This window comes from Microcystis viridis FACHB-1342, from assembly GCF_014698335.1.
Taxonomy (GTDB): domain Bacteria; phylum Cyanobacteriota; class Cyanobacteriia; order Cyanobacteriales; family Microcystaceae; genus Microcystis; species Microcystis ichthyoblabe_A.
Window position 1 is genome coordinate 1 of the sequence record NZ_JACJSV010000039.1, and the last position, 44,983, is coordinate 44,983.

Annotated in this window: 38 protein-coding genes, 1 tRNA gene and 2 pseudogenes; 26 read left to right on the forward strand and 15 right to left on the reverse strand. The window is 41.7% G+C overall.

Annotated features, from left to right (window positions below; translation table 11 throughout):
* Positions 1-179 precede the first annotated feature (179 nt).
* Positions 180-252 (reverse strand) — tRNA-Ile (locus tag H6G40_RS13630).
* Between the two features lie 64 nt (positions 253-316).
* Between H6G40_RS13630 and H6G40_RS13635 the strand changes: the two genes are divergently transcribed.
* From H6G40_RS13635 to grrM, 4 genes are all read left to right on the forward strand, one after another.
* Positions 317-610 carry a hypothetical protein gene (locus H6G40_RS13635; protein ID WP_002752521.1) on the forward strand — a complete coding sequence of 98 codons (294 nt, stop codon included), beginning with the start codon at positions 317-319 and terminating at the stop codon, positions 608-610.
* Positions 611-642: 32 nt separating this feature from the next.
* Positions 643-1,977, forward strand: a complete 1,335-nt coding sequence (locus H6G40_RS13640) for a hemolysin family protein (protein WP_002732609.1) — start codon at positions 643-645, stop codon at positions 1,975-1,977.
* 76 nt (positions 1,978-2,053) lie between these two features.
* Positions 2,054-3,175 (forward strand): murein transglycosylase A, encoded by a 1,122-nt coding sequence (mltA, locus tag H6G40_RS13645; protein ID WP_002732036.1) that lies wholly within the window; start codon positions 2,054-2,056, stop codon positions 3,173-3,175.
* 78 nt (positions 3,176-3,253) lie between these two features.
* Positions 3,254-4,414: a cyclophane-forming radical SAM/SPASM peptide maturase GrrM/OscB gene (gene grrM / locus H6G40_RS13650; protein ID WP_002732240.1), complete on the forward strand. Its 1,161-nt coding sequence runs from the start codon at positions 3,254-3,256 to the stop codon at positions 4,412-4,414.
* A gap of 288 nt (positions 4,415-4,702) precedes the next feature.
* On the opposite strand, the gene H6G40_RS13655 is transcribed toward grrM, so the two are convergent.
* Positions 4,703-5,413, reverse strand: coding sequence for a Uma2 family endonuclease (locus H6G40_RS13655; RefSeq protein ID WP_002732605.1), 711 nt, complete (start codon positions 5,411-5,413; stop codon positions 4,703-4,705).
* Between the two features lie 274 nt (positions 5,414-5,687).
* On the opposite strand from H6G40_RS13655, the gene H6G40_RS13660 reads away from it, so the two are divergent.
* The 6 genes and pseudogenes from H6G40_RS13660 to H6G40_RS13685 form a co-directional block, all read left to right on the forward strand.
* A complete protein-coding gene (locus tag H6G40_RS13660) occupies positions 5,688-6,632 on the forward strand; it encodes a LysR family transcriptional regulator (protein ID WP_002733390.1) in 945 nt (314 codons plus the stop codon).
* 46 nt (positions 6,633-6,678) lie between these two features.
* Entirely contained in the window at positions 6,679-8,532 is a 1,854-nt protein-coding gene (locus tag H6G40_RS13665) for an NAD(P)H-quinone oxidoreductase subunit F (RefSeq protein ID WP_190537821.1), read from the forward strand.
* Between the two features lie 80 nt (positions 8,533-8,612).
* Positions 8,613-9,338, forward strand: coding sequence for a carbonic anhydrase (locus tag H6G40_RS13670; RefSeq protein WP_190537823.1), 726 nt, complete (start codon positions 8,613-8,615; stop codon positions 9,336-9,338).
* Between the two features lie 78 nt (positions 9,339-9,416).
* Positions 9,417-10,967, forward strand: coding sequence for an NADH-quinone oxidoreductase subunit M (locus H6G40_RS13675; protein ID WP_123231179.1), 1,551 nt, complete (start codon positions 9,417-9,419; stop codon positions 10,965-10,967).
* 274 nt (positions 10,968-11,241) lie between these two features.
* A complete protein-coding gene (locus H6G40_RS13680; RefSeq protein WP_061433310.1) occupies positions 11,242-12,537 on the forward strand; it encodes a CO2 hydration protein in 1,296 nt (431 codons plus the stop codon).
* Between the two features lie 306 nt (positions 12,538-12,843).
* Positions 12,844-13,728 (forward strand): annotated as a pseudogene (locus tag H6G40_RS13685) (serine/threonine-protein kinase); the annotation flags it as partial.
* Positions 13,729-14,406: 678 nt separating this feature from the next.
* Here the strand turns inward: H6G40_RS13685 and H6G40_RS23310 are convergent.
* From H6G40_RS23310 to H6G40_RS13715, 6 genes and pseudogenes are all read right to left on the reverse strand, one after another.
* Positions 14,407-14,577 (reverse strand): type II toxin-antitoxin system PemK/MazF family toxin, encoded by a 171-nt coding sequence (locus H6G40_RS23310; RefSeq protein WP_242028756.1) that lies wholly within the window; start codon positions 14,575-14,577, stop codon positions 14,407-14,409.
* Complete coding sequence (locus H6G40_RS13695; RefSeq protein WP_002740538.1) at positions 14,570-14,761, reverse strand: hypothetical protein; 192 nt, start codon at positions 14,759-14,761, stop codon at positions 14,570-14,572. The genes H6G40_RS23310 and H6G40_RS13695 overlap by 8 nt, the downstream gene beginning before the upstream one ends.
* 51 nt (positions 14,762-14,812) lie before the next feature.
* Positions 14,813-15,271: a hypothetical protein gene (locus tag H6G40_RS13700; protein ID WP_069475321.1), complete on the reverse strand. Its 459-nt coding sequence runs from the start codon at positions 15,269-15,271 to the stop codon at positions 14,813-14,815.
* Positions 15,272-15,298: 27 nt separating this feature from the next.
* On the reverse strand, positions 15,299-16,345 hold the full coding sequence (fbp, locus tag H6G40_RS13705) for a class 1 fructose-bisphosphatase (protein ID WP_002731573.1): 1,047 nt from the start codon (positions 16,343-16,345) through the stop codon (positions 15,299-15,301).
* A 461-nt stretch (positions 16,346-16,806) separates the two neighbouring features.
* Positions 16,807-17,208, reverse strand: a pseudogene (locus H6G40_RS13710) (DUF4277 domain-containing protein); the annotation flags it as partial.
* Between the two features lie 426 nt (positions 17,209-17,634).
* Positions 17,635-17,880, reverse strand: coding sequence for a DUF1902 domain-containing protein (locus H6G40_RS13715; RefSeq protein WP_069475322.1), 246 nt, complete (start codon positions 17,878-17,880; stop codon positions 17,635-17,637).
* Between the two features lie 210 nt (positions 17,881-18,090).
* Here H6G40_RS13715 and H6G40_RS13720 point away from each other — a divergent pair, with 210 nt between their 5' ends.
* The 4 genes from H6G40_RS13720 to H6G40_RS13735 all read left to right on the forward strand — a co-directional run bounded on the left by H6G40_RS13720 (position 18,091) and on the right by H6G40_RS13735 (position 24,489).
* Positions 18,091-18,297, forward strand: coding sequence for a type II toxin-antitoxin system HicB family antitoxin (locus H6G40_RS13720; protein WP_002733171.1), 207 nt, complete (start codon positions 18,091-18,093; stop codon positions 18,295-18,297).
* Entirely contained in the window at positions 18,290-18,502 is a 213-nt protein-coding gene (locus H6G40_RS13725; protein ID WP_002732521.1) for a type II toxin-antitoxin system HicA family toxin, read from the forward strand. The genes H6G40_RS13720 and H6G40_RS13725 overlap by 8 nt, the downstream gene beginning before the upstream one ends.
* Positions 18,503-18,769: 267 nt before the next feature.
* Positions 18,770-19,303, forward strand: a complete 534-nt coding sequence (locus H6G40_RS13730) for a transposase (RefSeq protein WP_069474445.1) — start codon at positions 18,770-18,772, stop codon at positions 19,301-19,303.
* 443 nt (positions 19,304-19,746) lie between these two features.
* Positions 19,747-24,489, forward strand: coding sequence for a DUF3110 domain-containing protein (locus tag H6G40_RS13735; RefSeq protein ID WP_190537824.1), 4,743 nt, complete (start codon positions 19,747-19,749; stop codon positions 24,487-24,489).
* 2 nt (positions 24,490-24,491) lie between these two features.
* Here H6G40_RS13735 and H6G40_RS13740 read toward each other — a convergent pair whose 3' ends face one another.
* From H6G40_RS13740 to leuS, 3 genes are all read right to left on the reverse strand, one after another.
* The gene (locus H6G40_RS13740; protein ID WP_069475249.1) at positions 24,492-24,878 is read right to left on the reverse strand and encodes a hypothetical protein; all 387 of its coding nucleotides are present in this window, start codon (positions 24,876-24,878) and stop codon (positions 24,492-24,494) included.
* A 62-nt stretch (positions 24,879-24,940) separates the two neighbouring features.
* Positions 24,941-25,093, reverse strand: coding sequence for a hypothetical protein (locus tag H6G40_RS13745; RefSeq protein ID WP_176721675.1), 153 nt, complete (start codon positions 25,091-25,093; stop codon positions 24,941-24,943).
* Between the two features lie 147 nt (positions 25,094-25,240).
* The gene (gene leuS, locus H6G40_RS13750; RefSeq protein ID WP_081330897.1) at positions 25,241-27,793 is read right to left on the reverse strand and encodes a leucine--tRNA ligase; all 2,553 of its coding nucleotides are present in this window, start codon (positions 27,791-27,793) and stop codon (positions 25,241-25,243) included.
* A gap of 434 nt (positions 27,794-28,227) precedes the next feature.
* On the opposite strand from leuS, the gene H6G40_RS13755 reads away from it, so the two are divergent.
* The 3 genes from H6G40_RS13755 (at position 28,228) to H6G40_RS13765 (ending at position 30,314) form a co-directional block, all read left to right on the forward strand.
* A complete protein-coding gene (locus tag H6G40_RS13755) occupies positions 28,228-28,803 on the forward strand; it encodes a hypothetical protein (RefSeq protein WP_069475246.1) in 576 nt (191 codons plus the stop codon).
* A gap of 6 nt (positions 28,804-28,809) precedes the next feature.
* Positions 28,810-29,178, forward strand: coding sequence for a DUF1818 family protein (locus H6G40_RS13760; protein ID WP_069475245.1), 369 nt, complete (start codon positions 28,810-28,812; stop codon positions 29,176-29,178).
* A gap of 65 nt (positions 29,179-29,243) precedes the next feature.
* Positions 29,244-30,314, forward strand: a complete 1,071-nt coding sequence (locus H6G40_RS13765; RefSeq protein WP_016516293.1) for a YheT family hydrolase — start codon at positions 29,244-29,246, stop codon at positions 30,312-30,314.
* Positions 30,315-30,633: 319 nt separating this feature from the next.
* On the opposite strand, the gene H6G40_RS13770 is transcribed toward H6G40_RS13765, so the two are convergent.
* Positions 30,634-31,629, reverse strand: coding sequence for a carbohydrate kinase family protein (locus H6G40_RS13770; RefSeq protein ID WP_069475244.1), 996 nt, complete (start codon positions 31,627-31,629; stop codon positions 30,634-30,636).
* 272 nt (positions 31,630-31,901) lie between these two features.
* On the opposite strand from H6G40_RS13770, the gene H6G40_RS13775 reads away from it, so the two are divergent.
* On the forward strand, positions 31,902-32,372 hold the full coding sequence (locus H6G40_RS13775) for a GNAT family N-acetyltransferase (protein WP_002735010.1): 471 nt from the start codon (positions 31,902-31,904) through the stop codon (positions 32,370-32,372).
* Here the strand turns inward: H6G40_RS13775 and H6G40_RS13780 are convergent.
* Together H6G40_RS13780 and H6G40_RS13785 are read right to left on the reverse strand one after the other, a co-directional pair.
* Positions 32,308-33,165, reverse strand: coding sequence for a sensor histidine kinase (locus tag H6G40_RS13780; RefSeq protein WP_123231192.1), 858 nt, complete (start codon positions 33,163-33,165; stop codon positions 32,308-32,310). The genes H6G40_RS13775 and H6G40_RS13780 overlap by 65 nt on opposite strands.
* Positions 33,120-33,707, reverse strand: a complete 588-nt coding sequence (locus H6G40_RS13785) for an L-threonylcarbamoyladenylate synthase (RefSeq protein ID WP_002732168.1) — start codon at positions 33,705-33,707, stop codon at positions 33,120-33,122. The genes H6G40_RS13780 and H6G40_RS13785 overlap by 46 nt, the downstream gene beginning before the upstream one ends.
* A gap of 193 nt (positions 33,708-33,900) precedes the next feature.
* Between H6G40_RS13785 and H6G40_RS13790 the strand changes: the two genes are divergently transcribed.
* From H6G40_RS13790 to H6G40_RS13800, 3 genes are all read left to right on the forward strand, one after another.
* Complete coding sequence (locus tag H6G40_RS13790; protein WP_002734270.1) at positions 33,901-34,428, forward strand: GIY-YIG nuclease family protein; 528 nt, start codon at positions 33,901-33,903, stop codon at positions 34,426-34,428.
* Between the two features lie 231 nt (positions 34,429-34,659).
* Positions 34,660-35,694 (forward strand): anthranilate phosphoribosyltransferase, encoded by a 1,035-nt coding sequence (gene trpD, locus H6G40_RS13795; RefSeq protein ID WP_069475241.1) that lies wholly within the window; start codon positions 34,660-34,662, stop codon positions 35,692-35,694.
* 688 nt (positions 35,695-36,382) lie between these two features.
* A complete protein-coding gene (locus tag H6G40_RS13800; protein ID WP_002733445.1) occupies positions 36,383-37,924 on the forward strand; it encodes a ferredoxin--nitrite reductase in 1,542 nt (513 codons plus the stop codon).
* 427 nt (positions 37,925-38,351) lie between these two features.
* Here the strand turns inward: H6G40_RS13800 and H6G40_RS13805 are convergent, their stop codons facing one another.
* Positions 38,352-39,386 carry a PstS family phosphate ABC transporter substrate-binding protein gene (locus tag H6G40_RS13805; protein WP_002733642.1) on the reverse strand — a complete coding sequence of 345 codons (1,035 nt, stop codon included), beginning with the start codon at positions 39,384-39,386 and terminating at the stop codon, positions 38,352-38,354.
* Between the two features lie 375 nt (positions 39,387-39,761).
* Between H6G40_RS13805 and pstS the strand changes: the two genes are divergently transcribed.
* From pstS to pstB (H6G40_RS13830), 5 genes are all read left to right on the forward strand, one after another.
* Positions 39,762-40,883: a phosphate ABC transporter substrate-binding protein PstS gene (gene pstS, locus H6G40_RS13810; protein WP_069475239.1), complete on the forward strand. Its 1,122-nt coding sequence runs from the start codon at positions 39,762-39,764 to the stop codon at positions 40,881-40,883.
* A 94-nt stretch (positions 40,884-40,977) separates the two neighbouring features.
* Entirely contained in the window at positions 40,978-41,937 is a 960-nt protein-coding gene (gene pstC / locus H6G40_RS13815) for a phosphate ABC transporter permease subunit PstC (RefSeq protein WP_002749316.1), read from the forward strand.
* A 17-nt stretch (positions 41,938-41,954) separates the two neighbouring features.
* Positions 41,955-42,848: a phosphate ABC transporter permease PstA gene (gene pstA / locus H6G40_RS13820; RefSeq protein ID WP_002732684.1), complete on the forward strand. Its 894-nt coding sequence runs from the start codon at positions 41,955-41,957 to the stop codon at positions 42,846-42,848.
* Between the two features lie 95 nt (positions 42,849-42,943).
* The gene (pstB, locus tag H6G40_RS13825) at positions 42,944-43,747 is read left to right on the forward strand and encodes a phosphate ABC transporter ATP-binding protein PstB (protein WP_002732845.1); all 804 of its coding nucleotides are present in this window, start codon (positions 42,944-42,946) and stop codon (positions 43,745-43,747) included.
* 104 nt (positions 43,748-43,851) lie between these two features.
* The gene (pstB, locus tag H6G40_RS13830; protein WP_002752590.1) at positions 43,852-44,649 is read left to right on the forward strand and encodes a phosphate ABC transporter ATP-binding protein PstB; all 798 of its coding nucleotides are present in this window, start codon (positions 43,852-43,854) and stop codon (positions 44,647-44,649) included.
* Positions 44,650-44,983 lie beyond the last annotated feature (334 nt).

Below are 44,983 nucleotides of genomic sequence, written 5' to 3' on the forward strand. Positions count from 1 at the left end.
AGCGGGAATCCGATAGAGAGGTTCGTAGTTAACCCAGTACGGGTCAAAGCGTACAAAGCTAATTCTAGATGCAATATTTGCGTACAGAATTAGTAACTATTCTGCACTAACAAGAACAAGATTAACTTATAACTTACTCTAGTGCAGTCAAACCCGATCGCCTGAAGCGATCAAAACTATCCAGGGTGCAGGAGTTGAACCTGCCTAGCACGAATTATGAGTTCGTTGCCTCAACCGCTCGGCCAACCCTGGGTTATACTATTAACTCATTATAGATCGGTAATTACTCTGAACGTGAAAATTCAGCCCCACCAAGATGAAAAAATTTGCAATCAGCACCTCCTTGCAGTTAGGACTCCTTTTGATGGTAGCCATGTTAGCCGCCGGTTTCGGTAGCGGTTGGGTAGCCTATCAATTGGGAATCGCCTCCCTGAAGGGAGTCAGTCAACCGGATATCAACCCCGCTAAAAAGTTTACCAACGATCGCACCAGTTATGGTCGCAATCAAACTTTTATCCCCGTGAAAGAACAAGAAGTAATTAAAAGAGTGAGAGTTTATATGCAACAACAGAAAAACAAACCGCAATCAAAGAACGAAACCAAGGGATAGGCTTTAAAAAAGGCGAATTTTGCCTTTTCGCTATGGATAATCAGGATTTATTGACTCGTTTAATTTTAGTCTTTTTACTAATCGTCCTCAATGCTTTTTTCGTAGCGGCGGAATTTTCGCTTGTGTCGGTCCGTCGTACCCGCGTCAGTCAGCTAGTGGCTGCGGGAGATGTGCCAGCGCAGACGGTACAATCTCTACAAAGAAGTCTCGATCGCTTACTTTCCACTACTCAATTAGGCATCACCCTTTCTAGTTTAGCTTTAGGTTGGATCGGGGAGAGTACCATGACCGTTTTTGTGAAGAAATTACTAAGTTTTTTACCCTTTTCTTTAAACTGGCAAAATCTTCTCTCCCATGGTTTCTCTCTTTGTCTAGCTTTTTTAATTGTTGCCTATCTCCAGATAGTTTTTGGGGAACTTTATCCCAAATCCCTAGCTTTAATTTATGCCGAACCGATGGCGCGATTATTAGCAGCACCTATTGGCGTTATTTCCCGGATTTTTAAGCCTTTTATCGGTATTCTCAACCAATCAACTCGTTTTTTATTGGTTTTAACCCGTATTCCCGAAGTGGATCTACAGCGTTCCAGTCGGGTAACTTCCGAGGAATTACAATTAATTATCAGCATGGAAGGGGAATTAACGGGATTAGAAGCAGCGGAAAGGAAAATCTTAAACAATGTTTTCCAGTTTGGCGAAATCACTGCCTCAGAAATTATGGTTCCCCATAACCGTTTAATAGCTATTCCCTCGACCGCAACTTTTGAGGAATTATTGCTCCAAGTAGTTAACAGAGGCTATTCTTGTTATCCTGTGGAAGGAGATTCCAGCGATGATATCCGTGGTCTGATCGATTTTAAAGATTTAGCTTTACCCCTTGCCGAAGGTCAGTTAAATTTAACAACCCCGATTAAAACTTGGTTGAAACCTGTGCGTTTTTTCCCCGAAACCACTCCCTTAAATGAATTACTAACAGTGATGCGGGAATCATCCTTAAAGATGGTTATCATTGTGGATGAATTTGGCAGAACAGCCGGTTTATTAACTCTGAAAGATTTAATCGGTGAGATTCTGGGAACTTTTTCCCCTAGTGATCAATCAGGAATATTAGAATACCAAATCCTCGATGAATCAACTTTTCTCGTACAAGCACAAATGAATTTAGAGGACGTGAACAAAGCATTAAATTTAAGCTTACCCTTGGCCGATGAATACCAAACCCTAGCCGGTTTTATCCTCCATCATTGGCAAAAAATACCGAGGGTGGGAGAACAATTATATTACCAAAATTTAGAATTTACCATCATTTCTAAGGTAGGCCCTCGCTTGGAACAAATTAAAATTTATCGACAACAATTATCCTCATGATATAAATAATAAACAACTTTTCTCATTGCTCCTTTTTGATTGTTAATCGCGTCAATAGCTGCCCACTCCTATCACCATGAAACACCTTTTGGCACTCCTCCCCCTCAGCTTGGGATTAATTGCCCTCACCCCCGCAAATTTGCCCCTAGAACGCCTTGAAATCTCACAATTAGGAACATCTACGGGATACGATGAACGACTGCCAAAGGACAAAAAAACCCTACTACAAGCTATCGATCATAGTTTACGTTATCTAAATAGCTCGGCGGCGATCCGCGCCTATCAAAATTATCCTATTCCTGAAATAACTCGTCAGCGAGTGCAGCGTTCCTTAGTACGTTTTCGTCAATTAGTGCAGAATTCTCCCACTCCCGCAGCTCTACAAAAGGCAGTTAAAAAAGAATTTATTTGGTATCGTTCTTTGGGTAATGATAGTCAGGGAAATGTTAAGTTTACTGGTTATTTTGAGCCAATTTATCAAGCAAGTCGGCAAAAAAACGCCGAGTATAAATATCCTCTCTATCGCCAACCTGCTAACTTTTCTCGCTGGTCTAAACCCCATCCAGCTAGGGTAGAATTAGAGGGAAAAGATGGTTTACTAGGGGAAAATAGCCGTCTAGCGGGATACGAATTAGTCTGGTTAAAAGATCGCTTAGAAGCTTATTTAGTTCATGTGCAAGGTTCGGCAAAATTACGTTTACCTAATGGTCAAATTATGAGCATCGGTTTTGATGGCAATACCGAGCATCCCTACACAAGTCTGGGAAAAGAAATGATTGCCGATGGTATTTTTCCTGCTGAGGGTTTAACCTTACCAATGGTTTTGGATTTTCTCAGAAGTAATCCTGAGCAATTAAAGAATTATATCCCCCGCAATAATCGGTTTATTTTCTTTCGAGAAACCCACGGTGCGCCTCCCACTGGTAGTATTGGAGTTCCGGTTTTACCAGAAAGATCGATCGCTACAGATAAAAGTATTTTTCCCCCCGGTGCTTTAGCGGTAATTGAGACAGAAATTCCCCAGGAAAATCTTAATAAAAAATTAGTGAGTCGCTATGTTCTCGATCAAGATACTGGCAGCGCAATTAAAGGTACTGGGAGGGTAGATATTTTTATGGGAACAGGAAAAAATGCTGGCGATAAAGCTGGTTTAGTTAATACCCCCGGTCAGTTATATTATTTATTATTGAGGGAATAGGAAATAGTATAGGTAGAATTAAGATAGACTTCCCAGAATCGGTTATCATACTTAAGTGATAATTTAAACAATAGAATCATGAAAAAAACCGTAAATATAGATTGGTCGGATTGTGGTCCAATTACTTTAGTAGTCGTGCAGCCGACTTCTTTTTGTAATCTCAATTGTGATTACTGTTATTTACCCGATCGCCATTTAAAAAATACCTTATCCTTAGATTTAATCGAGCCGATTTTTCAGAGGGTTTTTAGTAGTCGTTTTCTCCAAGATAATTTTACCATTTGCTGGCACGCAGGCGAACCCTTAGCAGTTCCCATCAGTTTTTATGAAAGTGCCTTTGCTAAAATTGCAGAAGTTAGCGAGAAATATAATCAGCAGGGTTATTGTTTTCGTCATTCGGTACAAACTAACGCCACTTATATTAACGATGCTTGGTGTCAATTATTTAAAAAGCATGATGTTTATGTAGGAGTCAGTCTTGATGGACCGGCTTTCATTCATGATATCCACCGGCAAAATCGTAAGGGAACTGGCAGTCATGCTGCTACTATGCGGGGGATTTCTTTCTTGCAAAAACATGAAATTGATGTTAGTATCATCGCTGTTTTAACAGAAGATTCCCTCGACTATCCCGACGAAATTTTTAACTTTTTCTGGGATCATGGTCTTACCGATGTGGCTTTTAATATGGAAGAAACCGAGGGGATTCATTCGCAATCTTCCTTAGATAAATTAGGGATTGAACAACGTTATCGCCAGTTTATCGCCAGATTTTGGCAGTTAGTCACGGCTAAACAAGGAGAATTTAAGCTGCGGGAATTTGAATCGATCTGTAGTTTGATTTATGCCGATGAACGCTTAGAAAATACCGATATGAATCGACCTTTTATGATTGTCAATTTTGATAATCAAGGTAATTTTTCCACTTTTGATCCGGAATTACTATCGATTAAAACCCAACCCTACGGTGATTTTATCTTTGGTAATGTTTTGAGCGATTCCCTAGAATCTATCTGTGAAACTGAGAAATTTCAAAAAATTTACGCTGATATACGCGGTGGAGTCGATTTATGTCGCCAAAAATGCGATTATTTTGGGGTTTGTGGGGGTGGTGCCGGTAGTAACAAGTATTGGGAAAATGGCACTTTCAACTCCACAGATACTAAAGCCTGTTTATACCGGATTAAGTGTATCACCGATATCGTTCTTGATCGCCTAGAAAATTTATTAGAAGTTTAAAGATTTTTTTAGCTATCAGTAAACAGTTATCAGTTATCAGTTATCAGTTAAGTAGCTGGTTATAATTAAATTAAAAATGGATTTTAGGTTCGATCCCCCCTGCCCCCCTTGATAAGGGGGGTGCCGATCCCCCCTTAGTCCCCCCTTAATCCCCCCTTAATAAGGGGGGCATCTGATAATTTTTAACGCCTACCTACTTATCAGTTATCAGTTCACTGATTATTGTTTACTAATAACCTATGAAAAAACTTAATCTAAATACCATTTTTCCAAAGTAATGGCATGGTATTATTCTTCTTCTAAGGTTAATCCTAACGCCTCTAAGCGTTCCGCTAGTCGATCCGCGCGTTTCTTTTCTTTATCGGCACGTTTCTTTTCTTTATCGGCGCGTTTCTGTTCTTTATCAGCGCGTTTCTTTTCTTGACGCATTTGAGACTCTAACTCAACAGTTGTTAAAAATTTCTCTCCATCGGGACGATACAATTCTAAACTAGATTTATCCCAGATAAAACGCATACCTAAGCGGGGACTTATCCAGTCATTGATGGGGATAATTTCTCTTAAATTTTCTCCCTGTCTTTGCCAACCTTGTAAACGACAGCGCATCGTGTTATATAAATAGTATTCTTCTACACTATATGTGTCATAAAACTCTAATTTTCGACTCATCTCTGCTTTTGTATTCTTCGGTGATAGAATTTCAAAAACTACTTGAGGAGCGATATTTTCTTCCTGCCATTGACGATAGGAACCCCTCCGTCCTTTGGGACGGCCAAAAGCTACCATCACATCGGGAGCAACCGGTGAAACCAAAGTAGAACGCAGAGGATACCAGAGTAAATCTCCGGCAATAAACACCCTAGGGTCATCGGCAAAGATAATCTCTAAATTCTCCTTAATTTTGACAATCCACTCATATTGTTCGGTATTATCTGCCATCGGTTGACCATCACTATCTGGGAAAAGAAGATCGTCGTCAATATCAAGATAACTAACCATTGTCTTTTATTTTTAATAGATGGTTGTTTTTTGATTGTAGCAAGATAATTATGAATTATGAATTATGAATAGGAATTATGAATTGGGGAGTGGGGGAGATGGGGGAGTGGGGGAGTGGGGAGGAGGGAGAAAAAAGCTGATGGCTGACAAAAGGTCTTAAGCGGCGGTTATATCTAGTAGAGTCTATATTTATCAAAAAGTTAATTGACTAGAATCTATAAAAGCGTTAGGATTGATGGTGACAAATAGTTATTATTGAGGAGGAGATAAGAACTTGATACAGGCAACCCTGCACCAGTTAAGGGTTTTCGAGGCTACCGCACGACACAGTAGCTTCACCAAGGCGGCCGAGGAGTTATTTATCACTCAACCTACCGTCTCAACCCAAGTCAAACAACTCACAAAAGCTGTGGGTTTACCGCTATTCGAGCAAATTGGCAAACGTTTATTTTTAACCGAAGCGGGTCAGGAATTACTGTTCACCTGTCAAGAGATTTTTAATAAATTGGACAACTTTCAGATGAAAGTGGCCGATATTAAGGGAACTAGACAGGGAAAACTGACTTTAGGCGTAATTACTACCGCTAAATACTTTGTGCCGCGATTACTGGGGGCATTTTGTCAACAGTATCCCGGTATCGACATCGCCCTACAGGTGACTAATCACCAGAAACTGCAAGAGCGAATGTTAAATAACGAGGATGACCTCTATATTCTCAGTCAACCGCCGGAAGAAGTGGAACTTTGTTCTCAGTCTTTTCTGGAAAATCCTCTAGTGGTGGTGGCGCGACGGGATCATCCATTGGTGGGACAGAAAAATCTCCCCCTTGAGTGCCTCAACCATCAACCTTTTATTATGCGCGAATCGGGATCTGGAACCCGCCAAGCGGTACAAAAATTATTTAATCTCCACGATATTAAAGTTAAGGTGCGTTTGGAATTAGGCAGTAACGAGGCCATCAAACAGGCTATTTCTGGCGGTTTGGGACTATCGGTACTATCTAAGCACACTCTCATCTCGGAAGGGGAAAACGGCGAATTAGCCATCCTCGACGTGGAACAGTTTCCGATTCAGCGCAATTGGTACGTTTGTTATCTGGCCGGAAAACAACTTTCCGTGATTGCCGATGCTTTTTTAAAATACCTGCTGGAAGCTAGTCAAGCCATCCCGATTCATGCCCCGTTAAAAAATGGCCACAGCCTATTAGTGACCCATTAAACCTTAAACTTTAATTCAGGATCATTTTTCTTCTTGAGGTGGTTATATGTTCGAGTCCTTCAGCCAGACTATCTGGTTGGTACCTCTTTATGCCTTTGCGGGCGCACTTCTCGCCCTACCCTGGTCTCCCGGTATTATCCGGCAAACTGGCCCGCGACCGGCCGGTTATCTGAACTTGATCATGACCTGCTGGGCTTTTTTGCATAGCCTTTTTGCTTTGCTCGCCGTTTGGGGTCGTCCGCCCCAATCTATAGCATTTAATTGGCTAAATGCCGCAGATTTAAGCATATCTTTAGATGTGCAGATTTCGGCCGTTAATATCGGGGCTTTACTGCTAATTACCGGCTTAAACCTCGCCGCCCAGGTATATGCGATCGCCTATCTAGAAATGGATTGGGGTTGGGCAAGGTTTTATTCTCTCGTCGCCCTCTTTGAAGGGGGTATGTGCGCCCTAGTTATCTGTAATTCGCTATTTTTCAGCTATTGTGTGCTAGAAGTTCTCACCCTCGGCACTTATCTGCTGATTGGTTTCTGGTTCAATCAATCTCTGGTGGTAACGGGGGCGCGGGATGCTTTCCTAACCAAACGGATTGGCGATTTAATCCTCTTGATGGGAGTGGTGGCCCTTTTACCCCTGGCGGGAACCTGGAACTTTGACCAATTGGCAGAATGGGCGGCTACAGCCAATTTAAACCCCAATGTGGCTAATTTACTCTGTTTAGCCCTGATTGCGGGTCCAATGGGCAAATGCGCTCAATTTCCCCTGCATTTATGGCTAGATGAGGCCATGGAAGGACCGATGCCCGCGACAATTCTGCGGAATACCGTCGTCGTTTCCACTGGCGCTTGGTTATTGGTCAAATTAGAGCCAGTGCTACAATTATCGCCCTTAACTTTACAGGTGATGATCATTGTTGGCTCTGTTACTGCCATCGGTGCGGGGTTAATTGCGATCGCCCAGATCGATGTTAAGCGTTCCCTTTCCTATTCCGTCAGTGCCTACATGGGACTGATTTTTATCGCTGTTGCCACCGGACAAACGGAAACCGCTTTAGTGTTACTCTTTACATACGCGATCGCTATGTCCCTGTTAGTCATGGTGGTGGGTAACATCATTTGGAATAATATCAGCCAAGATTTAAGCCAATACGGCGGTTTATGGTCTCGTCGTCCCGTTTCTGGCATTTGTTATCTCGTCGGTGCCGCTAGTTTAGTCGCACTGCCTCCCTTTGGTGGTTTTTGGGCATTAGCCCGCATGGGCGATCACCTCGCAGAAATCAGTGGTTTACTGTTATTAGTGCTATTGTTGGTCAATGCCTTAACTGCCTTTAGTGTCACTAGAGAATTTTGCGTTTTCTTTGGCGGTAAAATCAAACCAATGACCCTGCGCTCTCCGGAAGCTCTTTGGCCCTTAGTTATCCCCATGACTGTGACCATGGGTTTCGCCCTTCATCTGCCGATTTTATTAGCGCAATGGCATTTATTACCAAGTAACTTAAATCTGGGAGTTGCTTTTCTCTTGGTACTTTCCACTGCTGGGGGCGTAATTCCGGCAGCATATATTTATCTGAATGAAAATATCTCCAAACCGATCGTTTTTCAACCGAAAGCCCTTCAAGATTTCTTTGCTAACGACCTTTATACAGCCAAATTGTATAAAGTCACCATCGTTTTTGTCGTCGGATTAATCTCGCAAATTATTAACTGGATCGATACCTTTCTGGTGGATGGCATCGTTAATCTGGTGGGATTAGCCACGGTTTTTGGTGGTCAGAGTTTGAAATATAACGTCTCAGGACAGACCCAATTTTACTTTCTGTCGATTATTTTGGGGGTGGCTTTGATTGGTATTATCATCTGCTGGCCCCTACTAGCACAAATTTCTCTAGTTTTCAGTTAAAGATTTGATAACTTAGGCTTTTCTTTAGCATCCCCGGCCCTGACAATAGGATTTGTCCTGATTAATGGAAACAATTACCTATGTTCAATACCTCTCGTCGCCAATTAATCCGTTATGGGGGTGGTTTTTTGGGAACCAGTCTAGCCGCCTCTGTTTTGGGTTCTCAGTTGTCCAAAAGTAACGCCCAAACTGCTGTTAATTCCCAGCCATGGCTAACGGCTCAAAATCAAGGATTGAACCCAGACCAGGCCTTAACTATGCTCATGGAAGGCAATCAACGTTTCTGGGAACGAAGAAAAAAAAGTCCTAACCGCGATCAAACTCGACTCACAGAAGTGGCCGAAAGTCAAGCCCCTTTTGCGGCAATTTTGGGCTGTGCCGATTCTCGCGTACCAGCAGAAATCGTTTTTGATCAAGGATTAGGAGATCTATTTGTTTGTCGGGTAGCGGGAAATTTAGCCACTTCCGAAGAAATTGGTAGCCTTGAATTCGGCACGTTGGTGTTAGGAGCCAAGGTAATTGTTGTCCTTGGCCATTCTCGTTGTGGAGCGGTAAAAGCCACCATTGAAGGGGGTCGATTCCCGGGTCAAATCGGTCGTTTAATCGATGGCCTACAGGTGGGAGTTGATCGGGCCGAAAAACAACCCGGTTCTAACAAACTTGAGCGAGCAATTAAATCCAATGTTGTCTATCAAGTAGAGAAATTAGGCAAATCCCCAGTTATTGGTGAATTAGTGGACGGCAAACAATTAAAAGTTGTCGGTGCTTACTATGATCTCGATACCGGCAAAGTGAGTTTAATTTAGTCAATTCTAGATTAGTCATCGTGTCGGTTGGCTAATCCTTTTCTCATCCCAGTCATTATAAATTTGATCGATACCAATATGCTCAGTACCCTGCTTTGGTTGCCAATAATTGGAGCAATTATCGTCGGTCTTTTCCCCGATAAATTTGCCCCAGCAAAATTACGTCAAATTACCCTCTTTTTTGTTGCCGCCGTCCTCTTTTGGTCTTTATATCTGCTGACTCAATATAACTTAACCAGCAATGGCTTTCAATTTTCTGAATACCGCGAATGGGCAAAACCAATCGGTTTAAATTATAACCTCGGAGTCGATGGTTTGTCCTTACCGTTAATTATTTTAAGCTGTTTCTTGACAGGAATAGCTATCTATAGTAGCGAAGAAAAAATAGAGCGTCCCCGACTTTATTACATCCTAATCCTCCTGATTAACGCCGGGGTTTCTGGGGCATTAATGGCCAAAAACCTGCTGCTGTTCATCGTTTTCTATGAACTAGAATTAATCCCCTTTTATCTGATGATTGCTATCTGGGGAGGCGAAAAACGTGGCTATGCTTCGATTAAATTCCTTCTCTATACTGCTGTCTCTGGGTTATTAGTCCTAGCGGCATTTTTAGGGATAGGTTTCCTCAACGGTGGTACTTTTGACTATTCCTCCCTCTCCACCGCCGATTTCTCCCAAAAAACCCAGTTACTACTCTTAACTCTGCTGTTAGTGGGATTTGGCATCAAAATCCCCCTCGTACCTCTCCATACTTGGCTACCAGATGCCTACACGGAAGCTTCCCCCGCTACAGCAATTTTACTAGGTGGTATCCTCGCTAAACTCGGTACTTATGGCTTAGTTCGCTTTGGTCTGCAATTATTCCCGGAAACTTGGTCTTTAATCGCCCCCGGACTGGCAATTGTCGGCGTTATTAGCGTTATTTATGGAGCTTTGAGCGCTATTGCCCAAAAAGACATTAAACGCATGGTGGCCTACAGTTCGATCGGTCACATGGGCTATATACTGGTAGCAGCCGCCGCCGGCACGGGTTTAAGCGTCCTTGGTGCCGTCGCGCAGATGATTAGCCACGGTCTTATTCTCGCCCTCTTATTCTATCTGGTGGGCATTGTCGAACGCAAAGCCGGAACTAGAGATTTAGACGTTTTAAACGGTTTAATGAACCCAATTCGCGGTTTACCCCTGGTTAGCGCCCTATTAATTCTCGCCGGTATGGCCAGTGCTGGTATCCCCGGATTAGTGGGATTTGTGGCGGAATTTATCGTTTTTCAGGGTAGTTTCTCCCGTTTTCCCGTGCAGACGGTTCTCTGTATCATCGCTTCCGGTTTAACGGCGGTTTACTTTGTTATCCTGCTTAATCGCACCTGTTTTGGTAAATTGGATAATAAACTTGCCTACTATCCCAAAGTCCTGAAATCGGAAACTATACCCGCTTTTGTCCTAATGGTATTAATCGTCTTTTTAGGTATTCAACCCAATTATTTAGTCCGTTGGATTGAACCCACCACTAACTCGATGGTTGCCAGCTTATCGGGACAAGCAAAACCTAGTTTTGTGTTACAAAAATCTCCGCAAAAGTCCTCAAAAACCAACTGGTTTAATCGGGGTAAATATTTGAGTAATAGTTAGGGTTGGCTTAATAAATCTAAAAACCTTGTTGGATAAGACTTTTAGACTTTTTTGACCTCAAAAAGTGCCAGCCGAGAGTGATCGGGGCGAAAATTCCGGGACTTTTTTCCTGAAAATTAGGTAATTGACCGTCTGAAAATGGGTAAAACCCTACACCCCACACCCCACACCCCACACCCTGCCCCCACGAAAAACTTTTTCAGCAGACCCTAGTTAGTTATCCCTTGCTGTTTCCGAATTATTGTAACCGCTGCTAATTACTTTACCTAAAACTATGACTGGGACATTAATCAAAGCCAAAATTCCCCCTTCTACTCACGAATTCGCCGACATTATCCACCGGTTAGAAGCGGGTGGCTCCATGTTGCCGGATACTCCCGAAAACCTGATGCAAATTATCGGCATTTATAAAGCTTATGCTGTGCCGATGGATTTTTATTGGCGAGATCTGCTCTATATTGCCGAACGAGTTTTCCTCGATCCTTTGCCCTTTTTTAAATATTTTCTACCCCAAGAATACCTAGACCTACAAAATCATTACGCTGGCGATAATGCCGATTTACGCATCTGGCGCGGTACGGGTTCCGCTCACCCTGAATTGTTAGAATTCATGGATAAAGGTAAAACCAGAAAAATGCCCAGATTAATCCATCACCTCTGGCATGACCGTATTAATATGGAATTTGCTGAAGCCTGTATGCAAGCCATGTTATGGCATGGCCGCGATATGGGTTGGGGTTTATTTGATGCCTATCTCGATTCAGAAGAATATCGCCAAAATGCCGACCGCGCTATTAAGGCCTATTTCAAGAAAAATCCCGTCATGATGAAACTTTATGACCTGTTCCCCGATATGTTTTTGGAACAGGTGCGGATGATGTCCTACTACTCTAATTTAGGACTATTCTGGGAAGTGATGGCCCCGGTATTTTTCGAGATGTCTGATATCTACGATGAAGGAGGGTTTAAAGGTGTTCCTGATGCCATGAATTTCCTCGTTAATGGTATTTTTGCCATCGCTGGCCGGCCGATTTATCATCACGTTTATATTGATGGTCAATGCTACGAAATTATCCCCAAATCAAAGGCTTTTACTTGGCTTTATGAAGCAGCTTTACCCTATGTAGAAGCGGTCTTTTATCGTACTGCTCCCTTCCGGGGTACAAAGTCCTATAATGCCCAAGCAAAACAGGTTCCTGACGAACAAAAAGACTTTCACTATGGCATTCTTTATGCGGATGTTTTCCCCGTGGGTACTGCGGGAATTCCTCCCACTTTGTTAATGGATGATATGTATCATTTTTTACCCCAATATCTAATTGATTACTATCAGCAAAACTGCCGGGGGGAAGACGATATTTTGATTCAATTGGGGATTAGTTTCCAGCGCTCGATGTATAATGTTACTTCAGCAGTTATTCAAGCTCTACGCACTGCTTTACTCTATCCCCTCGACGATCCTAATCCCAAACATTTACTTAAAAATCGTCAATTCTTTGAGGCACAAATGGACAGATTTAAACGTCCCGAAGCGCGTCTTAGAGATATCCAAAGTCCTAATTATCGTTAAGGTTTTTGGGTTATTTTTCTGGTGGGTTTATCGCCCACCTTTTTTGATTATGAGATAACCGACACCCAATGTCATACTAATACTAAATCCCTTGAGTAACCCACAGAAAACGGGTTTTTCCGAGAAACCCGTTTTCTACTCGAGGGAATAAATAATCAGTATTTAATAGCCAGATTTAGTATTAAGTACCTAAGCAAAATTAATTACACATTTCGATAAAGCTTTTGCTTCTTGCCTTCGTTAAAACCACCCACTTACTAGGATAGTTACAGAACGTAAAAATTGGCTAATTCAGGAGTTATTATTATGCTAGACCAAATGATGAAGATGTTAGAAGGGCAACAAATAGGCCCCTATCGTCTTAATAAATTTCTCGGTGCGGGTGGTTTTGGTGGTGTATTTCATGCTAGTGAAATGGTCAGAAATACATCGGTCAAAGAAGTTGCCATTAAAGTTATCCCCGAAAGTAGCGATGATAAATTAATTGAGTTAACAAATTCCAGAAAGTTAGAACATCCTAATTTAATTAAGAGTTATGCGGTGGGGGAATTTACTTTTCTCAATACTGAAATGCTTTATTTAGTCATGGAATTGGCACAGGGTAGCCTAGAAAATCACATTGCCAAAGCCAGTTTGTCAGCGGATGAGATTACAAATATTACTGCTCAAGTCGCCCAGGGCTTAAATTATCTTCATCGACAAAATAAAGTCCATCGAGATTTAAAACCGGGTAATATCCTCAAGGTTAATCAACAATACAAGTTAGCAGATTTTGGCTTAATTAGAACCTTAAATAACAAAAGCCACACTCAAACAGTCCACAATACCGGTACAATTATTTATATGCCTCCCGAAGCCTTTAGGGGGGATATTTCCTCAGCCTGGGATTTGTGGTCATTAGGTATTATGTTAATCCAAATGACCACTAATCAACTTCCCTATAAGTTTAATAATGATATTCACCAGTTAATGGCAAAGGTGATGAATTGTGATTTACAAATCCCCAGTTTACCGAAAGAGTTTAAACCGATTATTGAAGGGTGTTTGCAAAAAGATAGAAAACAAAGATGGACAGCACAACAGGTTTTAAATGCCTTACAAGCAGTCAAAAAGCCTGTTTCACCAATACCCCTAATTGCTTCACCTACTCCATTTACCGAAAAAATATCCAACGGAGTAACACTAGAGGTAGAAAACGGGTTTCTCCGAGAAACTCGTTTTCTGTGGGTTACTCAACGGATTTAGGATAATATTGGTGCGTTACGTCGCCTATGTAATTAATGTAAATTAAATAATATTGTGGCGCTCCTAACGCACCCTACCTACTCAGATGAGCAGTTTCGACGATTACAACAGCATAGCGTCCTGTAGGGGGGAAGCATTCGAACAATAACCTATCGGTGAAACCGGAGATTTTCTATCCGAATGCTTCACCCGTACTTTTTGCCGCAAACCCTATTTAGGGTTTGCTGAATAAATCTAAAAACTTTGTTGGGTAAGACTTTTATACTTTTTGTCAATCAAAAAGTACCAGGTATGGGAGTGATCAGGGGGAAAATCCCTGGACTTTTTCCCTAAAAATTAGGTAATTGGCCACCTCAAAACCGGTAAAACCCCACACCCCACACCCCACGAAAAACTTTTTGCCGCAAACCCTAACTATTGATTATGTTTCCGCTGCAACTAGCGCACAGACTAATCTTCGCTTTCTTGATCATTCCTCTCTTCAAACCCTAGCCAAAAAAGTAACGCATTCTCAACCTCCATCATTTGCTCAGATGTCAGATTTCCTAATTTACGCAAAAGCTTTGCATGGGGAATTGTAACGATGTTTTGTACATCAAAGACTCCTTCTCTAAGGAAGCTAGCTTAGACTTTCACTTCAAATCTTGAACCACGAGAGCTTGTCGTATGTGGAACCAGAGTCGCTAAGGCACGCTCTTGATTGCGCGCAGGAATACTGATAACCAAACAGGGTCTGACTTTGGCCACATAACCCAGATCAACCAGCCAAACCTGACCACGATCAGGGCTATCCATAGGAAGCTTCCTGATCATCTAATTCTAGAAAAATTCCCTCGGCATTGAGGACTAGATCTTCATCAGATAAGGGCGGAAAATCCAGGTGAATTGTCCGCTTCAGAATCTCTAATAGCAAATCTAACCGCTCTGAGTCTGTCAAGCGGTCAAAGGTATCTAAAAGTTCCTGAACTATAGCAGTCATAGCAGTTACTCTATATCTGCTCAATACTATAACACAAGCTTAACAAGGATCTTAGTCATTACTTGACAGCCCCAATAAATTCCGAATGTAAGTTTGGAATCCCCCCAAACCGCCATCGTCATCCCAACGCTGTCTGAAAGTTGGTAACTTCTCCAATTCCATCACATTCCCACCCTGATACCTGACTCGATAATCAAACATCGCATCTGCTTTTGCTGATACAGGTGGATTATCAAAATCAATAGCCCAAAGCACCTCAACAATTCGATAGATGTCGTAATTATCTTTGCCAATTTCACGTTTGGCTTTGCAGTCGAGAACTTTTACTAAATGGGTAACATACCCTCGCTGTCTGAGTAGTATCAAACTATCTTTTTCGGGTTTATTGGCATTGACTTCATCGTCTTTCCATGCCAGTTGGAAGGGCGATGAAACCTTATATTTCCGATATGCCCATGTACCATCGTTTCGCCTGACATTTTTAGTCCACTTCAGAGCTTGTAAATCCATGTCAATATCTCGAAATAAAACTATAAGTTAAACTCGATCGCGATGACGTCGATCAGCGATAAAAGACTCCACCAATTTAACATCTTCGACACTACCGATCACTAAAGGTGTGCGGGTGTGTAATTTATCGGGAACGATATCTAAAAGATTTGTCACCCCATCACTAGCTTTACCTCCTGCCTGTTCAATTAAAAAAGCAAGGGGGGCAGTTTCATAAATTAAGCGCAATTTTCCCTGGGGATTTTTAACAGTACCCGGATAGAGAAAAACACCACCCTGCATTAAAATTCGATGGATATCTCCCACTAATGCCCCACTGTAACGGGCCGTGTAACCATCATGACGGTGGACATAACGGGTATAGTCGCGAATTGCCTCATCCCACTGCCAAAAATTGCCCTCATTGGTACTATAAATCGGGCCATGGTCGGGGATAATAATATTCTCTTGGGCGAGGATAAATTCCCCTAAACTGGGGTCAAGGACAAAGGCATGAACACCGCGACCGATCGAGTAAACTAAAATAGTCGAGGGTCCGTAGAGAATATAGCCAGCGGCGATTTGTTTACGACCATTTTGCAGTAAATCTAGGGCTTCTCCGTCTAAATCATTGCCTTCCTGTTGACGGATGGCAAAAATCGAACCCACATTTAGGTTAATATCCACATTGGAAGAACCATCGATCGGGTCGTAGAGTAGGGTATAGCGACCGATGGGACAGTTTTCTGGGATATAATAGGGTTTATCCATTTCCTCGGAAGCAAGACGGCAAACTAAACCACTTTGCTTAAAAACCGAGATAAATACTTCATTGGCAAAAACGTCCATTTTCTTGACCGATTCCCCTTGGACGTTGGTTTCTCCAGTAAAACCTAGCACATCCGCCATTAATCCCGCTTTACTGAGACGACGGGCAATTAATTTCCCCGCTAGGGCAATCCGACTCATAATTGCGCTTAAATCCTGCGCGTCGGGGGAAAAGCTTTGTAGTTGTTGCAGGACGTGACGGGAGAGGGTGGTACAATCTCGATCGAGGCTATGTTCGGGGATAGAAAAGGGAATATTGCTAACCATAACTGTAATTGCCAGTAATAAAGTAAAAAAAGGGAAACTCGTCTAGTCTCAATTATGACTATGATTTGATCCTAGCCAAAATTTTTCCCATTGCGGGCTAATTTTTAGATCAGTTTTAGAGTTGGCTAATTTTTATCCCATTGATCATTAAATTTTGGTCAATAAGTAGCTGTTTATAATTAAATTGAAGATAAACTTTGGTTTCGATTCCCCCTTGATAAGCTATCCATTAGTCACATCTTTCTTAACATAAAATTTGACAAAAAGAGAAAAGTGTGCAAGATGGCTCAAGGGGGTTCTATAGGGGGACTAATTTGTAGCTTGTAGTTGGGAGCATCTCACCTTTGTAACCCCTAAATCAGGTTTTTATGTCAAGCTATTTTGAAAACCTTGCTAGAAAACAGTTTTAGGGATAAGTATAATTACTCACTTGCATAAATGAGATGCTCTCTTTGTAGCAATGATGTGGCCTCTAGATGAGAATATTTTGTCTCTATTTTAAATTTTTTGATGACCGATAAGACAACTTCTATAAATATATCATTCAGTCCATGTTTGTATAATTCATCCATGACTCTCCCAATTTTATCATCATTGATATAATCGGTTTTTATTTCTTCTCCCAATAATTCTTCGATTCCTTTATCTTCAAAAAATTGACTAAATAAGTATAAAGGCCTTGAAACAAATCCTAATCCATTGATTAGAATAGCTTTGACCACTGTTCCTGCTGAAATTTTTTCTCGGGAGTCAATTCCTAATTTAGAGTTGATTATTTCAACTATTCTTATTTCGTCAATTAGTCCGGCTACTATTCCTAAGTGATCTAGGTTTTTAATTTTTACCTCTGAGATAGGAGACAATTTTTGTACCTTTAATAGATTTTTGAGCTTTTTGATTGTCTCACTTTTTTGGGACTAATTCTCTGAGTATTTTTATTTATTTTTTTCTTGAATGAGTTTATGCTATTTTATGCTACATTTTGAAGTGCGGAGTGTCGGATAAAAAAAATCAACCCATGAACGAACAACGCACCCAATTCTGTCTAAATTATGATTTTTTTGATTGTTTGATTGACTAGGATTTTGGCTCTCTTGGATTTGGTGGGTGAAATGTATTCTAAGATACATTCCTCCTAGCGAGGGGGTGGAAGGAACCACAAAGACACAAAGGACACAAAGATTGATCGATCATATTGTAAGTTAAACTTATCACACAGAACCTATAAGAGCCGGATTTTTTTCGGCTATCATCCCGGTGATACAATTCTGATAATCTCCCCATTCAATCTAAACAGCGCACTCAATTGATTCTTGACGATGACTAATGAGTTCAAAAGTTATCGCTGCTTGAGGTTCAAGAGTAATTAGATGATTTAGTTGTAATAATTCTGGAATCATCTGTCGTAATTTAGCTGTTAAAGCTGCGATGGTATCAGCTTCGATGACTAATCCCGGAATATCTTCACTCTCTGCTACCCACACTTGCGCCTCTCGATCCCAAAATGCTTCTACTTGGTACGGTTTTTGATTCATGATGATTTAGTTCAAGTGAGTAGAATTAGCTTATATATCAATCAAGATTATACAGTGCGATCGCATTTTTGACAACCCTACCACCAATCCCCAACTCTTGATGATCGCCGATGAATCGCTTATAATTGAATCAAACGAACAAAGCACCCAATCCTATCCAACCCTCATTAGGTTCTGCCTAATTTTCAATTAAGTACGGGATGATAAAATATGCAATATCAAGTCAATCTCAAACAAACAGAAGAGGGATATGCTGTTTGGTGTCCTAGTTTACCCGGTTGTGCTTCTCAAGGGACAACTAAAGAAGAAGCACTCAATAATATTCAAGATGCAATTCAGTCTTATTTAGAAGTTGCTGCAGAATTAAATCAAGGGATCGAATCTTATTATGTAGAAGTTGAATTAAATCATGCCTAGTCTTGCTGGAATTAATCATCAACGAGCAATTAAAGCGTTTGAAAAAGCAGGATTTCAGATTGTTCGACAGGGTAAGCATATTACCATGACTGATGGACAACATATTCTCACTATTCCAAGGGCTAATCCAATCAATGCTTATACAATGGGAACAATTATTAAAGGTTCTGGATTAACTATTGAAGAATTTAAAAAACTTTTATAAAAAAAATTAACCCATGAACGAACAACGCACCCAATCCTGTCTAAATTATGATTTTTTTGATTATTTGATTGACTAGGATTTTTTTTGGATATTATCCCTGTGATAGAATTCTGATAATCTCCCCATTAAATCCCTGTAGGGGCGAAGCATTCGGATAGAAAATCTAGGGTTTCAGCGATAAGTTATTGCCCGAATGCTTCGCCCCTACCCCCGAACAATAACCTATCGCTAAAGATAACTGAATTAACCGCCACCATCCGCCACGCCATGAATGAACCCCAAAAACATCGACAATCTATTCGTTTAAAAGGCTATGATTATAGGCTTAATGGAGCTTATTATATAACAATTTGTTCTTATCAGAAGCAGTATTTATTTGGTGAAATTGTTGAAGGAAATATGGAGCAGAATTTACTTGGTGATACTGTTGAAGCAGTATGGTATAGACTGCCTCTAAATTTTAAATTTATTGAACTAGATGCTTTTATTGTCATGCCCAATCATATTCATGGAATTATAGTAATACAAAATTATGATCTGGAAAAGACCGAATACGATTCTCAATATACTCACGGTACAATGCCGGAATCTTTGGGGGCTATTGTGCAGAATTTCAAATCAATTTCTAGTCGTAAAATTAATCGTTTATGTGGCGATCGCCTGAAAATTTGGCAGCGCAATTATTATGAACATATCATTCGCAATGAAAATTCTTATCAAAAAATCCGGCAATACATTCTTGATAATCCGCGAAATTGGGAACAAGACGAGAACAATCTGAATAAATTCAAACCAATGTAGGGGCAAATAACCTGTGGGGACAAATAACCTGCGGGGACGAATAACCTGTAGGGGCGAAGCATTTGGGCATAACATATCGCTGAAACTATAAATTTCTTATCCGAATGCTTCGCCCCTACCCCGGGCAATAAACTAATAACCTTCGCCTATTATCCCTGTGATACAATTCTGATAATCTCCCCATTAAATCCCTGTACGGGCGAAGCATTCGGACAATAACCTATCGCTGAAACCCTAAATTTTTTATCCGAATTCTTTGCCCCTACCCATCAATTCCCCATCTGCCACGCTATGAATGAACAACGCACCCAAACATACCTAAACCTCATTAATCAATTATCATCGTCCTCATTCAATTATGTCCAATTTTTTACGGAATGGCGAATCAAGGTGTTGTAGTTCTGATAAGTTTCGTGGTTTAGAAGTGATAAGGAGTCTAAATTATGTTTGAACGGTTTACAGAGAAAGCGATTAAGGTAATTATGTTAGCGCAGGAGGAAGCGCGTCGCTTGGGGCATAATTTTGTAGGAGCGGAGTTTATATTTTTAGGGTTAATCGGTGAAGCATCAGGAGTTGCGTCGCAAGTTTTAAGACAGCAGGGAATAACGCTAAAAAATGCTCGAATTGAAGTTGAAAAAATTCTAGGAAAGGGTTCAGGAATTAGCCCAGAAATGAATCCTGTAGATATTCCTTTTACAGAGTCGGCAAAACTCGTTTTAAACAGTGCATTATCATTTGCTGATAAATTAGGGAGTGAATCTATTGATACAGAGCATTTACTGATTGGGATTTTTCAACAAGGGGAAAGTACAGCGATAATTTTACAAAATTTACAGGTTAATCTAAAAGATTTAACTGTTTCTTTGACTCAGTATTTTCAGCAGCAACCCTCTAATCAGTTACCTCAAACTGTTTATGTTCTGCTTTACAATGTGGGAGCAGATGATGAGGGTATTCATACTATAAGCACAGGCAATAAGGATACAATATTAATATTTGAGACTCAAGAAGATGCGGCTACTTTCGCACGACGATTAGGGGAGCAGAATTTTCCTGTACCGAGTGTTGAAGCAATAGAATATGAGGATATTTTGGGATTTTGTCAGCAACAGGGTGATGATTGGGAATTTGTAGCGCAAGGAACAAATAGAACTCCTCCTTCTCAAAATCAAACGATAAATCAGCAAAATAATTTTGTAGATCAATCGTCACAAGGATTAACTCTTAATACTGAAATACCTAACCAGCAAGAATATGTAAGATTCTTAATGGAGACATTACGAAAAATTTCTGAAAATCCTAATCCTCAAGTTATTTATCCCTTCTGGGCGCAAAATTTGGATAAACTGGATGATAATTTAGCGCGAATTCTAGACAGTTTAGCGAGAAAGACATTAACGCAAGCCGCGCAAGAACAAGCCTATGCTTTCGCTGTTGTGGTTATTGGCAATTTCATTAACTTAATCCGACAATTTCCCCTCGGTGACATCGCCGCTCACAAAGAAATTGCCATTACGGGTTATGAAATAGCCTTAACTATCTTCACTTTTGAAGCATTTCCCCAAGATTGGGCAATGACACAGAATAATCTCGCTAATGCTTACTGTGACAGAATCAGAGGGGAGAAAGCCGAGAATTTGGAAAGGGCAATCGCCGCTTACCAGGAAGCTTTGAAAGTTTATACTTTTGACGAATTTCCCCAACAATGGTCAGACACACAGAACAATCTCGCCATTGCTTACCGTAACAGAATCAGAGGAGATAAAGCCGAGAATTTAGAAAGATCGATCGCCGCTTATCAGGAATCCTTGAAAGTGAGGACTTTTGACGCATTTCCCAAAGCTTACTTAAACCTGATTAATCAGCTATTATCCTGCAATGATGGCGATGAACCTCGCATTATGCAGGAAAATCAGGAATTGCTGGATGAGGGGTTGGTACAGGTAATGGTAGCCGTAGCGCAACAATACGGGAATGCAGGAAGGGAAAATGAGGCACGATGGCTGATATATATAGCGCAACAGTTAGCGGAAGATTTAGAGATATGGTCGGATGAAACAACAGAAAAGGTAAATACCGATCAAGATTATCTAACATTTTTTGGAGAGGTATTGCAATTGCTTACTAACGATCCAGATATAAATATCAAAATCATTTATCCTTTTTTTGAAAAAAATTTAGATAAACTAGATGAAAACCTAATAGCTGTTCTAGATAATTTTGTAAGAAATATATTATTGCCATCTGCTGACTCGGAAACAGCTAGAACTATTACAGCGTCGATTGTTAACTTTAGTCGTCTTATTCAAGAGTTTCCTCATGGTGATATTTCTATGAATCAAGAAATTGCCATAGCTGGTAATGAGCTTGTCTTAACAATTGATAATGATCCTATTGATCGAGCACTGACACAAAACAATCTTGGGATTGCCTATCGTAACAGAATAAAAGGAGACAAAGCTGAGAATTTAGAAATAGCGATCTCTTTGTATAATGAAGCATTGAGGATTAGAACCTTTGATGCTTTTCCACAAAACTGGGCAGCGACCCAAAATAATCTGGCTAATGTTTATCGTGAAAGGATTATGGGGGATAAAGCCGATAATTTAGATAAGGCAATCGCTACCTATACCGAAGTCTTAAAGGTTTATACTTTTGACGCATTTCCCAAACAATGGGCAGAGATACAGAATAATCTCGCCTTAGCTTATAGTGACAGAATCAGAGGAGAGAAAGCTGAGAATTTAGAAAGAGCGATCGCTACTTACAAAGAAGTTCTCAAAGTTTATACTTTTGATAGTTTCCCCGAAAAATGGGCATACATACAAAATCTTTTGGGTGCAACTTATATCGAAAGAATAAAAGGCAATAAGGTGGAAAATTTAGAACAAGCGATTGCTGCTTGTAATGAAGCTTTGAAAGTTTATACTATTGAGACATTTCCCCAAGATTGGGCAATGACACAAAATCTTCTTGCTCTTGCTTATTCTTACAGGATACTGGGAGATAAAGATGATAATATTGAAAAAGCAATCAATACTTATGCAGTAGCTGAACAGGTTATTACGTTTGATACTGATTCTGAATCATGGGCAATCATACAAAATAATTTGGGAATTGCTTACTATGAAAGAATCCGAGGTGATAAAGCTGAAAATCTAGAAAAAGCTCTCGAAGTTTATGAAAGCTCACTCAAAATCAGAACTTTTGAACAATTTCCTGAATATTGGGCAGATACGCAACATAATCTCGGGAATACTTACCGTCAGAGAATTAAAGGTGATAAAGCTGAAAACATCGAAAAATCCATTGAAGCCTATACAAATGCCCTAAAAGTCAGAACTTTTGAAAATTCACCACTTTTGTGGGCAGAAACACGAAATAGTCTCGGTAACGCTTACTGCCAAAGAAAGGTAGGCAACAAAGCTGAGAATTTAAAAAAAGCAATCACACTTTTTACCGATGCCTTAAAAATTTGGACAAACGAAAATAATTTGTTCAGTTGTTTAATGGTTGCTAGTAATTTAGCTAACTTATACTATAATGAAGAACAATGGCAACCTGCCACAGAAGCCTATCATATCGCCATTGAAGCCGTCGAAAATGCTCGCTTAGAGGCACTTAACCCCCGCAGTCGTGAACAAACCCTCTCTCATGCCATTGGTGTTTTCCATCGCATTGTGCAAGCATATCTTAATTTCAATCAGCCTGAGAAGGCATTAGAATATATCGAACGCAGTAAAGGGCGTAATCTGGTGGAATTAATCACCCAGAAAAACCTAAATCCCCAAGGGGTTAGTCAAGAAATCATCGCCCAATTAAATGAATTAAAACAACGAGTTTTTAATGAAAAAATTCGCTTACACCATCAAAGCATTAACCAAAATTTAATGCGTAGTGATAACTTAACTCCTTACGTTCCAGATCACAGTTATCTGAAAGAATATCAACAAGACTTAGATAATTTTATTGCAAGAGAAATTAAAGATCCTCTCTTTAGCCTCACTCAAAAAGTTGAGCCGATCCCATTTACAGAGATTCAGGCTTTAACTGATGCTGAAACTTGTCTGCTGCAATGGTACATTACAGGGGAGAAAATACTCGCTTTTGTGGTGTCTGCTGAGGGAGAGGTTAAAGTTTGGCAATCTTCCGAGGATGATGTAAAGCAATTATTTGATACAATCAACAATTATCTACAGCTTTACTACTCCAAAAATGGCAAACAAGAATGGAGAAATCAACTGTCTAACCTCCTACAGACTTTTGCTGAAACTCTGCATATTAATGATATTTTTGCCCTGATTCCCGATACTTGTCAACGCTTAATTATTATTCCCCATGTGTATCTGCATATTCTCCCTATTCACGCTTTCCCGATTAACAAAAACCAAATTTTACAGGATAAGTATGATGTACAATATGCCCCTAGTTGTCAAATCTTGCAAAAAATCTCCCAAACTTCTCACCATTCCGACTTTAATAAACTGTTCGCTATTCAAAACCCCACTAAAGACTTATCTTACACTGACTTAGAAGTTAATATCCTCTCAACTTTCTTTACTGAACCTCAAGTTATCGCCCAAGATAACGCCACTAAAAACGCTGTTCTTCCCCATCTCAAATCCTCAGATAACCACTGTTATCACTTCTCCTGTCATGGAAGCTTTAACCCAGCTAATCCCCTTGAATCCGCCTTATTCTTAGCCAATAAAGAACCCCTAACATTAGGCGAAATCTTTGAACTGCGCTTGAATAAATGTCGCCTTGTCACCCTTTCTGCCTGCGAAACTGGCTTAATTGATTTAAACTCTATCAGCGATGAATATATCGGTTTACCCAGTGGTTTTCTGTTTGCAGGAAGTCCCAGCGTTGTCAGTAGTTTATGGACAGTTAATGATTTATCAACCTCCTTCTTGATGATTAAATTATATGAGATTTTATTTAATGAGAATCAGCAAGTTTCTGTACCAGTTGCTTTGAAAATGGCACAAAATTGGTTGAAGAATTTGACAAGTGAACAATTTATTTTAGAAGCTGATTCAATGATAGATAAGCTCTGTCATGATAAGCCAAGAACAGCTAAATCTTATAAAGAATCAGCCCGTCAATTATTAGTACAAAATCCTGAAGAATATCCCTTAAAAAATCCCTTCTATTGGGCTGCATTCATAGCATCTGGACAATAGAATTAAGCATTAAATTGACACCATTGTTTGATCCCCTTTTTCGCCAAATAAATAACAACAGAAGTTGCTACTGATATTGGGATTTGTCCCCCCGCCGCTAACGTTGCTACTGCTACAGTTAGTAAATCTTTCATGAGATCATTTATAAAATCATCATCACACACAATAGAACGGCATTTTTTAGCTAATTTATCTAGAATATTATCTTCTTCCCCTGCTCTAGTAGGAATCTTCACACCTGTTTCCATTGCCAATAAACCAGCAGATTTAATTAAATCGCCGTCTGTTTCTGCAATTAAGTCTAAAGCATCCAAAGCTTCAGGATAATCCTTAAATTGCTGCCGATAGTGTTGTATTTCTTCCGGTGTTAACTGAGTTGTATTGTCCATAGTGCTATTGTTAAAACTAAAACTAATTTTCTCCATCCATTATAATGCGATCGCCGATCTTGTCAAGTGCAAAAACCTGCGGGTACAGCATCCTCAAGATAACCTTCGCATTCTTCAATCGCATCCAAAGCAGCGATCGCACTTAGATTATCTGCCAATTCAGCGCGAAACTGGGCAATTTCTTCAGGAGTAACTTTAGTTGATTCAATATCCATAGGTTATTCTTATTTACAGACAATGCTAATTGTATAGTTTCTATTTTGCCCATCTATCGATAGTTTTTAATAGAAAGTGTTAATCTAACTGGTTACTGATAACTGAAAAGGTTCTTAATTCCCTACCATTGTGATAATTGCTGTCATTTAAACCACGACAAAATTAACTAATTTGCCCGGGACAACAATCACTTTTTTGATTTCCTTACCCTCTAAATAACGTTGGGCGATTTCTGATTCCAGGGCGAGGGTTTCTAGGGTGCTTTTATCGGCACTAGCGGGAACTTGTATCGTGCCTCTGGTTTTTCCCAAAATTTGGATGACAAGGGTAATCTCGTCCACAATAAGGGCAGTGGGATCAACTTTTGGCCAGGGTTGCAGGTGAATTGATTGGCTATGACCTAAAGCTTGCCATAATTCTTCGCTAAGATGGGGAGCAAAGAGGGAAAGTAAGATTAATAGGGTTTCGATTCCTTCCCGATAAATGGGGGATGCAAAACACTTATTATCCCCTAAAGCGTTACTGAGTTTCATCAATTCGGAAATGGCGGTATTAAATTGATAATCTCCTTCTAAATCCTCGGAGATTTCTTTAATAGCGGTGTGAATTGCCCGTCTTAAATCCTTGTCAGTTTTCGAGAAAGTTTCTATTTTTTTGACTTGCTTGGGTTTATTTTCAATATATTCGCTGACTAAACGCCACACCCGATTAAGAAAGCGAAATTGTCCTTCTACCCCCGCATCATCCCACTGTAAATCTTTTTCTGGGGGTGCGGTAAAAAGTATAAACATTCGGGCAGTATCGGCCCCATATTTTTCCAGGACTTTCAGAGGATCAACGCCGTTATATTTCGACTTAGACATTTTTTCAAAGAAGAAAGATAGAACTTCTCCCGTGTCTTTATCGCAATATTTATCCTCTTGATAGATAACATTTTCTGCGGGGACATATTTGCCAGTTTCGGGATTTTTGTAGGTTAATCCCTGTACCATTCCCTGGGTTAATAGACGGTTAAAAGGTTCATCGACATTAACTAAACCTCGGTCTCTTAAAACTTTGGTAAAGAAACGAGAATAGAGTAAATGTAGGATAGCGTGTTCGATTCCTCCGACGTATTGATCCACGGGCATCCAATCATTAACCTTCTCGAATTGAAAGGGTATATCTTCATTTTTAGCATCGGTATAACGGAGGAAATACCAACTAGAATCGATGAAAGTATCCATAGTGTCCGTTTCCCGTTTTGCGGGAGTGCCACAGCGAGGACAATCCACATTTACCCAGTCTTCTAATTTGGCTAAAGGGGAAGCACCTCGACCGCTAAATTCGACATTTTCCGGTAAAGTAACGGGTAAATTATCGATAGGTACTGGCACGGTTCCACAGTTAGGACAGTGGATAACTGGAATCGGACAACCCCAATATCTTTGACGGGAAATTAACCAATCCCGGAGGCGATATTGTATTCTAGCTTTGCCGTAACCTTGGGCAGTGGCATAATCAATAATAGCGGTTTTTCCTGCTGTAGAATGCAACCCATTAAATTGAGCGGAATTAATCATAATTCCCGCTTCTGTGTAGGCCTCTTTTAACTCAATTTCGCCACTTTCTGGAGTAATAACTATCTTAATTGGCAGATTATTTTCCTGAGCGAATTTAAAATCGCGACTGTCGTGAGCCGGGACTCCCATCACTGCCCCTGTCCCGTATTCGTAGAGGACATAATCAGCAATTAAAATCGGAATTTCTTCACCGGTAAAAGGATTAATTGCCACTCCTCCGGTTTTAATACCGCGTTTGGGTTTATCTTCGGCAGTTCTTTCTAATTCGCTTTCGCTGGCTATCTCTTGAATAAAAGTTTCTACGGCCGATTTTTGTTCGGGAGTGGTAACTTGTAAAGTTAAGGGATGTTCGGGAGCAAGTACCACATAAGTGACTCCATAAACCGTATCGGGACGAGTGGTAAAAACAGCAATTTTTTCTGGGGAATTAACAAGAGGAAATTCTAAATAAGCACCTACCGATTTACCAATCCAGTTGGCCTGCATGGTTTTAACCCGTTCTGGCCAACCGGTAAGTTTATCTAAATCAGTGAGTAATTGTTCGGCATAATCGGTGATTTTTAGGAACCATTGCCGGAGTAATTTTCTTTCTACTTTAGCACCCGATCGCCAAGATTTTCCTTCACTATCTACCTGTTCATTGGCCAAGACAGTTTGATCGATAGGATCCCAATTCACTGCCGCTTCTTTTTGGTAGGCTAATCCCGATTCAAAAAACTGTAAAAATAGCCATTGGGTCCAACGATAATATTCCGGGGAACAGGTGGCAACTTCTCTTTCCCAATCGATAGATAATCCTAACTGTTGTAATTGCCGTTTCATCTGGGCAATATTTTGATCAGTCCATTTTGCCGGAGGAACTCCTCTTTCAATGGCGGCATTTTCTGCGGGTAATCCGAAAGCATCCCACCCCATGGGATGCAGCACGCGATAACCCTGCATTCTTTTCAGACGGGCAATCACATCGGTGATAGTATAGTTACGAACGTGACCCATGTGCAGGTTGCCTGATGGATAGGGGAACATGGAGAGGGCGTAAAATTTCGGTTTATCGGCGTTTTCTGGGGTTTTGTCCAATCCCATTTGCTGCCAAATCTTCTGCCATTTCTGTTCGATTTCTGCGGGGTTGTACGGCACTGGGGTCTTTTCTCCTGAGTTTTATCTATCCTTCCTATTTTACAGCAGCCGGCTGGGGGCGATTGCCAGTCTTGGGGTTATCTACCCTAGCAAAAACCCTCTGGGTTTTAAGTAAGTGGTTCTAATTAAATATGAAGATAGATTTTGGGTTCGATCCCCCCTATCGATTAGTCAGATATTTCTTAACAAAAAGAGAAGAAACTTAAAAAAAGGGGAAACGATTGATAGCTATAGTTTTGAAAGAAAGAATCAAGGTGGAGGTCAGCAAAAAAATGGAGAAATGGGCAGCCCAAGAATTACAGTATGGTGGAAAACTTGGCTGGACAGCTTAGTACAAGTGTTCTAAAAGTTTCGGAAAATCTAGCCGCGATGAATGGCAATCTTTGTGTGACACTATTTATAAAAAGGTTCCGCTCAATTTATTCTTGATCAATATGCTATTAAAATTACCTCAAAAGCTAAAAATTAAGCGACTAATATTATTAGTATTCTGCCTAGGAATAGGAGTATTTGTCTGGTGGTTATCCTGGCAATCCACCGGGATGAGCCAAATTCAACGCCCCGAAACAGTTGCCCAACAAATTTACCAAGCAATGCCAGATTTACCGAAAGAAAACAACTATATCCGTCGAGAGACAGGAGTGATCGATCCGAATAATACCCTAATAAGTCGCTTTCTTCGTTATCATCAAGATACCAAAAAAAGATTTACTCTCATCCGTTTTGATTGGCAATTAACCCTAGGGGATTACCTAGGAGTGAACGAGAAAATCAGCGAAGAAAACTATCCCGGACAAGCAACCCTTACCGTTAATCCTATGGCTGCCGATATCAAAGCGATGAACAGTCTTAATCGTCGTCAACGGCAGCAGTTAGTCACCCTTCTAGTCGAAATTTATAACCCCGCTATTCTCCCCCAAGAAACCCCCACTCCTAACCCTTCTCCTAGTCCTTCTCCTAGTCGTCCATCTTTATCAAAACCGGGAGATGCCGACCTATTAAAATTCTAGAAAATTATGGAAAAAATTCTCAAATATGGTTCGGGTTGGCGACTCGGTTGGAATCCTACGGCAGCCATTTATAAAGGATTAATTGGTGGCGATGATTGGGCGATCGAATTAACCGAGGCCGAGTGGCAAGATTTGCGTCGGTTACTATCACAATTGACCGCAACTATGGCGGCCATGGCCACAGAATTAATGGATGAAGAAAGTATTGCTTGTGAAGCGGAAAGCGAGCTTTTATGGTTAGAAGCGGCAGGATTTCCTGATAATTATTCCCTGCGATTTATTCTCTATCAAGGTCGCGGTTGTGAGGGCAATTGGTCAGCCACTGCCCTGCCAGAGTTGCTCGCCGCTTGGGACAATTTGCTTTACAATTTTTAAGAAAGCGGTGGACATAAGTTAATTTTTGTTTCCCCCTCTTGACTTTTTGATTCCCCTGTGCTGCCATGATTGCCCATCCGAGGACGAAGACCGATAATCTCACCTACACTCCGCCCCCATTGCTGAAAAACGGTTTTGCCATGACTCTCTATGTGTCCCTAAAAGCGCGAGAAACCTGGCAAAATACGATCGCTATTCCCGAACCAGTCTATCAAGAAACCATTTTCACCGGGGCCAATGCCGTCCCTATCTACGGGATTGTTTCCATTCCCCCGCAAGCGAAAGGAACAATTATCGGGACCTACGGCATCACGGGAGACTTAGATAATCAATGGTTTTTAAGGATTTTAGGCAGAAAAGCCGTAGCGAGAAACTACGCAGTCGTCCTCTTCGATTGGCGGGCCCACGGTAAGACAGCCGAATTATCCCCGACTCTCACCTCCGATGGCATCTATGAAGGGCTAGATTTCATTCATATTGCCGCCCAAGCTCAAAAAATGGGCTGTCCCGCCCCTTTTTGGTTCACAGGTTACTCTCTGGGGGGACAATTAGCCCTCTGGGGAATTAAATCGGCAGAGAATCAGGAAGATATGGGGATCGATCCCGTCGCTATCGGTGGTGGGGCGGTAATTTGTCCTAATTTAGACTCTAATCGTTCCTTATCCTATCTCGTCCGGGATACCTGGGGGAAACATTTGGAAAAAGCGATCGCCAGGGAATTACGCAAGTTAGCCAAACGCATCCATCAAGCTCATCCCGATCATATCGATCCCGAAGCAATTACTCGCGCCACCACGATTGCCGGATTCGATCGAGAATTAGTGATTAAAAAGCTAGGATTTGAGACAGTTTTTGACTATTATGCCGCTAGTAGTCCCTTGCCCTTTCAACCCTATTTAACTAAACCCACTTTTATCCTCTACGCGGCCGATGATCCCCTCTTTTCCCCCGCAGTTATTCCCGATCTGCAAGCAGCGATCGCTGATAATCCCCACGTGGATCTACTCTTAACCAACCACGGTGGTCATGTGGGTTATATCAGCAGTTTATCCTGTCAGCGTCAGTGGGGCGATAGCGATCGCTGGTGGGCATGGAATCGGGTTTTAGACTGGTTTGACCAAAAAACTGGCAAATAATACTAAATCCGTTGAGTATAGGTTACATATCAAGATAGGCACTCATGCAAGAGGGGGAATAGATAATCAGTTTTTAATAACCAGATTTAGTATAGGGTTGGCTGAATAAATCTAAAAACCTTGTTGTATAAGACTTTTAGACTTTTTTCCCATCAAAAAGTGCCAGACCTTGGGGTGATCGGGGGGGAAATTTAGGCACTTTTTCCCTGAAAATTAGGTAATTGACCCCCTGAAAATGGATAAAACCCCACACCCCACACCCCACACCCCACACCCTGCCCCCACGAAAAACTTTTTGCCGCAAACCCTAGTATAGTTTCTAGGAGTCAAGGGCCGCTAGAAACTCCTCCACCTGTTCCCGAGTCGGTTGGGATGCGATCGCGCCTGCTCTTCTTGTCACCATTGCCCCCACCGCACAGGCATAAATCACCGCGTTACGCGCTAAATCGGCATTTTCCTCGATTTTATCGCCTACAAGACCGGCACGAGCTAAAAAACCCGCCACAAAGCCATCCCCCGCCCCAGTGGTATCCACTACCTCCCCAGAAAAAGCCTCGACATTGCCGCTATTTTCGCCTAAATGATATTTACAACCTTTTGCGCCGCCAGTAACCAGAATTGCCCCTAAATTGGGGTATTTTGACGATATTTCTCCCGGGTTATCAGTGCCAAATAACCATGCTGCTTCTTCCTCGCTACATTTGAGCAAATCGGCCTGGGCAATAAAATCTCGAATCTGATCAGGAGCAACCTCAAGATTAGTCCAAAAAACCGGTCGCCAGTTGATATCGATCAATACTTTCACTCCGTAAATTTTAGCCAATTCGAGGGCGCGTTGCATTGCCCGGCGGGAAAGGGGATAGGCTAACCCTAGGGTTCCCATCACTAGATAATCGGCATTTTTAAACAGATTTTCGGGCAATAGGTCAGCATTAAGGGCAGTATCGGCAAAATCAGTCGTTTTTCTGCCGCCAAAACCCGCAAAATGTCTGTCTCCCCCAGCATCGCGGGTGACATAAACTTGTCGGGTGGGTAGGGTGGCATGATACTGTACACCAGTGGTATCGACTCCGAGAGCGTCTAGCAAGGCGATTAACTGTTCTCCGGGTTGATCTTTGCCCACACAACCGATAAAAGCCGAATTTATGCCCAATTTTCGCAATCCACAGGCCACGTTTGCCGGCGCACCCCCCGCGTAGGTTGTCCAAGAAGTTACTTTCTCTATAGAGCGATCGCTTTGATCGGCAATTAGATCATAGAGGATTTCCCCTAAACAAATGACAGACACCGGCGAAGATCTTTGATTGTTAAGCATTGCTGTGGGGTGTGGGGTGTGGGGTGTGGGGTGTAGGGTGTGGGGTGTGGGGTGTGGGGAGAATAAATAAAATAATCTCCTATCTCCTGACTCCTATCTCCTGACTCCCGATCACTGATTAATAACTTGTCAAGAAATCACGATAAATAAACTAGAGATTATCTTAGACATTTAGTATAATCAAACACATAGATTAGGGGAAATTGCTCATAAATCAGCCCGATCGAGCGTGAATCCTCTTTTATTTTTTAGTCTTAGACTAAGGAAATATCATGGTTGATTGTAGTCAGATTCAGTTTGACGAGGATAAAAGCAAGATAGATTTATTGCAACTACGAGAATTATTTAATTTAACCGCATTTTGGGCAATAGATCGCCGTTTAGAAGATTTAGAAACCGCAATTGACTATAGTGATCCGGTGGTGACGGTGTGGAATGAGCGGCAATTAATTGGTTTTGCTCGGGCCACTTCTGACGGCATTTATCGGGCAACTATTTGGGATGTGATTGTTCATCCCGATTATCAGGGAGCCGGTTTAGGACGTAAATTAGTAGAAACAGTTTTGGCCCATCCCCGAATAAATCGGGTGGAAAGAGTCTATTTGATGACTACTAACCAACAACAATTTTACCAGCGCATTGGTTTCCAAAGCAACGCCACCACGACGATGGTATTATTTAATCGTTATCCCGAGGAGTTTTCCTGTCCGGCGATCGAGGTAAAGAAAAAACGATCTCTGTGAGCTTGTCCTGACTATTGTTATCGATTCGATCTAAGCTCATTTCCCCCCCCGATACTTCGATAATTCCCTTCGCTAACTGGAATTTAAGACTAGGAGAAAAGCCAAGAACTTGAGTAAATTGTTTGACTTCTTCTGGCTTTGATTCTAAACTCAAGGATGAAATTTCTGGCATTGGCCAGAGAGGGATTTCCCCCGTAAATTCTAGACTAATAGTGACTTTTTTCTCGTCAAGAGCGCTTACGGATATACAAATAGAGCCACTTCCTGGGTTGGCGATCGCTGCATCGACGAGAAGAACAAGAGCGGAGGATAAACATTGATAATCGGCAATAATAGCAATATCATCAGTTAAAGGGCTAAATTTAAGCTGAATATTGCGATTAGCTGCCTGTAAATAGGTTAAACTTGCCCAATCTTCCCAGAGTTTAGTTAAAGAAAAAATTTCTCGCTCCAGAGGTATAGTACCCGACTCTAGCTTCGAGAGATTAATCATCTCATCGAGCATTGCCATCAGTTTACGGCCTGCCAGTTGTCCCTGGGCGATAAATTCCCTTTCTTCGGCCGAACTTTCACAAAGATCGGCGAGAATCATTTGATGGATACTGATCATACTGCTCAATGGCGATCGCAATTCGTGGGCAACCCGTCCTAAAAAACTGCTTTTGAGGTGATTAATTGCCACAGCCATCTGATAAGCGAGGCGAGTTTGCTGTAATTCCCGTTTTAAAGCGTCAATATCGTCCATATTTACAGAAAAACTGCCCCTTGTCGTAAGATATCCCATCTTTGACATTGCCAACGCGCGACGGTGGAGGGTTGTCCACTATTAATTATTCCCCATGCTTGCCTTTCTGTGGGTGCTAACACCGTCACCGAGGGAAAAGTAGTCATAATCGCTTCTGGAGTTAATAAAGGCTCTTGTCCTGACAGATTAGCACTTGTGGTCGCTAAAACACCAGTTCGACCGAGAATTTCTCTTGCGATCGCATGAGCGGGAACTCGGATACCAATCGTGCTAGAATCCTTAGGGTTAAGAACTTTTGGTACTTTTTCAGAAGCGGGTAAAACCAAAGTTAGGGAGCCGGGCCAGTATTTTTCGGTCATTTGCCGCCAAATTTCCCTTTCTTCCTGATTTCCCTTGACATAATCCCATAAATCTGCTGCTGAGGCCGCCATTAGAATTAAAGGTTTATCAAAAGTCCGTTTTTTAGCGGCAAAAACTAAGGCAGCATAGGGGGGAGAAACCGCTAAAGCGGGGACTGTATCCGTGGGAAAAGAAACCACTTGACCACTTAAGGCCGCGTGAACAATTTCGTTAAGAGAAGCAGTAGGCATTGAGAATTGATCATTTTTGGGGACTAATTTAGCCTAAGACTTTTTGGTACAATTTTAAACGGGTAGGGTTGATTCATGAATCAACCCTACCTTGAATCAACTCTACCTTGAATCAATCCTACTTGATCAGCGGTGGATCTGAAAGTTTTTAACACCTACCTACTTATCTCCAACCAATTAGCGACGATTAATTATGAATGAGTCTGATACTTTTGCTAATCTCGAACAATTAGAATACATTCCCTACCTAGATGCCACCGGTAATATCTGTGTTGATTTCCAGGGAAAAATCGGGGTTTATGCCATTTTTGATCGAGAACAAGTCTTAGAGTTTGTCGGCTATTCTCGTGATATTTATCTCAGTTTAAAACAACATCTTGCCCGACAGCCTCAAGCTTGTTATTGGCTAAAAATACAGGTGATTGAGCGTCCTAATCGAACTATTCTCGAATCGATTAAACAAGCTTGGCTAAGAGAAAGTCAGGCAGTAATCGGCGATGAAAAACTCTGGACAGAACCAATTGATGCTAAATTAGCCATGACTGAGACAGAAAAAGAAATTTATCAAAGTGCTGACGAAGTAGGGCAAATCAAGTTATTAAAACAGGTATCCAGACGAGTAGAAAACGATGTTTTATCAACTCTAGAAAAACGGGGAGTACAGATGGAAATTCGTTTTAATCCTAAGTTAAAAGAACAGGGTTTGCTCGATTTGAAGTAAAAATTCCGGCTCTCTTATTCTTTGTGTAATAAGTTTAACTTATATAGTAGCGATCAGTCTTTGTGTCCTTTGTGTCTCTGTGGTTCGTCCCACTCACTCGGCCGCAAAACTGTATTTTAGAATACATTTTACCCACCAAACCTAAGAGAGCCAAATTACTAGGAGCGCTCGATTCTCCAGACAAACCGCTATGATAGTATATCGCCCCATCCCCACAGCAATGGAACAGCGATGACCAATCAAGACTGGCCAAACCTACTGCAGCAACTACTCGATCGAAAATCCCTTTCCCTTAACCAAGCTGAAGAATTAATGACCGGATGGTTAAACGGCCAGATTCCGGAAGTTTTATCGGGGGCGATTTTAGCGGCTTTGCAAGCAAAAGGAGTCTCGGCCGCCGAATTAGCGGGAATGGCCGGAGTTTTACGGCAACAATCTCGCTTAGAAGACCCTAAACCCCATACTACTCCCGTTATCGATACCTGTGGCACCGGCGGTGACGGGGCCTCAACCTTTAATATTTCCACTGCCGTGGCTTTTGTGGCGGCCGCCGGGGGCGTAAAAGTGGCTAAACACGGCAATCGCTCCGCCTCCAGTAAAGTCGGTTCGGCCGATGTTTTAGAATATCTTGGGGTTAATTTAAGCGCCCCTAGCGAGAAAGTGGCGGCGGCTTTAGATGGGGTGGGAGTGACCTTTCTTTTTGCCCCTGGTTGGCATCCGGCCCTGAAAAGTGTGGCTAATCTCCGCAAAACCCTGAAAGTTCGCACGGTTTTTAATCTTCTGGGTCCTCTAGTTAATCCTCTCCGTCCCACAGGTCAAGTTATCGGGGTTTATGACCAGCAATTTCTCACCCCCATGGCCACAGCTTTAGCACAAATGGGAACCCCCAAGGCGATTATTGTTCACGGCCGGGAAAAACTCGACGAGGTGGGGTTGGGAGATCTGACCGATATGGCTTTATTAAATAATGGCGAGGTGATTTCTGCGGCAATCGATCCCTTGTCAATTTCTATCCCTAGAGCCAGTTTAAATGCCCTTAAAGGCGGGGAAGTGCCAGAAAATGCCGAAATCCTCAAAAATGTTCTGCAAGGGGGGGGAACGCCCGCTCAACGGGATGCTGTGGCGATTAATGCCGCTCTTGCCCTACAGGTGGCAGAAAAGGTCACTTTTGGCGATCATGCTGCTGGTTTCGCCCTCGCTCGCGAGATTTTAGCCAGTGGGTTAGCTTGGCAAAAATTAGAGGAGTTGGTTAAGTTTCTCGCTTAGGAAAATTCAGAGGAGACAGAAAGCAGTCGCGATGCCAAAGTTGACACCACCAAGCATGACAATATTCTGATTGACGAATTGGCGTTATTTCAGCTTCTATTTTCCAGTCAGTGCCTCTCTTGATATGTAGCCTATACTCAACGGATGGCCGTATTACTTACGATTTTATTGCTCAATCCAAGTTTTTGGGGGGTTCTACCCCCCAAACCCCGGAGCGCATTAGTTTTTCGGTAGGATGCTTACACGCGGCTGCTGATACATCTGTAATAATTTAAGAGTCACTCCACTTGCAGGAGTGCCTGTCCTGATATGTAGCCTATACTCAACGGATTTAGTATGATTGACGAATTTGCGTTATTTCAGCCTCTATTTTCAAGTTAGGAGATTATTTTTATTTATTCTCCCATCTCCCCACACCCCACACCCCACACCCCACTTCCCCACCTCAATGCACTTACTGCATGATATAAATGCCTAAACACGATGGTTAGGAGATTTCTGTTACAAACAATACAAAATCACCCAAGTTAAAAAGAATTAAATAACAAATAGAGACTAGGTAAATTACTAAATTTTTGCTAATGACGACAGTATTTTACAGAATACTTATTGTTAAATCCGGATTTCTTCATTTCTAACCCGCACCAACTAGAACAATTACACCCACAAACCAAAAGGAGATAGATTCGTGGTACAAGCACCTGAAAAAGATGGAACAACTCTCAATAAATTCGAGAAATTTAAAGCCGAAAAAGACGGATTAGCCATTAAAGATGAACTAGATCATTTTGCCCAAATCGGTTGGGAAGCGATGGATAAAACCGATTTAGAACATCGCTTAAAATGGGTGGGGGTTTTTTATCGTCCTGTCACCCCGGGTAAATTCATGATGCGTTTGCGGGTTCCTAACGGCATTATTAGCGGTGAGCAAATGCGCGTTTTAGGGGAAATTGTGCAGCGTTACGGCGATGATGGCAATGCCGATATTACTACTCGTCAAAACCTACAATTACGCGGTATTCGTATCGAAGATATTCCTGATATTTTCCAACGACTAAAATCCGTGGGCATGACTTCGGTACAATCGGGCATGGATAATGTCAGAAATATTACCGGTTCACCCATGGCGGGACTAGACGCAGATGAATTAATTGACACCAGGGAATTAGTCCAAAAAGTCCAAGATATGATTACCAACTGCGGTCAAGGTAATTATCAATTTACCAATCTGCCCCGCAAATTTAATATTGCCATCGAGGGGGGCCGGGATAACTCGGTTCATGCGGAAATTAACGATATTGCCTTTGTTCCTGCCTATAAAGAAGGAGAATTAGGCTTTAATGTCGTGGTGGGTGGCTTTTTCTCGGCTAAACGCTGTGAAGCGGCAATTCCCATGAATGTTTGGGTGAGACCTAATCAGGAGGTGGTGGATTTATGCCGAGGGATTTTAGAAGTTTACCGCGATAACGGATTGCGTGCCAATCGTCAAAAATCCCGTTTAATGTGGTTAATTGATGAGTGGGGAATCGAGGAATTCAGGACGCGGGTGGCTAATCAGTTAGGTTATCCCTTGGCAACGGCAGCCGAAAAAGACGCTATTGACTGGGAAAAACGGGATCATTTAGGAGTTTTTCCCCAAAAACAGGAGGGATTGAGCTATATCGGTCTTTGTGTTCCCGTTGGTCGTCTATTTGCCGATGATATGTTCGATTTAGCCCGGATTGCCGAAGTGTATGGCAGCGGAGAATTGCGTTTAACTGTGGAACAAAACGTGATTATTCCCAATATAGCGGCTGAAAATATGCCAACTCTTTTAACCGAGCCTTTACTGGCTAAGTTTACCCCCAATCCCACTCCTTTACAACGAGCGCTCGTTTCCTGTACGGGGGCGCAATTCTGCAATTTTGCCCTGATTGAAACCAAAAATAAGGCTGTGGACTTGATTCGTCAGTTAGATGCTGAATTAAATATCCCCCGGGGTGTGCGTATGCACTGGACTGGTTGCCCTAACTCCTGCGGACAACCCCAAGTGGCCGATATCGGTTTGATGGGGACAAAAGCTCGCAAAGACGGCAAAACCGTCGAGGGAGTTGACCTCTACATGGGGGGTAAAGTGGGTAAAGATGCTCACCTGGGAAGTTGTGTACAAAAAGGGATTCCCTGTGAAGACCTAAAATCGGTGTTAACTTCTATCCTCATTGAGCAATTTGGGGCGACACCGAAGGGTTAATTAACAAGTTTATTGATACGCTGAATGGGGGGTTTGTCCCCTCTTTTTTTTCTGTATCTCTGTTGGGTGAAATTGGCAAACCTTTTGCTATGTTAGGAGGCAGATAGGAGTAGGAAAATCCTTATATATAGCGTTTCTCACACCTGTGTGGCACAGTCAAACCTTTGCTGATTAAGCTTTTCACCATCGACAATGTACCTCTTGCGAACAGGAAACGCTATATTTTCCTACCAGATGGGAATCGTTACTTAGGGTTTGCTGAATAAATGTGAAATATAGACGAGGTAAGAGTTTTAGGGTACTGTTTCGCCCCCACAGGTGCAAGATTTTGAGAGTCCTGTAAGGGCGAAGCATTCGGGCAATAACCTATCGGTGAAACCGTAGATTTTCTATCCGAATGCTTCGCCCCTACTTTTTGCCGCAAACCCTACTTCGCTTCAAATTGAGCTTGTTTGCGAAGTAATTCCCCGATGGTTAAATTGGGTTGAGGTCGGCCATTAAAAACCGTTCCTACCTCAAATTTTTGCAACTGTACCCGTGCCAAATGATAGGCCTCATCCGGTAGGGGAATATAACCAATACTATCTAATAAATCAGGAACTCGATCGAGATAATATTTAACAAATTTCTCTAAAGCGGGATTCTCTTGGGCTTTTTGAGCATTAACATAAATAAACAAAGGACGAGATAAAGGCTGATATTTACTATCCTCGACATTGCCGCGAGTTGGTTCAATACCGTTAACTTTCAAAGCTTTTAATTTATCCCGATTTTGTTCATAGTAAGCATGGCCAAAATAGCCTAAAGCGTTGGCATCTTGACTGACGGCATTAACTAAAGCTTGGTCATCTTCACTAAAATTAAAGTCCCCACGACTGGCATCTTTGCCGTTAATTACATCACTAAAAAAATCGTAGGTTCCGGAATCTTTACCCGGCCCGTGAAGGGTAATCGGTTGGTCGGGCCAAGCGGGATTAATTTGATTCCAACGTTTGATTTTATTCTCGGCCGCTGGTTCCCAAATAGTTCTTAATTCTGTGGTGGAAATATCATCAACCCAGTTATTTTTGGGATTGACTACCACGGTTAAAGCATCAAAAGCGATCGGTAGTTCGATAAATCTGACCTTATTAGCATCACATTCTTTTAATTCTTCCACAGAAATCGGCCGAGAAGCATTATTAATATCCGTTTCTCCCGCACAAAATTTTCTAAAACCGCCGCCAGTTCCTGAAATATTAGCGTCAATTTTAACATCAGCCAAAGCTTTGTTAGGGGTATTAGCTTTAAAATCTTCGAGAACTTTATCAGTAATTGGTGCTACGGTACTCGAACCATCGATTTTAATTGGTTTTAGATCTTGAGGATTAATATTGGCACAAGCGGGTAAAAGTAGAGCAGTTCCTAGTATGGTTGCCACTACTTTGGTCGGACGAGATAGCTGAGTAAAGATTTCTAGCATAGGTGTCAAAAGGAGAAAGTAAAAACGGGTATTGGGGAGACTTTTCAGTTATCAGTGGGGAAGTGGGAAGAAAAAAGCTGAGGGATGATGGCTAAAAACCTTAATCTTTTCTTTGTTGTTTTTACGTCACTATAATGGTAGGGAAAGAGAAACCCCCTATATAGACGGGAAAAGTTAGCGGCTTTACCCGCGACTTAAAACTAATGTTTAGTCAAAATAGATAGTAAAAGAAGTTGAGATTTTTGTCTAGTTATCGAGAAAACTTTTCTTGACAATACATTACGTTCTTTTATTCACTTCTTAACCTATTCTTTACCAAGCAGTGGTAACTTTTAGCGTAAGATTTAAGGCAGTTTACGGATCAAAATTAATCCTATGCCCAGCAGAAACAAGACCAATTTACTAACAGCCTTATCCCTAGCGACTCTAACAGCGACTTTAACCGCTTGTGGTGGCGGCGATACGGCGGGAACCAGCGGAGAGGGAAGCAATAGAATCGCCCAGGTTCCCCTAAAAGGAGAGGTCGCCCTCAATGGTGCGGGTGCTTCTTTTCCTGCACCCCTATATCAAAACTGGTTTGTCACCATTAATCAACTATTTTCCAAACTACTAATTAACTATCAATCTACCGGTAGCGGGGCGGGAGTCGAACAATTTATCCAAGGTACGATCGATTTTGGCGCTTCCGATGTGGCCATGAGTGACGAGGATATGGCCAGAGTTAGCCGAGGGGTTTTACTGCTACCGATGACGGCGGGAAGCATCGTTATGGCTTATAATTTGCCCGGAGTAGAAGGGCTGAAACTAAGTAGAGAAGCCTATGTAGGCATCTTTTTAGGCACGATTACCCGTTGGAACGATGCCAAAATTGCCGCCGATAACCCCGATTTAAAACTACCCGATGAAGAAATTACCGTAGTTCACCGGGCAGACGGTAGCGGGACAACGGGAGTTTTTACCAAGTTTTTAAGCGCCGTTAGTCCCGAATGGAAAAAAAGCATCGGTGAAGGAAAAGCCGTACAATGGCCGACCAAAAAAGGTAAATTTCTTGGCGGTAGAGGCAATGAGGGTGTAACTGCCCTAATTCAACAAAATCAAGGCTCGATCGGCTATATCGAGTACGGTTTCGCTAAAAATAATAACCTGCCCATGGCCGTTTTACAAAACCAAGCCGGTCAATTCGTTATCCCCAATGAAACCAACGCCGCTGCCACCTTAGCCACGGTGGAATTACCCGAAAATCTGCGGGCTTTTATCATCGATCCGCCGGGAGAAAATTCCTATCCCATTGTCACCTATACCTGGATGTTGGTTTACAAAAAATACAACGATCCCCAAAAAGCTTTAGCAATGGAGGCGATGATTGAATTTGGACTTAACCAAGGACAAGAACAAGCAGCTCCCCTTGGTTATATTCCCCTACCGAAAAACGTTCGGGAACGAGTAGCCGCCGCTGCCGATGTCATCTATCCTGATTACACGATCAACGTGGATTAGTCGCCGAAAAAATGTATTCAAAGTTACAATAGTAGTGGAGAAAGGCCAATTTCTCCCTTAGCTGCCGCAAACTAGCTGGATTTAAACCCTAATCATGAGTGCGCCCACAGTTCCACCCGACTCAAATTTTAAAGAACGTCCAGAATCGGAAAAAATCCTCGATAAAGGCTTTGTTGGATTAACCACCGCCTTTGCCATCGCTATTGGGCTGATTTTGCTCCTAATTGCCCTAGTTATTTTTATTCGGGCCCTACCAGCGATTCAAACCTTTGGTCTGGGATTTTTGACCAGTAGTGCTTGGAATCCCGTGCGCGGTCGGGAAGAATTCGGAGTTCTGCCCGTTATCTACGGAACTCTCGTTAGTTCTCTGATTGCCCTCCTGATTGCTGTTCCCCTCGGCATCGGTTCAGCCATTTTTTTAAGCGAAGATTTTATTCCCTTAAATGCGCGGACAATTTTGGTTTTTCTCGTACAACTTTTGGCCGCTATTCCCAGTGTTGTTTACGGATTATGGGGTATCTTTGTATTGATTCCTATCCTCAGACCCCTTGGTAACTGGTTAAATGCTAATTTTAGTTGGATTCCTCTGTTTAGTACTCCTTTAGGGGGTCCTGGAATGTTACCGGCGGGGGTTATTTTAGCAATTATGATCCTGCCGATTATTATCGCTATCTCTCGCGACTCTTTGGCCGCTTTACCGCCGGATTTGCGACAAGCTTCCCTAGGTTTGGGGGCCACCCGTTGGGAAACGATTTTTCGGGTATTAATTCCTGCCGCTTTTTCTGGGATTGTCGGGGGGATTATGTTAGCTTTAGGGCGTGCTTTAGGGGAAACCATGGCAGTAACGATGATTATCGGCAATTCTAACCGCATTAGTGCCTCTATTCTCGCCCCCGCTAACACGATCGCTTCCTTATTGGCTAACCAATTCGCCGAAGCATCGGGAATGCAAGTATCGGCACTCATGTATGCGGGTTTTGTTCTCTTGGTTTTGACCCTAGTAGTCAATATCTTCGCAGAATTAATCGTTAATCGCGTCAAAGCTAAGTATTAAGCCATCTTTTAACTGATATGGATAGTGCGAATTTAGGCAATAATCTCAAAAAGAAACCGAGTAGTCCTCGATCGCTATTGGGGACAATTATGACCGTTCTCTCGGCTTTATGTTTAGCTGTCACCGTGATTCCCCTTTTTGCCGTCCTAGGCTTTGTTTTTGTGCAAGGGGTGGGTCGTTTAAACGCTAATCTCTTTACTAAATTACCGCCACCACCGGGTTTAGGAGGAGGAGGCATCGCTAATGCCATTTTAGGCACAATTATCGTCGTTGCCCTGGCTACAGCGATCGCAGTTCCCATCGGCGTTTTAGCGGCGGTTTATCTCTCGGAATTTAGCGGTGATAACAAACTTGCCCAGGGTGTGCGCTTTGCTACCAACGTTCTAGCGGGTGTCCCTTCGATTATTGTCGGGGTTTTCGCCTTCGGTTTGTTAGTTGCGCCCTTATTTGGCGAAGGAACAGCCCTTTTAGGCTTTTCTGCCCTGGCCGGTTCGATCGGTTTAGCGGTGTTAATGTTACCGACTATTATTAGAACCACCGATGAGGCTTTAAAAATCGTTCCCCAAGACATCCGCTGGGCAGCCATGGGTTTAGGGGCCTATAACTACCAAACCGTCCTAAAAATCGTCCTTCCTGCGGCAGTTCCCGCTATTTTAACCGGTGTAACCTTAGCAATTGCTAGGGCTGCTGGGGAAACCGCCTCCTTAATTTTTACGGCATTATTCTCTAACTTTTGGCCTCGGGGTGTCTTTGAACCGATTGCCACCCTTTCGGTCCTAGTTTTCAACTTTGCTACTGCCCCTTTTGCCCCTCAACAGCAATTAGCTTGGGCAGGTGCTTTAATTCTCGTGCTTTTGGTGTTGGTAACTAACATTTTATCCCGTTTAGCCACGCGCCAGAAAACCTATTAAGTCAAGGAAAAAGTGAAAAGCAAAAAGGGATATTTAAGTAAAAATCTACCTATCTTTCTGATTCCTAAATTAGCCAAATTCAAGGTAAATAATTTATGCTAACTAATTCTAACCCCCATTCTACAGGAACCGTTTTAAAGGTCGATAAGGCTGATATTTACTATGGTAATTATCGGGCAGTGCGGGACGTTTCCATCGATATTCCCAAAAATAGAGTCACCGCTTTTATCGGACCCTCTGGCTGTGGAAAAAGTACCATTCTCAGGTGTTTTAATCGTCTCAATGATTTAATTCACGGTTTTCGTATTGACGGCAAAGTTTTTTATCATAACCAAGATATTTACTCTCAAGAGGTAGATCCTGTCGAAGTCAGAAAATATATCGGTATGGTGTTCCAGCGCCCTAATCCTTTTCCCAAATCCATCTACGATAATGTGGTTTACGGAGCGCGATTAAATGGTTATAAAGGCGATTTAGATGAATTAGTAGAAACTTCCTTGCGTCGAGCAGCTCTCTGGGAAGAAGTAAAAGATAAACTAAAAGAAAGCGGTTTTTCCCTATCGGGGGGACAACAACAAAGATTATGTATTGCTCGCACTATTGCCGCTCAACCAGAAGTATTATTAATGGATGAACCCTGTTCGGCACTGGATCCAATTTCAACTTTAAAAGTTGAGGAATTAATGCACGAATTAAAAGAACGTTATACAATTATTATTGTTACTCACAATATGCAACAAGCTACTAGAGTAGCGGATTTAACGGCTTTTTATAACGCTGAACCCACCGATAAAGGTGGCAAAATTGGTTATTTAGTCGAGTTTGATCATACGGACAAAATCTTCGGTGATCCTCAAGAACAAGCAACTAAAGATTATGTTAGTGGACGTTTTGGCTAAATCAGTTATCAGTTATCAGTTATCAGTTATCAGTTATCAGCTTTTTTCTTCCCTCTTTCCCTGTCCCTTCTCCCTTTTCCCCAACACCTATTCCTTTAAAGATTATGTATAGTAGCGATGTTGTCACCGATGCGGTTTTGAGAACCAAAAACTTAAATGTTTACTATGGTTCTAATCTCGCTGTTCGTGATGTTAACCTTGATATTCCTGAGAAAAAAGCGATCGCTTTTATCGGTCCTTCTGGCTGCGGAAAAAGTACAGTTTTGCGCTGTTTTAATCGCATGAATGATCTAGTTAAAAGTGCCAAAATTGAGGGAAAAGTTACCTTTCGGGGCCAAGATATTTATGGTAATTCCGTTAATCCTATCGGGTTACGCAGTCGCATCGGTATGGTTTTTCAGAAACCGAATCCTTTCCCCAAATCTATCTATGAAAATATCGCTTTTGGGGCGCGCTTAAATGGTTACATCGGTGATATGGATCAATTAGTAGAGGAATCTTTAAAAAAAGCCGTTCTCTGGGATGATGTTAAAGATAAACTCAAGGAAAGTGGTTTAGCTTTATCGGGAGGACAACAACAAAGGTTATGTATTGCTCGCGCTATTGCGGTTAAACCGGAAGTTGTTTTAATGGATGAACCCTGTGCGGCACTCGATCCAATTTCTACCCTAAAAATTGAGGAATTAATTCACGAATTGAAAACCCAATATACTATAGTTATTGTCACCCACAATATGCAACAAGCGTCGCGGGTTTCTGATTTAACGGCTTTTTATAATGCTGAACCGACCCCAAAAGGTGGTAAAGTGGGTTATTTAGTGGAATATGATCGCACCGAGGTTATCTTTCAAAATCCCGCTCAAGAGTCCACTAGAGATTATGTTAGCGGTCGTTTTGGTTAAAGTATTAATAATTAATCGTTATTCACGACTCCGGGATAGATTAATTTTTTTCATCTGGAATGATTGAAAAACGATTAAATTAACTGATTGCGAAACCCGGTGGACAATCATCTGGCACTTGAGTTAAACAGAGTTTTACTTTATCGCTGGGTAAAGCTGTTTTTGAAGCTGGAACTTCATCAATTTTCACATAGAAAAACAGGTAATGATTCGGTAGTAGTGGCGTAGCTCTCTTGCTTACCTGGTATGAATTGTGTAAAATATTTATTAATAAAAATAATTGGAACCCGATCAGTCTTTAAACCTCTAGCTTGATCATGACTTTTCTGATAAA

Bases quoted from the DNA above. Each gene is read 5' to 3' on its own strand.
- H6G40_RS13770 (WP_069475244.1), bottom strand. From the start codon at position 31,629: ATGCTTAACAATCAAAGATCTTCGCCGGTGTCTGTCATTTGTTTAGGG.
- grrM (WP_002732240.1), top strand. From the start codon at position 3,254: ATGAAAAAAACCGTAAATATAGATTGGTCGGATTGTGGTCCAATTACT.
- H6G40_RS13700 (WP_069475321.1), bottom strand. From the start codon at position 15,271: ATGGATTTACAAGCTCTGAAGTGGACTAAAAATGTCAGGCGAAACGAT.
- fbp (WP_002731573.1), bottom strand. From the start codon at position 16,345: ATGGTTAGCAATATTCCCTTTTCTATCCCCGAACATAGCCTCGATCGA.
- pstB (WP_002732845.1), top strand. From the start codon at position 42,944: ATGCTAACTAATTCTAACCCCCATTCTACAGGAACCGTTTTAAAGGTC.
- H6G40_RS13785 (WP_002732168.1), bottom strand. From the start codon at position 33,707: ATGCCTACTGCTTCTCTTAACGAAATTGTTCACGCGGCCTTAAGTGGT.
- H6G40_RS13725 (WP_002732521.1), top strand. From the start codon at position 18,290: ATGCCTAGTCTTGCTGGAATTAATCATCAACGAGCAATTAAAGCGTTT.
- pstS (WP_069475239.1), top strand. From the start codon at position 39,762: ATGCCCAGCAGAAACAAGACCAATTTACTAACAGCCTTATCCCTAGCG.
- H6G40_RS13675 (WP_123231179.1), top strand. From the start codon at position 9,417: ATGCTCAGTACCCTGCTTTGGTTGCCAATAATTGGAGCAATTATCGTC.
- mltA (WP_002732036.1), top strand. From the start codon at position 2,054: ATGAAACACCTTTTGGCACTCCTCCCCCTCAGCTTGGGATTAATTGCC.
- H6G40_RS13635 (WP_002752521.1), top strand. From the start codon at position 317: ATGAAAAAATTTGCAATCAGCACCTCCTTGCAGTTAGGACTCCTTTTG.
- H6G40_RS13670 (WP_190537823.1), top strand. From the start codon at position 8,613: ATGTTCAATACCTCTCGTCGCCAATTAATCCGTTATGGGGGTGGTTTT.
- H6G40_RS13780 (WP_123231192.1), bottom strand. From the start codon at position 33,165: ATGTCAAAGATGGGATATCTTACGACAAGGGGCAGTTTTTCTGTAAAT.
- pstC (WP_002749316.1), top strand. From the start codon at position 40,978: ATGAGTGCGCCCACAGTTCCACCCGACTCAAATTTTAAAGAACGTCCA.
- H6G40_RS13730 (WP_069474445.1), top strand. From the start codon at position 18,770: ATGAATGAACCCCAAAAACATCGACAATCTATTCGTTTAAAAGGCTAT.
- H6G40_RS13790 (WP_002734270.1), top strand. From the start codon at position 33,901: ATGAATGAGTCTGATACTTTTGCTAATCTCGAACAATTAGAATACATT.
- H6G40_RS13745 (WP_176721675.1), bottom strand. From the start codon at position 25,093: ATGGATATTGAATCAACTAAAGTTACTCCTGAAGAAATTGCCCAGTTT.
- H6G40_RS13805 (WP_002733642.1), bottom strand. From the start codon at position 39,386: ATGCTAGAAATCTTTACTCAGCTATCTCGTCCGACCAAAGTAGTGGCA.
- H6G40_RS13665 (WP_190537821.1), top strand. From the start codon at position 6,679: ATGTTCGAGTCCTTCAGCCAGACTATCTGGTTGGTACCTCTTTATGCC.
- H6G40_RS13765 (WP_016516293.1), top strand. From the start codon at position 29,244: ATGATTGCCCATCCGAGGACGAAGACCGATAATCTCACCTACACTCCG.
- pstB (WP_002752590.1), top strand. From the start codon at position 43,852: ATGTATAGTAGCGATGTTGTCACCGATGCGGTTTTGAGAACCAAAAAC.
- H6G40_RS13715 (WP_069475322.1), bottom strand. From the start codon at position 17,880: ATGAATCAAAAACCGTACCAAGTAGAAGCATTTTGGGATCGAGAGGCG.
- H6G40_RS13655 (WP_002732605.1), bottom strand. From the start codon at position 5,413: ATGGTTAGTTATCTTGATATTGACGACGATCTTCTTTTCCCAGATAGT.
- trpD (WP_069475241.1), top strand. From the start codon at position 34,660: ATGACCAATCAAGACTGGCCAAACCTACTGCAGCAACTACTCGATCGA.
- H6G40_RS13735 (WP_190537824.1), top strand. From the start codon at position 19,747: ATGTTTGAACGGTTTACAGAGAAAGCGATTAAGGTAATTATGTTAGCG.
- H6G40_RS13760 (WP_069475245.1), top strand. From the start codon at position 28,810: ATGGAAAAAATTCTCAAATATGGTTCGGGTTGGCGACTCGGTTGGAAT.
- H6G40_RS23310 (WP_242028756.1), bottom strand. From the start codon at position 14,577: ATGGATAGCCCTGATCGTGGTCAGGTTTGGCTGGTTGATCTGGGTTAT.
- pstA (WP_002732684.1), top strand. From the start codon at position 41,955: ATGGATAGTGCGAATTTAGGCAATAATCTCAAAAAGAAACCGAGTAGT.
- H6G40_RS13755 (WP_069475246.1), top strand. From the start codon at position 28,228: ATGCTATTAAAATTACCTCAAAAGCTAAAAATTAAGCGACTAATATTA.
- H6G40_RS13640 (WP_002732609.1), top strand. From the start codon at position 643: ATGGATAATCAGGATTTATTGACTCGTTTAATTTTAGTCTTTTTACTA.
- H6G40_RS13740 (WP_069475249.1), bottom strand. From the start codon at position 24,878: ATGGACAATACAACTCAGTTAACACCGGAAGAAATACAACACTATCGG.
- H6G40_RS13695 (WP_002740538.1), bottom strand. From the start codon at position 14,761: ATGACTGCTATAGTTCAGGAACTTTTAGATACCTTTGACCGCTTGACA.
- H6G40_RS13775 (WP_002735010.1), top strand. From the start codon at position 31,902: ATGGTTGATTGTAGTCAGATTCAGTTTGACGAGGATAAAAGCAAGATA.
- H6G40_RS13680 (WP_061433310.1), top strand. From the start codon at position 11,242: ATGACTGGGACATTAATCAAAGCCAAAATTCCCCCTTCTACTCACGAA.
- H6G40_RS13720 (WP_002733171.1), top strand. From the start codon at position 18,091: ATGCAATATCAAGTCAATCTCAAACAAACAGAAGAGGGATATGCTGTT.